Here is a 57,671-nt window from a genome sequence, read left to right on the forward strand (position 1 = left end):
GTCGGGCATGAAAGTCATGCCCGGATTATACCGGGTCAGGTCACGAAACGTGGAGTCAGAACTTGATGAGGGCGGTTACGCCAGAGATCAAAACCATCAAGCAGCCAGTTCAACTCCTGGACGCTCAACATAATGGCTCCGTCGGTAGCGTCGGGCGATGTTTTGAACCGTTCAGACTCGAGACGTTTGAGCCAAAGGCAGAAGCCGTTGCGCTCCCAGTAGAGGATTTTCACTCGGTTACGGTGGCGATTCAGAAAAACAAAAAGGACAGGATCGAATACGGCGACTTTGATATCCAACTCGACCAGGGCGGCCAGACCGTCGATGGATTTTCGGAAGTCCACGGGCTTGGGGTAGAGGTACACCTTTTCGACTTTGGCGTCGGGTCGCATCATGGCGGGCGGGCTCCAGAGAAATTCGAGAGCACAGCCTCAAGGATCAGAGGACGACTTTGAATGTGGGGTTCATGGCGCGGTTACAGTACTACTACCTCTACCTGATCGAAGATATTTACAGCCGCAAAGCCGTGGGCTGGGAGGTCTACGACGCGGAAAGCGGCGAGAAAGCTGCTGCGTTACTGCAACGCAGCGTGATCGGCGAGCAGTGTTTACGCGAACCGCTGGTGCTGCACTCGGACAACGGAGCGCCGATGAAATCGGTGACGCTGTTGAGCAAGATGTACGAACTGGGCATCACGCCCTCGCGGGGACGACCGCGGGTCAGCAACGACAATCCCTACTCGGAGTCGCTGTTTAGAACGCTGAAATACTGCCCGCAATGGCCGCAGGATGGTTTTGCCAGTCTAGACGCGGCACGAGCGTGGGTGAGGGATTTCATGCGTTGGTACAACAACGAACACCGGCATAGCCGCATCCGGTTCGTCACACCGGCTGAGCGGCATCGAGGACTGGACCATCAAGTACTGGCCCGGCGGCATGAGCTGTACGAACGAGCCAAAGAGCAAAAGCCGGAACGGTGGTCGGGTCGGACACGTCACTGGGAGCCGATCGGCACCGTGCTATTGAACCCGGGTCGAGAGCAACAGGTCGAGAAAAGAGCGGCATAGTTAGACGGTTGACGCGACAACTACCTTGAAAAACGCCGTTGATCCGCAACAATGACCACATCAGGATCAAGGGAGGATGCCGCTTGCGTCAAAACGTACCTCCCAGGAGTTTGCTGTTCGGAATTCTTGCATTTCATCTATTCCACATTCGTATGCCATCGCTGTTCTGACTAGGTTGGCCAGATCAGAATGCTTGTTCATAAGAAAAACTCCCGCCTGCCCATCCCGCAGGGCCATCTCTCCAAAGCTAGTGGAGAGTACCGGCAAGCCCAACGCCCGATATTCATAGTATTTAATTGGGTCAACCGATGCCGTAAGGTCGGTATGCTTAAAGGGAATTAATCCGACCGAAAACTCCTGCATAAACTTCATCGCAGTCGCATGGTCACAAGCTGGCAACAACTCGATGTTGCGAGGCAGAGACCTAGGATGTAATTCATAGATGGGACCAATCAGGCGGATGCACATGGATGGATTAGCCTCTGCCAAGTCAAACACCAAAGGCCAGTCAAACCAGTGACCGATCGTACCGACATAGCCGAGAACAGGCCTCCCTGAGCTTTTAGTTGTGGCACTGGGGGACGGCAGGGTTTCAATCGCGCAGGCATTAAGCGCAAGAGTAAGTTTTGAGTGATAAGTGGCGAACCGATCGGCTAACGCCGTAGAAGAAACCGTTATCCGCGTAACCTGAGCCGCGACCTTCCGTTCCCGCCGCCCCATCGCTATCCGCGACAGCCCCCGGTAAAACGCCGGAAAATCATCCATTGCATCGTAAATCGAAGATACAGTGGGGTGCCGGGCAAGCACCTGCAGCGCCAACTCGGAGGGTTTACCAATTCCGAGTCTGCATTCCCCTTCCTCAATAAACGCGTGAATTGCCTGCAATGCATCGTTCCAGAGCCGACGATTAAGCGCACCGGCGCCTGGCAATGGCTCAATCGGCAATGAACGCGGGCGAAGGATAGTTAGCCACGCTGGCGCACTTCTCTTTGCCGCGAGCATTGTCGCAGTCCCTCCCGCAGCCTTTACACGCCGAAAATCTGCCAGCTCCGGGAATCGCGTAGGGTAGGGATCAACCCAGAGCACATCTCCGCCACGCCTGGCATGGAACCACTCCACAAACTTGTGGGGACGCTGCGCAAAACTTGCCCAGGGTACAGGCGAGAAATACACCAACCGCATCAGACGAAGTGCTCTCTGAGCACCTTCACGATCCGCTCGGCACCACAGCCATCCCCGTAAGGTGAAATTCCACGCGCCATTTCTCGGTATGCTGACTCATCGTCCAACAGGCGTTGTGCTTCTTCCACAATCCGGTCGTAGTTGGGGCCGACCAGCTTTACTACTCCCTGCTCAACTGCTTCGGGCCGCTCGGTTTCATCTCGCAAAACCAGCACGGGCTTGCCCAACGCAGGCGCCTCTTCCTGCACGCCACCAGAGTCACTGATGATTAGGTATGAGCGCTTCATCGCAGCAACGAAGGGAGCGTAATCCAGCGGCGCGCATAGGTGAATATTTGGACAGTTCCCCAACATTTCATGGGCCACATCCTTAACATTCGGATTTGGGTGTACCGGGTAAAGGAACTGAACATCCAGGTTGCGTTTCGCCAAGGTATGTAATGCGCGACAGATATTGCGGAACGGCTCACCAAAATTCTCACGACGATGGGAGGTAATTAGGACAAGGCGCTTTGATGGATCAATTTCAATTCCTAATTCTAAGTCCTTCGCTGCGGTCATCAGCAGAGCGTCGATCACGGTATTGCCAGTAACCACAATATCCTTATCCGGAATCCCTTCGCGCAGCAAGTTCTGTCGCGAACTCTCCGTCGGCGCAAAATGCCAGCGAGCCAATCGACCGGTAATCACTCGATTGGCCTCCTCTGGGAAGGGATTCTGCATGTCCCAGGTACGCAAGCCCGCCTCGACATGCCCGATGGGGATGCGGTGATAAAAACAGGCCAATGCCGCTGTCATTACAGTAGTCGTATCACCTTGCACCAAGACGACATCCGGTTTTTCTGCTTGAAGCACATCATCCAGATCCAGCAGCAGCCGAGCCGTCAGTACCGTCAATGCCTGATTAGGGCGCATGATGTCCAGATCGATATCAGGCTCAATACCAAAAAAGTTCAATACCTGGTCCAGCATGTGACGGTGCTGGGCTGTTGCCAGTACTCGAACGTCTGCCCAAGGTTCATTTTTCAACGCCAGAATCACCGGAGCCATTTTGATGGCTTCGGGGCGGGTTCCTACTACACAGAGGATCTTCTTATTCATACGTACTAACTCCTTAAAAATTATCCCGGATAGTCAATATAAAATTCTGGATGGTCAGCCCATTTCTTCTTGAAATACTCAGAGTTCCGAGTGAAAATTTTTGTATAACTGTTGCTTTGAGAGTTTGCACTAGTGGTTTGATGTGGTTGGTGACGGATGCCGGTTAAGTCTCGATAGCACACTTTAAAGCCAAGCTTTTTGATTTGGAATGACAAATCCGTATCTTCAAAACACGTTGGATCATAATTGGTATCAAAACTATCGGTAGCATCAAAAACAGACTTCGGCACGAAGAAGCCTCCGGTTCCTAGATAGCCAATATCAGAACGATAGCCATGTATGATTGCGGCATCGTTCATGGCTCGATTCGGGCAGTAATCCGCAATCATGCCTCCTAAATCCCCGCGAGCACGATCAAACCAGCCTGCAGCCCACCCAATTACCCCCACACTTGCATCACGCTCAAGTATCGATAGCGCTTCATCAAAGAAAGTAGGACAGGTAAACCACTGGTCTGAATCAAAAAATGCCAAATATTTTCCCTGCGCAACGCTGGTCCCTAAATTCCGCCCGGAAGAACAACCGTTGGCTGAATTCCTTAGCACACGGACATTCGGAAACGCGCTTTCAATAAACTCGGCCCCACCGTCAGAGCTGGCATTGTCAACGACAATGATCTCCCGAAGGTAATGACTACCATGCGCAATTAAAGTTTCAAGGCAGCGCCCAATAATATTTATATTGTTATGAATCAGAATGACTGCACTGACAGTCCCCGCAAATGTTCCTGAGGCTTGCCTACCGGTGATCTTATCTAGCCTGTGGAACCACGAGTTTTGTGAAATAAATATATCGTTCTTCTTGATAAGCTCTTCAGTTGCAGTGACTACTGAGCAGAGTTCGGCGAAGTGCTTAGGGTTATCGGCAATGAAAACGCCGGGATAATCTAGAATTTCTGGTAGTCGGGTTGAAACAACTGGTTTCCCCGCAAAAAGATACTCAAACACTTTAATTGGTGACACTGCGTCCGAAATTTTTCCTGGAACAAACGGAAGTATGGCCACGTCAGAATGCATCAAGTAGCCCGGCAATTCATCGATTTTCTTAGCCCCCAAAAAGTAAATATTCGTTGGAAGGTCATTTTTTCCAGGATTGTCACCAATTAATATGATATCGAGACTAGCATTCTGCACGGCCGCAGCAATAACGTAATCCCAAGCGAACCACTCTCCATATAGCGAGCCGAAGTAAATCGCAGTTCTTGCCCCTCGCATCGGAAAATCGGCGGGACGTGAAAAAGTCCGGTACTTGTCAAAAATATATTCATTTGCGGCATTGGGTAGATACAAGGCATCATTCCGACCCAAGTCAACTAAACGCTGAACCAAGAGCTTGGCCGTACCTACTACAACATCAGCACTGGCGACAAACTCTCTATAAACATCTAAATCAAACCAGTCACCACCAAGGCTGGTTTCCCAATCATCAATCAACTCAAAAACCGTCTTAACCCCCCGACTCTTAGCCATATTAAGATAAGGAATAATCTTGGGATGTGGGAATTCAATCAGGATCGTAGCGCGACTGGATATCAGATCAAGTAAGCTCGATGGAGTTACCTTATCAATGGAAAGATGAGTAAGACCGAATACGTCTAGCTCTGACTCGACGTGCCGATTCAAGTCAAAGTCAAACTTTTGATATACATAAATATATATAACTTTTCTGCCTGACTTTAATGCGCAGCGCGCAAGTTGGGCGCCCCGCTGCCCGCCACCAATATCGTCAAATGGCACGCCCGTAATTACAACAAGTTCATCGGACAATAAAGCGGGCAAGTTCTTGCGTTCAAGGATATTTTCTGCCTGGCATGGCGTAGCAGAACACGTCTGTGATGGACGTGAAGTGAGTGTAGGCAAAATATAAGAGGTAGGTCTTTGGCTTTGGCGATTTTTGAGCTTAAGCTTGAAAGCTTGGGCAAGCGCAGGAAATCCGCCAGATGAAGCTATTTGCCTTGAACGATTGAAGTAGTGCGGAATTCGCGCGAGTCGTTGTTTTACTCTCCAAAGAATTCCGGTCAAGCCGCGATCCCGCATTTTGCACTCCATCAATAATTGAGCAATATAAATTTCTTTGTCGATTTTGTAGCTTTGAGCCAGTTGCAGTTGCTCGTCACGTTCGGCGATTGACTGAGTGAGGCTGGCGTTCTGCTCGTCACGCTCGGCGATTGACTGAGTGAGGCTGGCGTTCTGCTCGTCACGTTCGGCGATTGACTGAGTGAGGCTGGCGTTCTGCTCGTCACGCTCGGCGATTGACTGAGTGAAGCTGGCATTCTGCTCGTCACGCTCGGCGATTGACTGAGTGAAGCTGGCGTTCTGCTCGTCACGCTCGGCGATTGACTGAGTGAGGCTAGCGTTCTGCTCGTCACGCTCGGCGATTGACTGAGTGAGGCTGGCGTTCTGCTCGCCACGTTCGGCAAAGATGGTATTTAGGCGATCGATCTCTGTTGCCGCATCAAACTGCTCAATGCGACAGTCGCTCAACCTTAGCCCCAGGCTATCCAGCCAGCGGGGGTCGGCGTAAGCCAAGATGATCTGGTCACCACTCCAAAGTGTTTTGGGGAGCGGCCGACAATCCACTACCTGAGACCAGATCAGTCTAAATCCGTTCGCCAGTTGCAAAGGGATATTTTCGGGAAGAAAAGAAAAGAAGTGCTCATCAATCCTGTCGAGCTCCTTGTAGGGTAGCGCCAACACTATGGCTTTCTTTGCCCGACTGCAAATAGCATGCAGGGCATCGTAGGGCTTGTGGAAGTGCTCTAGCGTATTGGACGAGAACACGATATCAAATGTTTCTCGCTGGTCGCCGCCCTCCGCCAGCCAATCCTCGTTAATGAAGCGGATGGCAGGGTAGCGTTGCACAGCCTGTTCGATGGCCACGGAAGAAAAATCGACGCCGACAATCTGTTGTGCGTCGATATAGCTGGCCCATACGTCGGTGCCGTCACCTTGTGCGCAACCCCAGTCGGCAAGCGTTAGCGACTGCCGCTTCAACTGTTCAATCAACCAGCGGGGCAGATGCTCGACAGCAATCCTTGCAAAAAAACGGGACTGCGTAGGTCCCTCGCAAGCCTCCCAGTTTTCGGCGAAGCGGGTATTCCAGTATGAGTCTGAGTTGATGTTTTCTGTATCTGTCATTTATTTCACCAGAACTTGTTGCTCAATTGGCGGCTGAAAGAGACCAAAAAACCGCTCATTGGAGAGTGATGAAAAATAGTGCGCACCCTCCAGATATTCGTAATAGTGGATATCGCGGTGTTGGCGATTCTCAACAGCGGCAGCCAACAGATACTTACCGGTGACCAGCGGATTGATCAGCCTGAACGTGACGCTGAAACGCTCTTCATCAGGCAAGTGTCTGTATTCAAAATCGTGGGTTGTGGAGACAATAAGATCCGTTCCCTTCAGATCTTTGATGGAAAATGCAACACTGAGATGCTCCCGCGAGATGTCCAAGGGAACATACACCTCGATGACAACATCAAGCACCTCCTCCCACGCATGCACATCCTTGCGGACACCATGCTCATCACGAACGGCAGCAGAAAGGATCATGCCTTTGTGAGAGCCCCAGTGCATAACAGGCCGGGCATCTAGTGCGACCTGCGACTCTTCTAAAATTGCAGTTGCCGAAGCAGACTCCGTGGGAGTGACCGACACTGACGCCCCTTGGGCAATCTCTTCACGCAGGGTGTCTTCCTCTGCCTCCTCATCCTTAAACATGAACTCCATGTACTGCCCAGTCACGGGGAAAACGTCGCCCTGCTCTACCATGTGTCCCTTGTCCAGCCAGATGGCACGCTCGCAGAGGGTGCGCACTGACCCCACATCGTGGCTAACAAACAGGATCGTGGCTCCCTTTTCCTGAATATCTTTGATGCGGCGCATACACTTGGCCACAAAGCGCGCATCACCCACCGCCAAAGCTTCATCAACAATCAGTATTTCTGGATCGACATGAATCGCGATAGAGAACGCAAGGCGCGCATACATGCCGCTGGAATAGGTTTTAACCGGCTGGTCAAGAAAATCACCCAACTCTGAAAATGCCAGAACCTTTTCCATTCTGGCCTCCATCTCTTCCTGTTGGACGCCGAGAATTGCGGCGTTGAGAAAGACGTTCTCGCGACCAGTGAACTCAGCGTTGAATCCAGCACCAAGTTCTAGTAGCGCCGCCACTCGTCCCCGTGTTTGGACTGCACCTGAGGTTGGTGACACGGTACCGCAGATCATTTGTAGCAACGTCGATTTGCCACTGCCATTGCGTCCAATAATGCCAACGGTCTCCCCACGAGCCACCGAAAAAGACACATCCCGTAATGCCCAAAACTCGCGGGAAAACTGCTTTTTCCCACGCGCCAGCATTTGCATCAGCCTATCTCGCGGCTTGTCGTAAATGTGGTAGCACTTGCTAAGGTTCTCAACTTTGATGGAGAAATCAGAGGACATCGGCAAATCCCTTTCTGGTTTTCTGGAACCAAGCGTAGCCTGCCCAGGCAATGGCGGCGGCAGCCAGGGTGTAACCACCCAAACCCACCCAGTTCGGCAAATGCCCCCAGACCAGCACTTCACGCGCCTGTTCGATGATGAAGGTAAGCGGGTTAGCCATGATGAATGGACGGAATCTTTCTGGAACTGCGGTCACCGGGTAAAAAACAGGGGAAAGGAACATTAACACGGTGGTAATGATGACAATGGTTTGCCCGACGTCGCGCAGAAATACGCCTAAGGATGCCAGCATCCAGGCAAGACCAGTGGTGAGAATAACCAGTGGAAGCAGTACCAAAGGAGTGAAAACCGCCGTCCAGTGCAAGTAGCCGTTAAAGAGTGCAAAGGCGGCTAGCAGCACGCCAAGGCTGATGAGGCTGTGGAATAGCGCTGCACCCATGGCAATGACTGGCAGTATTTCAATCGGGAATACCACTTTCTTGACGTAATTGACGTTGGAAAGAATCATCCCAGGGGCGCGGTTGAGTACCTCGCTAAACAGGTTCAGCACAATCATGCCGACAAACAGCACTACGGCGAATTGCGTTTTGCTATCGTCAGCACCAACCCCAACCCAGCGAGCTTTGAAAATCTCGGAGAATACAAAGGTGTACACGGTTAGCATGAACACTGGATTGAAGAAGGACCAAGCCAGACCCATGGCAGAGCCTTTGTAGCGGCCTACAACCTCGCGCTTGGTCATCTGCACGATGAGCTGGCGGTTGCGCCAGAGACTTCGGGCAAGTGCCACGAGGGATGTGGGTTGGGCTGCGTGGGGGTTAATCGCTTTTTGGGAGTTGGTCATGCGAAGTACTCCACTTCTGCCAATGGTTTGGCTTGCAGATTTTTTATGGACAAGGTGGGTTCGCCTTGGACGGGCCATTGGATGTTGATCGCGGGGTCGTTCCAGACAATGCTTCGCTCGAATTCGGGTGCCCAACAGTCGGTGGTTTTGTAGAGAATCCCTGCGGTATCCGAAAGCACCACGAAGCCATGCGCGAAACCTTCCGGAATCCAGAGCATGCGCTTCTTTTCGACGGACAGTTCCAGCGCGACGTGCTGCCCGAAGGTGGGCGAGCTGCGGCGTATATCCACAGCTACGTCAAATACCGCGCTCTGCACTACTCGCATCAGTTTGCCTTGGGGTTGCTGGATTTGGTAATGCAGGCCGCGCAGCACGTTTTTGGCCGAACGTCTGTGATTGTCTTGCGCCAAAGTCACGTCACGACCGATGAACTCAGGAAATCGGCGGCGATTATAGCCTACGGGGGGGGGGGGTGTGTACGGGATTTTGTGCAACCGGGATTTTGTGTAACCGGGATTTCTGTTAAACCGACAGCAGCCGATCTTCGAGCTGGATACTGAAGCGATTCAAGGCCGCTTTCCAGTCCCGGATCGACATCGTCCACTTCTTGCTGATGCTATTTAGCGCCATCATCACCGCCTCGTCAGTCGGAAATGAAGCGCGGGGCTTGATCACTTTACGCAAACTCATGTTGATCGACTCGATGGCGTTGGTGGTGTAGATCACCTTACGGATTTCTGCCGGATGATCGAAAAACGGTATGACCCGCACCCAGTTCAGCCGCCATGACAGGCTGATCGACTGGTACTCGGCATCCCATTTAGCTTCAAACTCACAAAGCCGTAGCTCGGCCAATTCGGCGGTCGCCGAGGTGCAGATCAGCTTGAGATCGGCGGCCACTTCCTTCTGCCGTTTCCACGACACGAAGTTCAGGCTGTTGCGCACCATCTGCACGATGCAAAGCTGGACGACCGCCTTCGGGTAGACCGTTTCAATCGCTTCAGGGAAACCCCTGAGGCCGTCTACGCAGGCGATGAAAGATGTCCTGCACGCCTCGGCTCTTGAGTTCGGTAACCACTTGCAGCCAGAACTTGGCGCCTTCAGTCTGCGCGACCCACAGTCCCAATGCTTCCTTGTGGCCGGCCATGTTGACGCCAATCGCCAGATAAACCGCCTTGTTGCGCACCGCGCCAGCATCACGCACTTTGACGTGAATACAGTCCAGATAGAGGATCGGGTAAAGCGCATCCAGCGGCCGTGCCTGCCAGAGAGCTTAACCCGTCACTCACCGCGTCGGTAATGGCCGAGATCAAGCTGGGAGAGACGTCTGTGCCGTACATTTCTTCCAGGTGCGCTTGGATCTCGCGCACGCTCAAGCCGCGGGCGTACAGGGAGATGACCTTGTCGTCGAAGCCTGTCCAGCGGGTTTGATGTTTGGCGACCAGTTGCGACTCGAAGGACGCTTGTCGGTCACGGGGAATGTCGAGTGGCAGATCGCCAAAATCACCCTTGAGCGTCTTGCCATTGTGCCCGTTACGGGCATTGGCAGCGGTATTAGTGATCGTTGCGCTTTTGTCGTGCCCCAGTGTTCGGTCATTTCGACCTCAAGGGCTCGCTCGACCAGCATCTTGGTCAGCTGCTTGAGCAGGCCGTTTTCGCCGATGAGGTCTTCAGGCTTTTTGTAATTGAGCAATAGACTGTCGGCCAGCTGACCAACTCAGGATCAGGTTTGACTCGTTTGGTGCGCTTGGGCTTGGGATCGGTCATGGAATTTCCTTGGGGTAGGCAGTCTCCTACCAAATGACCGCTTACACAAAATTAAGTACACCCTCTACACCACCAACGCCATCGAATCGATCAACATGAGCTTGCGTCAAGTGGTCAAAACCCGCGCTTCATTTCCGACTGACGAAGCGGTGATGACGTTGTTCTATCTGGCGCTAAACAACATCAGCAAGAAGTGGACGATGCCGATCCGGGACTGGAAAGCGGCCTTGAATCGCTTCAGTGTCCAGCTCGAAGATCGGCTGCTGTCGGTTTAACAGAAATCCCGTTTACACAAAGCCCCGCACACCCCCGCTATGTTAAACCTTGGGTAATGACACTGCCTTAATGAACCTATTTCGACTCCACACCGCCAGCTTTGAAGAAACAAGCGGTACAGAGAAGTGGTATATAGGCGAGAAAGACCCCAACCCAAGGCTGCAGCAATTGCAACCCGACCAGTAGCGCGAGGGGCCATAGCCATAAAAAGTTAATCGCGACTACCGCCATGGTGACTTTCTTGTGGCTTTTGAATAGCCGTGAAGCGTATTGATAAGCATGACTGCGATGTGCTTGGGATACTGCATCACCGCGTATCAGTCGCCTGAACAAGGTCCAGGTAGCATCGACGATGAACGCACCCAGCATAATTAGCCAGACATAGAGCATTTCTGGCGCGATCCACGCTGCGCTAAGAGATAGCACCGCAAGTACAAAGCCCAGAAAACCGCTACCCGCATCCCCCATGAATATCTTTGCAGGAGGGAAATTCCAGTAACCAAATCCTGCTACCGCCGCTGCCAGCATCAAAGGTACCCACACCATTGAAGGGTACCCGACAATCCAGGAAACCAACACGACACCGATGCACGCACAGATTGCTTCAGCGCTGGCCAGCCCATCAATCCCGTCCATGAAATTATAAAGATTGAGCATCCAGACGAGATAAACGAGCGCAAGAATGTTGCCGAACCAGCCAAGATCAATCGTACTTCCGAAAAGAGAGAGGGGTGCGAGTCCACCCAGCCAGAAAAGCGCCCATGCCCCGGCAATGAAATGCCCTAGCAGACGCCATCGGGCAGCAATATGTCCATGGTCGTCGGCAAATCCAAGAATCGCGACCAGCAGCCCGCCTCCGAACAACGCATAACGATCGGATAGACTCATGAAGTCCAGGGCGGTAAGGACCGGGAGCACGCATAGGAAACTTACTACGATTGCCACCCCTCCCCCACGCGGCGTAGGTACGGAGTGAGAGCTGCGTGCATTGGGTACGTCTATCAGACTTTTGACAATGGCATAACGACGCAGCAATAGTGTCAAAAACCAAGACGCGACGAATACTGCGAGTAATACCCACCAAAAAGTCATTTCGTTTGTTTTTCCAGATATTGGTCAACTGTCTGACGCAAGGCGCTATCGACATTAATAGGCGGAGTCCACCCCAACAGTTCTCGGTTCTTGGTTATATCGACCTGCAGCGACTCGCAAAGACGACGGATAACCGTCCTTTTACCCACCGTGGCAGCGGCCAGATTCAATAACCACGGAGATACTGGCAGCAGATATGCTTTTCTACCGAGTGCACTCGCCATCCTTCGTAGCAACTGGGTAGTAGACAGGTCTTCCCCGTCGCTGACCAGGAAAGTGTTTGCTGCAGCTGCAGGATGATTGATGCAAACAACTATCAGGTCTACGAGATTGCCAATCGCCACCAGACTTCGCTGATTGTCAATAGCACCCAACGGCAACGGGATACCTCTATCGAGACTACGTAACAACCGCAAGAAGTTGGCTTTGACTCCGGGGCCATATACCAGTGGCGGACGGATAATAACAATTTCCATACCCGTACGTTTACCCAGCAGTTTTAACGCCTCCTCTGCTTCGTACTTGGAGACAGCATAAGGTTCGAGCGGTGCAGGCTTATCATCAGCATGGAAAGGAACACCCGCCTCCGTCCTTTCGCCGTTTACTTTGATCGAGCTAATGAAGATGAACCGCTTTACTCCCGAGGCGGCCGCATGTTGCGCCAACCTGAGCGTTCCTTCCACATTAACCTTGCGAAACTCTTCCAACGCATCTGTGGCCGTTTCATTCATCACGTGTACCCGCGCAGCGGCATGAATAACCACCTCCACATCGCTGAGCGCGGGTAGAGCCTCGCCATCCGTCAGATCGAAAGCCATGACTGGACACAGCCCTTGCAGCCGCGTCGGGCCCCGAGCGGCCGCTACAGGGGTATGTTTTTTATCCAGCAGAAGCCTGAAAACTATAGCTTCACCGACGAACCCGCTGGCTCCCGTGATCATAATCTTAGGGGGAATCATCACCCGTTATTCCCTATCAGCACCGTCGCCCAGCAGACAAACAAGAAAAACACTTTATCGCGCATCCGGCGTCGACAATGCCATGCACTCAAGGACAGCCTGAACAATTGCCAGCGGCTCAACAAGAACCAACTTTTTACAAAAGGTACAGAGTCCTGCCCTACCAGCCGGGCAATCAACTGCACCTGACTGAACCACCAACCATCATGAATGGTTTTGTAGCGGGTGATCAATGGACGCAGCCCTGTGTTGGCCCCCACCTGATTACGTTCGTGCTGACGGTAGTCCATGGAGGGTCCTGGATCGATGTACCAGCGATACCCGTGACTACGAGCATATGCATAGCAAAACCAGTCATGCAGACTTACATTCTGTAAAGCGTTCCAGTTGCACAGCATCGAGGCCTTGAGTGGCTCCACCAGCCGCTTACTCAAGACATAAGTACAGCCAGGGCCCGCCGCCTCGAACAGAAAGTCCCACGCGACCTGAGGCTGAGCCTTATCCAGTAACCGGGTTTTGCCATCCGGCCAAAAAGCCGTGACATTGCTGGAGTACGCATCCGCTTGGTGTCGCTCAAGTTGCGATGCGGCACGCTGAAGCTTGTCCAGGTACCAGATATCATCCTGGTCGGCAAAGGCAACAAAGTCGAAACCGTCGAAGTCAACGTCCCGAATCAGTCGAAAAAAATTACGCGAGGCGCCACCAAAACTCCCTGCGTAGGGCAGTACGGTGACATTTGCATTCCTGGCCGCCGAGGTCGCACACCAAGCTTCGGTTCCATCAGTGGAGGGGTCAATACTGATATATACAGTAACGTCGACCTCTGTCTGAGCGAGAATCGAAGCCATCTGCTCTTCGATCCACTCCATGCCGTTGTAGGCGGCCAGCAAAACTGCAACCTTCGGTAATATTACTGGCATGCCATCCCGCTTACACCGTTGAACACTGGAAATCGAAAGGATAAAGCTGTAATCAGCAAAAACTCGTATCCAACAGTTTTTGCAGGTACTGACCGTACCCGGTCTTTTTAAGACGCTCTGCCTGGGCACCGAGTGTTTCGGCAGTAATCCAACCGTTGTTGAAAGCAATCTCCTCCAGGCACGCCACTTTCAACCCCTGGCGCCGCTCAATTGTGTGCACAAAGTGACTGGCTTCCAACAAGGAGTCGTGGGTGCCGGTATCCAGCCAGGCAAAGCCGCGACCGAGCATTTCGACATTGAGCGTCTGTTGCTCAAGGTAAGCGCGGTTAACGTCTGTGATTTCCAGCTCACCGCGCTCGGACGGCTTGATGTTCTTGGCGATCTCGACAACCTGATTGTCGTAAAAATAGAGACCGGTCACTGCATAGCTCGACTTGGGCTCCTGCGGTTTTTCTTCAATGCTTAGCGCCCGACCGATGCTGTCGAACTCGACGACACCGAACCGCTCTGGATCAGACACGTGATAGCCGAATACGGTCGCGCCACGGGATTGGGAGCAGGCCGAGCGAAGGTTGTCCGAGAAGTGCTGACCGTAGAAGATGTTGTCTCCCAGGATCAGGCAGCAAGGATCCTTACCGATGAACGCTTCACCGATGATGAACGCTTGCGCCAGGCCATCGGGACTTGGCTGCTCGGCATAGGTCAACTGGATACCGTACTGGCTGCCGTCGCCCAGAAGCTTGCGAAAGCTGGGCAAGTCTTCCGGGGTGGAGATGATCAGGATTTCGCGCATGCCCGCGAGCATCAGTACCGACAACGGATAAAAGATCATCGGCTTGTCGTAGATCGGCAACATCTGCTTCGACACCCCAAGGGTCAAGGGATGCAAACGAGTGCCCGAGCCACCAGCGAGAATGATGCCTTTACGATTGCTCGTGATCATTTATTCAGTACTTCCATAAGCATACGAGTTACACCACTTTGCCAGTCCGGCAAGTGCAAAGAAAAACTGTCACGCAACTTCTGAGTGCTCAAACGCGAGTTCAGAGGGCGGCGCGCAGGCGTTGGATACTCGGAGGTGCCAATGGGGTTGATCGCCGTGACTGCCAAATCTTCGCCATTGGCCCGAGCAAAACCAATCACATGATTAGCATAGCCGTGCCAGGATACTTCGCCGCCAGCCGCTAAATGATACAGGCCTGCCAGCCCAGGGTTCTGCATGACTTGTGAAATGGCTAACGCGGTCACGTCGGCGATCAGGTCCGCCCCCGTCGGGGCCCCGACCTGGTCGGCGATGACGCTCAACGTCTCTCGCTCCTTGGCCAGACGCAACATGGTCTTGGCAAAGTTATTGCCGCGAGCACCGTAGACCCAACTCGTGCGAAAAATCAGATGCTTGCAACCGGATGCCGCAATCGCCTGCTCACCGGCCAACTTGCTGGAGCCGTAGTGATTCACCGGCGCGACAGCATCGGTCTCGCGCCATGGTGTAGAACCCTGGCCACTGAAGACATAATCAGTCGAGTAGTGAACCAACCAGGCTCCCAATGACGCCGCCTCTTGAGCCATGACTCCGCAAGCCAACCCGTTTACACGATTGGCCAACTCGGTCTCGGACTCAGCTTTATCGACAGCGGTGTAGGCTGCGGCATTGACGATGATATCCGGCTGGACCTGATGGATCGTCGCACGCAACGCATCGAGGTCGGACAAGTCGCCGCTTAAACCGTCTACCACATGACGATCCAGCGCAATCAATTCACCCAGCGGCGCCAGGGAGCGCTGCAACTCCCAACCCACTTGGCCACTTTTTCCCAGCAGGAGGATTTTCATGCTTTGCCCGAACGATCCGCGTAGTTCTGGTCGATCCACTGTTGATAGCTGCCGCTTTTCACGTGAGCGACCCATTCAGTGTTGTTGAGGTACCACTCGACCGTCTTGCGGATACCGGTCTCGAAAGTTTCCTCTGGCGTCCAGCCCAGCTCGCGCTGGATCTTGCTGGCGTCGATCGCGTAACGCTGGTCGTGCCCCGGGCGGTCCTGGACGTAGGTGATCAGACTGGCGTGGGGACGATACGCGGAGTCCGGACGCAGTTCGTCGAGCAACGCGCAAAGGGTATGCACGACGTCGATGTTTTGCTTTTCGTTGTGACCACCAATATTGTAAGTCTCGCCAATGACACCTTCGGTCACGACTTTGTACAACGCACGAGCGTGATCTTCGACATAGAGCCAGTCACGGACCTGGTTTCCCTTGCCATAGACCGGCAACGGCTTGCCTTCCAAGGCATTGAGAATGATCAGCGGGATCAACTTCTCAGGGAAGTGACACGGGCCATAGTTGTTCGAGCAATTGGTCACCAGCGTCGGTAGGCCGTAGGTACGACTCCAGGCGCGAACCAGATGGTCGGAACTGGCCTTGCTGGCCGAGTACGGCGAGCTTGGTTGATACGGAGTGGTTTCTGTGAAGAGGTCTTCCGGGCCTTCGAGGTCACCGTAAACTTCATCAGTCGAAATATGGTGGAAGCGAAAGCTGGCCTTGCGTGTGTCATCCAGCGCGGACCAATAGAGGCGTGCCGCTTCCAGCAAGGTGTAAGTGCCGATGATATTGGTCTGGATGAATTCAGAAGGACCGGAAATCGAACGGTCGACGTGGGACTCTGCGGCCAGGTGCATGATTGCGTCCGGTTGGTGTTCACGCAGAACTCGGTCGACCTGATCACGACCGCAGATATCGACACGCTCGAATGCATAACGCGAGTTCTGGCTGACCGCGGCTAATGACTCAAGGTTACCGGCGTAAGTCAGCTTATCGACGTTAACGACAGAGTCGGACGTGTTAGAGATGATATGACGGATGACTGCCGAACCGATAAATCCGGCGCCGCCGGTTACTAGAATTTTCACGCGAAACCATACCCTTGAGTTACGACAGGGCCACCAACCGCGCACCGTCTAATCCATGAATGCAAAAGCCGTCAAGCCAAGTGGCTTCCGACAGAGCCAGCCGGTACCAAAAGGGAACACACCCTCTTTCGGACAGGCGCCGCATTTTACAGTTGAGTCGGGGCTTTACTAATGGATATAGACAAGCTGTCGTGCCTCTCCAATAACCGTTTGCCGTTGTTGTCGTCAGGCGCGGCGCTTGCGTAAGGCCGGACCGAGAAACCAACCAAGAATCGGCCCCATCAGCATTCCCAGCAGCAACGCCAGAACCACCACGATCGATATCGGCAGTTGTGGCCCTGCCCAACCAAAGAACAACAAGGAAACCGACTGCTGATTTTCCAGCACGAATGCCATCACCGCCAAAACCAGCAACAGCATCAAAGCTACAAGGAGCACGTTTTTGAGGTTACGCATGGTTCACTCCTTGAGCGGCGAGGATCAAAGCCCCTCCTCCTCTTCTTCATTCACACGGTCACGCAATTCCTTGCCCGGCTTGAAGTGAGGGACGAACTTGCCGTCCAGGCTGACGGACTGCCCGGTCTTTGGATTGCGACCTACGCGCGGCGCGCGGTAGTGCAGGGAGAAACTGCCAAAACCACGGATCTCGATACGATCACCGGTAGCCAGGCACTGGGACATTTGTTCAAGCATAGTCTTGATGGCCAACTCTACATCCTTGGATGAAAGCAGCCCTTGATGGGTGACAATTCGTTCGATCAACTCCGACTTCGTCATATTTTTCCCTTCTTTTTCAAGCAGCTAGATCAGCGCTTCAAAGGTTTTAGCATGCCCGAAGGAATTTGAACAGCCCAGGCATTGACTTATCTGCGCTACCGCTCACCCACCAGAAAACGGACACGATTCGAGCACAGGACCAAGCCGAAGCATGCGACATGCCCCCACATAATCACCTGCAGATAACCACCAGGGTCCGCGTCAGGTATCCCGCGGGATTCCAGCCAAACAGATAGTCCTCGTCCTCCTCCTTGGCATCACTGGACCTGACAACGACCTTATACCCCTCCTCCTTGCACTCCCTCTCGGCTCGCCTGTAGCACTTGTCCCACCCCGAGCCCAACCCAGAACAATCGATCTCGATGCCGCTGACACCGCGCACCGCATGGGTCTTCACATTGGTGGTGCAGCCTGTCACAGCCAGCACAACAAGTACGACAACGAACTTGTTCATTCACATCCTTAGACCGGGCAGCCGCCCGATTGCCGTTGGCCTCAGGTAAGCCTAGCCCAAATAGAGGGATGCTCCGCCAAAGAAAAGACAGCATTTCAAGGAGTTGGTTTCAATGAATGTCATCCACACACCCAAGACCACAAATCACAGGCATCGGCATAGGGGACGACCTTCACAGGCCGCGCCCCTGCCACACCACCCGGCATGCGGGTCCGCACCGGGCGGTTCGAGAGATTGAGGTTATGAGAGACGTACCAATCCCAGCCTGTCGAACCACGCAATATTAAGCACGCGATTTAGATCCAGACGACTGTTATGCCACCAGCGGCAGGTGTTTGCTGCCACGTTCTGCGCCACTTGGTTACTCGCGCCAAGTGCTCGCAGCTCACGATATGTCGTCGTTCCGCGCTTCCATTGTTTAAGCTGGATAGCTCGCAATCGGTGTCGTATCCATTCGTCCAGCGCACGCCAGACGGCTGGGGTTTGCGACAACCCGAAATAAGCTTTCCAACCCAAAATGTAAGGTCGCAGTTCATCGACAATCTGCTGCAAGCTGCGGCCACACGAGCGTCGGGTGTACCAGCGTATTCGCTGCTTGAACTGCTTCTGCGCTTTGTAGGATGCAGCGCGTTTGACATCGCCGCGGGCTGACCACAATTCGTAGCCCAGAAACTTGCGGCCAAACGCACTCGTCACTGCACTTTTGCTTTCGTTGACGCTCAAGTGCAACTTTTCATAAAGGCGTTTCAGCAAGACCATGACTCGCTCACCTGCCTTCTGGCTGCGAACATAAACGTTCGCGTCGTCGGCATAGCGCACAAAATAATGACCTCGACGCTCAAGCTCCCGATCCACTTCATCCAGCAGCACATTCGCCAACAGCGGCGACAGCGGGCCGCCTTGCGGCGCCCCGTAGCGGCTTTTCTCGATCACGCCATTGATCAACGTTCCCGCATCCAGATACGCCCGAATCAGACGGATAACCGCCCGATCCGCAATCCGTTTACCTAAACGATCAATCAAAATATCGTGATCAACCCGGTCGAAGAACTTCTCCAGATCAACATCCACCACCACTTTGCGTCCCGAGAACACGTAGCGCTGAGCCGCCAAGACAGCGCCCTGCGCACAGCGTCCCGGGCGGAAGCCGTAGCTGTGTTCACTGAAAGTAGGATCGAGTAACGGCTGCAAGACTTGCAGCAAGGCCTGTTGGATCAAACGGTCAGTGACCGTCGGAATACCCAACTCGCGTTCACCGCCGTCTGGCTTGGGAATGACTACCCGTCGTACCGGACAGGGCCGGTAGACGCCTGACATAAGCTGTTCACGAATCGCTGCCCACTGGGTCAGCAGGTGTTCGGCTGTCTGATCAATACCCAGACCGTCGACTCCCGATGCACCTTTGTTAGCCTTGACCCGCTTCCATGCCCGCTTCAGGTTTTCTCTCGCAAAGGCCCGCTCCAGCAGCCCTTGCCCTGCGTTGTCGGTTTCATTTTGCGGGCGATTGACCTCGTCGCTGATCGAGCTTCTCACGGTTTCACCGCTCGCAGTCTCCATCCGCCCCGCGTTTGGCGGGCATCTGACTTCCGGTTTCTCGCATCAACATGGCCTATGACGCTTTCTCTCGTTCGGCCCTTCGTCAAAAAAAAAAGACTACTATGGCCTCTGCTGACTTCTCGCTCCAGCTAGCGCCGTCGCCCTTTCAGGCACAAAGCGAGATCTCCCCAGGTAAGAACGCAATCCTTCACCACACAACCGCCGGATTTACGCTGCCTGACCCTTGACCACAAGAGCTTCGCGGTTTTGTGCCCGCTCGCCCTGATCGGCTTCGCCTTGTATCCGGTTCTTGTACATCGGCTCATGGCTTCGATTCACGCTTCCTCCCCACACTCGGTCGCCCTCATGCAGTTGCGCTTCACTTCGTTCGCTGTGGTCAGCTTACGACGGGACTTTCACCCGCAAGATTGCGCCCATGCTGGGCGCACACAAAAAAAAAGGTTCTTCACGGATTACCGGGAAAAACGCTCTTTATCTTCATGAAAAAGAATTCGCTATCCCGGTAACCGTACGCCATCCGCTTGATGACCTTGATTCGATTATTGATGCCTTCCAACTGCCCCGTGTGCATCAGCCAGCGCACCCGGCTGACGATGCCCCGCCAGTAACCCTTTAGTCGTTTGGCAAACTGGATCAGAGCCGGTATGTCGCTTTCATGAGCATGGCGCAGCCATTGCTTCCAGGCCGATCGCCAAGCCCAGGCAGCACTCGGTGTCCAGAGTGTTTTGAGCTCAGCCTTCATCAAATAGACCGTCATCAGCGATTGGTTGGCCGCCAACAAATCTTGCAAGTGAACCTGCTGTTCTGGCGTTTTCAGATTCTGTGGATTGCGCAGCAACAGCCATCGCGCCTGCTTGATAACCTTGCGAGCCGGCTTGTCATGACGCAACCGGTTAGCAGTCATAGCCATCCGTCATCGAACACCTGATGCCGTGCTTCGTGTGCAACTCCTGATACATTCCCGAGCAATACTGACTGCCTCTGTCCGAGTGATGCACCAGCGGCTGCTCCGTTCGACGATGTTTCACCGCTCGGCGCAGCGCCTGCGCAACCGACTCGGTGTGCAGGCTTTCATGGACGTGATAGCCCACGATCTTTCGCGAAAAGGCATCCGTCACCAGGCTCAGATAGGCCACGCCTTCCTGAGTGGGCAAATAGGTGATGTCAGCCACCCAGACTTGTTCCGGGCCGCTCGGAATAACTTGATCAGGACCGGGTTTGAGCAAGTTTGGATGACGCCGAAAGCGGTGATGGCTGTCGGTTGTCTTGTGATAGGCCCGCTTGCGGGCTACCAATAAACGCCGTTCACGCAGAATCGAAAACAGGCGATCTCGACCCACTTGCAGCTCAAGCTGAGGTTGGCACTGCAGCAAGTAATACAGCTTTCGGGTGCCCAGGCGCGGCTGCCGCAGGCGCTTTTGCTGAACGAAATCGGCAACTTTCTGATCCAGAACCAGACGAGCTGCGTCGGCACGATTGCGTTTGTAGTAAGCCTGGCGGCTTATCCCCATGAACTGGCAAGCCCTGCTGATGCTCAGGTTTTGGATTCGTTTTTGCGCGAGGACTTGCCGGGACGCTTTTTTACGACAGAGAGACCGTAGTCATTTTTCAAGACATCCACGACCGCCTCGAAAAACTGCGCTTTCTGATTGGACAGCGCCAACTGTTCTTCAAGCTCTTTGATGCGTTGCTCTGGCGTTAATGGTCGGTTTTTGTCGGGCATAGACCCCATCCTCGGCGAGCCAATGTATGTGCCTGGGCTCCAATCCTGCCGACCGTGCTTGCGTAACCACGTCAGAACGGTCGTTTTGCCTTGAATCCCGTAGCGCTCCTGAGCCTCTTTATAACTCAGCTCGCCTTTTTCGACCTGATCGACGACCGACAATTTAAAGGTCAGCGTGTAGTCTCGCTGACTACGCCTTTTTGCTGATTCCATTACGTCCTCCTGAAAAAAAGATCAGAAGGTGTAAACCTTATTCAGGACGGGACAGAACCAAAAAAAAGGGCGACCGAAGTCGCCCTTTTTTTACAGAAAGTCAGAACTTAGTTCTGTTTTTCCGCTTGTGCAGCACGCAGCAGGTCACCCAGGGTGGTGGCTACTGGAGCATCCGAAGCTACTGGCTTGTCGCGCAGGCTCTGGATGGCTTCTTTCTCGTCTTCAACGTCTTTCGACTTGATCGAGAGCTGGATTACACGGCTCTTGCGATCAACGCTGATGATCTTGGCTTCTACTTCTTCGCCTTCTTTCAGAACGTTACGTGCATCTTCGATGCGGTCACGGCTGATTTCGGAGGCTTTCAGAGTCGCTTCGATATCGTCGGCCAGAGTGATGATGGCGCCTTTAGCGTCAACTTCTTTCACGATGCCCTTAACGATTGCGCCTTTGTCGTTCTCTTGAACGTACTCGGAGAACGGATCGCTTTCCAGCTGCTTGATGCCCAGGGAGATACGCTCGCGCTCTGGGTCAACCGACAGGATAACGGTGTCCAGCTCGTCGCCCTTCTTGAAACGACGTACGGCTTCTTCGCCCACTTCGTTCCAGGAGATATCGGACAGGTGAACCAGGCCGTCGATGCCGCCGTCCAGACCAATGAAGATACCGAAATCGGTGATCGACTTGATGGTGCCGGAGATTTTATCGCCCTTGTTGAACTGGCCAGAGAAATCTTCCCACGGGTTAGATTTGCACTGCTTGATGCCCAGGGAGATACGACGACGCTCTTCGTCGATGTCCAGAACCATGACTTCCACTTCGTCGCCGACTTGTACGACTTTCGAAGGGTGGATGTTCTTGTTGGTCCAGTCCATTTCGGAAACGTGTACCAGGCCTTCAACGCCTTCTTCCAGCTCAGCGAAGCAGCCGTAGTCGGTCAGGTTGGTTACACGAGCGGTGACGCGAGTGCTTTCTGGGTAACGGGCTTTGATAGCAACCCATGGATCTTCGCCCAGTTGCTTGAGGCCCAGGGAAACACGATTGCGCTCGCGATCGTACTTCAGAACCTTGACATCGATCTCGTCGCCAACGTTGACGATTTCGGAAGGATGCTTGATACGCTTCCAAGCCATGTCGGTAATGTGCAGCAGGCCATCGACGCCACCCAGATCGACGAATGCGCCGTAATCGGTGAGGTTCTTGACGATACCTTTGACTTGTTGGCCTTCCTGCAGGGATTCCAGCAGAGCTTCACGCTCGGCGGAGTTCTCGGCTTCCAGGACACTGCGACGGGAAACGACAACGTTGTTGCGCTTCTGGTCCAGCTTGATGACCTTGAATTCCAGCTCTTTGCCTTCCAGGTGCGTGGTGTCGCGCACTGGACGAACGTCAACCAGAGAACCTGGCAGGAACGCACGGATGCCGTTAACGTCGACAGTGAAGCCGCCTTTAACCTTACCGTTGATAACGCCCTTGACCACTTCTTCGGCTGCGAAGGCTGCTTCCAGAACAATCCAGCATTCAGCGCGCTTGGCTTTTTCACGGGACAGCTTGGTTTCACCAAAGCCGTCTTCAACCGAGTCCAGAGCAACGTGAACTTCGTCACCGACGTTGATGTTCAGTTCGCCAGCGTCGTTGTAGAACTGCTCAAGCGGGATGAGTGCTTCAGACTTCAGGCCAGCGTGAACGGTTACCCAGCGAGCTTGGTAATCGATATCAACGATAACACCGGTGATGATGGAGCCTGCCTGAAGGTTCAGGGTTTTTAGGCTTTCTTCAAAGAGTTCCGCAAAGCTTTCGCTCATTTTAATTCCTGTCGATAAGGGCGAAGAATACGCCCATCTCCACACCCCAGACGGTGTGGGTTAGTTTCATTTAGAAGAAGCACCGCAGGACTATGACTGGTCCCCTACGGCCTTCTTGGTCACCCGGCGATATCGCGAAGGGCGATTTCGCTCATGATGCGTTCCAGCACCTGATCGATGGACAACTCCGTGGAATCCAGCTGAATCGCGTCGACTGCCGGCTTGAGCGGGGCTACCGCTCGCTGGGTGTCGCGCTCATCGCGCACACGGATCTCATCTAGCAGACTCGACAGACTAACACCCTCGACTTTGCCCTTCAACTGCAAATATCGACGACGCGCTCGTTCCTCGGCGCTGGCGGTCAGAAAAATCTTCAACGGCGCATCGGGAAACACCACCGTGCCCATGTCCCGACCGTCGGCTACCAGGCCCGGCGCTTCCTGAAAAGCGCGCTGACGCTGCAGCAGCGCCTCGCGGACCGCGGGCAGCGCGGCAACCTGGGAGGCACCGGCACCGGCGGTTTCGGTACGGATGGCGTCGCTGACTTCATCGCCTTCCAGAATGATTCGCTGCAACTGACCGTCCGTCGCCGCGATGAACTGCACATCCAGATGAGCGGCCAGTTTCTTGAGCAACTCTTCATTGGTCAGGTCGACACCATGATTACGCGCCGCGAACGCCAGCAAACGGTACAGCGCACCGGAATCCAGCAGATTCCAGTTCAGGCGCCTGGCCAGCATCCCGGCGATGGTGCCCTTGCCTGAACCGCTAGGTCCGTCGATGGTGATGACAGGAGCAATATTGATCACGACTGAGCCTCTTGGGCAACGCGGATTCCAACCTGCGCACACAGCGCCAGGAAGTTCGGGAAGGACGTCGCGACGTTGGCGCAGTCATGGATGCGAATCGGCGCATTGGCGCGCAAGGACGCAACACTGAACGCCATGGCAATCCGGTGATCGCCGTGGCCATGCACTTCGCCGCCGCCGATCTGGCCGCCATCGATGATGATGCCATCCGGCGTGGGCTCGCACTTGACGCCCAGTGCCAACAGGCCATCCGCCATCACCTGGATACGATCCGACTCCTTGACCCGCAACTCTTCAGCACCACGCAGAATGGTCCGGCCCTCAGCGCAGGCCGCCGCAACGAACAGTACCGGGAACTCGTCGATCGCCAGTGGCACCAGCGCCTCCGGAATCTCGATACCTTTGAGTCTAGCCGCTCGCACGCGCAGGTCGGCTACAGGTTCGCCACCGACTTCACGCTGGTTTTCCAGGGTAATGTCTGCCCCCATCAGGCGCAGGATATCAATCACGCCGGTACGGGTCGGGTTGATGCCGACATGCTCCAGCACCAGTTCCGAACCCTCGGCAATCGAGGCCGCCACCAGGAAGAAGGCGGACGAGGAGATATCACCCGGCACTTCGATGTGAGTCGCGGTCAGCTTGTTGCCGGACTCGACCGAAGCGGTTGCCCCGTCAACGCTGACCGGATAACCGAAGCCGCGCAGCATGCGCTCGGTATGGTCGCGGGTCGGCGCCGGCTCGGTCACCGTGGTCTTGCCATCGGCATACAGCCCCGCCAGCAACAGGCAGGACTTCACCTGGGCACTGGCCATCGGCATGGTGTAGGTCAGCCCCTTGAGCTTGTGGCCACCGCGAATGATCATCGGCGGACGACCTTCAGCAGCGGTTTCGATCACGGCGCCCATTTCACGCAGCGGGTTGGCGACGCGATTCATCGGACGCTTGGACAACGATGCGTCACCGGTCAGGGTGCTGTCGAAGCTCTGCGCAGCCAACAGGCCAGACAGCAGACGCATCGAGGTGCCGGAGTTACCCAGGTAGATCGGACCAGGCGCCGGTTTCAGGCCATGCAGGCCGACCCCGTGAATGGTCACACGGCCATGGTGCGGGCCTTCGATCACCACACCCATGTCGCGGAAAGCCTGCAAGGTTGCCAGGGCGTCTTCGCCCTCGAGAAAACCTTCGACTTCGGTCACGCCTTCAGCCAGGGAGCCGAGCATGATCGAACGGTGGGAAATCGATTTATCGCCCGGTACACGAATCCGCCCAGTCAGGCGGCCACCAGGTTGTGCCAGGAAAATCAGGTCGTTGGAATTCATAGCGTCCACATAGGCCCGACGGGCCAGGATTTTACTGAAATGCTCGCGGGCAACCCGGGCGCGAGTGAATACGCCCAGCAATTGATGCCCATCCCCTGCATCGACCGCGTCGCGCAAGGCGTCGAGATCGCTGCGAAATGTATCGAGTGTACGCAGGACAGCCTCGCGGTTAGCGAGGAAGATGTCGTGCCACATGACCGGGTCGCTACCGGCGATTCTTGTGAAATCGCGGAAACCGCCCGCTGCGTAACGGAAGATCTCAAGATTTTCATTGCGCTTGGCCAACGAGTCGACCAGGCCGAACGCAAGCAGATGCGGCAGATGGCTGGTCGCCGCCAGCACTTCGTCATGACGCTCGACCTGCATGTGCTCGACATCGGCGCCCAGTTCGCGCCACAGCCGGTCGACCACCGCCAGGGCCGCCGGATCGGTCTGCTCCAGTGGCGTGAGAATGACTTTGTGTCGACGGAACAGCTGGGCATTGGAGGCTTCTACCCCGCTCTGCTCGGACCCGGCAATCGGATGCCCGGGAACGAAGCGTGCCGGCATGCCGCCAAACGCCTCGGTCGCGGCGCGTACCACATTGCCCTTGGCGCTGCCGACGTCCGTCAGGATCGCCCCGCCCAGCTCCATGCTCGCCAGCAACGCCAGCAGTTTTTCCATGGCCAGGATCGGTACCGCCAACTGAATCACATCGGCGCCGACACAGGCAGCAGCGAGATCGTCTTCACAACGATCCACCACCCCCAGCTCGACCGCCAGCTTTCGCGATTGCGGATCAAGATCGACCCCCACCACTTCACGGCACAGCCCGCTTTCACGCAGGCCCTTGGCAAAGGATCCACCAATCAAGCCGAGACCGACCACCACCAGGCGACCGATCACAGGTACAGCAGGTTGCACGGCAATCACATCAACCACGAGCCAGGACCTTGCTCAGCGCCTCGAGGAAGCGCTTGTTTTCCGCAGGCAGGCCAATGGTGATGCGCAAGTGATTCGGCATCCCGTAGTTGGCCACCGGGCGCACGATCACACCCTCACGCAGCAACCCCTGGAAGATCGGCGCAGCGACCTGCCCCAGGTCCACGCAAATGAAGTTGCCCCGGGAAGGAATCCAGCCCAGGCCCAATTCACGGAAACCCGCTTCAAGCTGCTGCATGCCGGATTCGTTCAGGCGACGGCTTTCGGCCAGGTACTCTTCGTCTTTCAATGCCGCACAGGCCGCGGCCAGTGCCAGGCTGTTCACGTTGAATGGCTGACGAACGCGGTTCAATACATCGGCAACCACCGCAGTCGACAAGCCGTAACCCACGCGCAACGCCGCCAGGCCGTAGGCCTTGGAGAAGGTGCGGGACACCAGCAGGTTCGGGTAGGCCGCGAGGAAGTCCAGGCCATCGGGCAGATCACTGCCTTCGGCGTACTCGATGTAGGCCTCGTCCAGCACCACCAGCACACGCTCAGGCACGTCCTGCAGGAACTCGCCCAGCGCCTCGGCACTGAACCAGGTTCCGGTCGGGTTGTTCGGGTTGGCGATAAACACCACGCGGGTGTTGCTGTCGATAGCCTCCAGCATGGCCGGCAGGTCATGCCCCCAGTCCCTGGCCGGAATCACTCGCGCACCAGCGCCCACCGCCTGGGTAACGATCGGATAGACCGCGAATGCATGCTCACTGAACACCGCATTGAGGCCCGGCGCCAGGTAGGCACGCGCGACCAGCTCCAGAATGTCGTTGGAGCCATTGCCCAGCGTCACCTGATTGAGCTCGACCCGGCACTGCTCAGCCAGCAGGGTTTTGAGGGCAAAGCCGTTGCCGTCCGGATAACGGGTCAGCTCGGCCAGCTCGTCGCGAATTGCCGCCAGCGCCTTGGGACTGGCGCCCAGCGGGTTTTCGTTGCTTGCCAGCTTGACGATGCCAGCCGGATCGATACCCAGCTCACGGGCCAGTTCGTCCACGGGCTTGCCCGGAACGTAAGGCGAAAGTTGTTGCACGCCCGGCTGTGCCAGAGCGAGGAAGTCGCCACTCATTGTTAACGCCCTTAGAGAACTGCCTTGGGGTAGGAACCCAACACTTTAAGTGCCACTGCTTCCTGACTGATTTTCTCCAGCACACCTTTTACCAGCGGATCGCGGTGGTGGCCGACGAAGTCGATGAAGAACACATAGGTCCACTTGCCACTGCGCGACGGACGGGTCTCGATGCGCGTCAGGTCGATGCCGTTGTCATGGAATGGCACCAGCAATTCGTGAAGCGCGCCCGGCTTGTTGCTCATCGACACGATGATCGATGTCTTGTCGTCGCCGGTCGGTGGCACTTCCTGGTTACCGATCATCAAGAATCGCGTGGAGTTATCCGGGCGATCCTCGATTTTCTCGGCCAGGCGGGTCAGGCCGTACAAGCCCGCGGCCATGTCACCGGCAATCGCTGCCGAATTCCACTCGCCCTTGACCCGCTTGGCCGCTTCGGCGTTGCTCGATACCGCCACGCGCTCGACGTTCGGGTAATGGGCATCCAGCCATTTACGGCACTGCGCCAGGGACTGGGCGTGGGAGTAAATACGGCTGATGCTGTCGGTCTTGGTGTTTTCACCGACCAGCAAATGGTGGTGAATACGCAGCTCGACTTCGCCACAGATAACCATGTCGTGTTCGAGGAAGCTGTCGAGGGTGTGGTTGACCGCACCCTCGGTGGAGTTTTCCACCGGCACCACGCCAAAGTTCACCGCACCGGCCGCCACTTCACGGAACACTTCGTCGATCGCTGCCATCGGCTTGCTGATCACCGCGTGACCGAAGTGCTTCATGGCCGCCGCCTGGGTGAAGGTCCCCTCGGGGCCGAGGTAAGCCACTTTCAGCGGCTGCTCGAGCGCCAGGCACGAGGACATGATTTCGCGGAACAACCGCGCCATCTCTTCGTTACCCAGCGGCCCCTGATTGCGCTCCATGACGCGCTTGAGCACCTGAGCCTCACGCTCAGGACGATAGAACACCGGCACTTCGCCTTCGGCCAGCGAGGCCATCTTTACTCGCGCGACTTCCTGGGCGCAGCGTGCACGCTCACTGATCAGCTCCAGGACCTTCTCGTCCAGAGCATCAATGCGCAGGCGCAGTGCCTTGAGTTCTTGCTCAGACATTAGCCATGTTCCTTCTCGAACTCTGCCATGTACGAAACCAGCGCGTTGACCGCGTTGATATCGACGGCGTTGTAGATAGAGGCACGCATGCCGCCTACCGAACGGTGACCCTTGAGATTCAACAGCCCGCGAGCCTCGGCACCCACCAGGAACGGCTTGTCGAGACGATCGTCAGCCAGACGGAACGGCACGTTCATCCACGAGCGGTCAGCCTTGTTGATCGGATTGCTGTACAGGCCGCTGGCATCGATGAAGCCGTACAGGGTGCGCTGCTTGACTTCGTTGAGCTTGCCGATGGCCTCGACACCACCTTGCTCCTTCAACCACTCGAATACCAGACCGGACAAGTACCAGGCCAGGGTTGGCGGGGTGTTGTACATCGAACCGTTGTCAGCCGCGACCTTGTAGTCAAGCATGGTCGGGCACAGCGAACGGGCGTGACCCAGCAGGTCTTCACGCACGATATTGACGACGATACCGCTCGGACCGATGTTTTTCTGCGCACCGGCGTAGATCATGCCGAAACGCGACACATCGATCGGACGCGACAGGATGTCCGAAGACATGTCGGCCACCAGCGGAATATCACCGGTTTCCGGAACCCATTGGAACTCCAGGCCGCCGATGGTTTCGTTCGGCGCGTAGTGTACGTAGGCTGCGTCTTGCGACAGCTTCCATTCGTTCTGACCGGGAATTGCGAAATAGTCGTAAGGCTTGGCGGTAGCAGCAACGTTGACGCGGCCGTAACGCGAGGCTTCTTCGATGGCTTTCTGCGACCAGATACCGGTATCGATATAGTCGGCCGAGCCGTTTTCCGGCAACAGGTTCAGAGGAATCTGAGCAAATTGCTGGCTGGCGCCGCCTTGCAGAAACAGCACTTTATAGTTCGAGGGGATATTCAGCAGATCACGCAGATCCTGCTCGGCCTTGGTGGCAATGGACACGAACTCATCACTGCGATGGCTCATTTCCATGACCGAGAGGCCTTTACCATGCCAGTCGAGCAACTCGGACTGGGCACGCAACAGGACAGCTTCAGGCAGCGCAGCGGGACCTGCGCAGAAGTTATAGGCTCGTTTGCTCACATCCACTCTCGCTATGCAATCACGGTAGCGGACAGAGCAAACACTCTGCCCTGCTACGATTTGGTTAGTCTTGCGGCTCTTCTTCGTCAGCTGCGTCGGCTTGCTGGCCTTCAACACCGTCATCCGGCTCGGCACCGGCATCGAGTACGACACCGTCAAGCTCGGCACTCTCTTCGCCTTCCAGCTCTTCGCCTTCGACTTCCGACGGTTCCTGGACCCGCTCCAGGCCTACCAGCGTTTCATCGCTGGCCAGCTTGATCAGGGTCACGCCCTGGGTGTTACGACCCAGGCTCGACACTTCGTCAACCCGGGTACGCACCAGGGTCCCCTGGTCGGAAATCAGCATGATTTCCTCACCGTCGAGCACCTGGACCGCGCCGACCAGACGGCCGTTACGGTCGTTGCTGACCATGGCGATAACGCCCTGGCCGCCACGCTTGTACTCAGGGAACTCGGTGATGGCGGTACGTTTGCCGAAACCACGCGCGGAAGCCGTGAGGATCTGGCTGCCTTCTTCCGGGATCAGCATGGAAATCAGTTTCTGGCCTTCCGGCAGGCGCATGCCACGCACACCACGAGCGGTACGACCCATGGCACGGACGTCGGACTCCTTGAAGCGAGTGACCTTGCCGCCGTCGGAGAACAGCATGACTTCACGCTCGCCATCGGTAATGGCAGCGCTGATCAATACGTCGCCTTCATCCAGCTCCAGCGCGATCAGGCCAACGCTGCGCTGACGACTGAAGGATTCCAGCGGGGTCTTCTTCACGGTGCCATTGGCGGTCGCCATGAAGATGTAGTGACCTTCGGTGTATTCCTCGACCGGCAGCATGGTGGTGATGTACTCACCATCATCCAGCGGCAGCAGGTTGACCAGCGGACGACCACGGGCGGCGCGGGAGGCTTCCGGAATTTCGTAGGTTTTCAGCCAGTAGACCTTGCCCTTGCTGGAGAACAGCAACAGCGTGGTGTGGCTGTTGGCGACCAGCAGGTGAGCAATGTAGTCCTCATCCTTGACGCCGGTTGCCGACTTGCCTTTACCGCCACGACGCTGGGCCTGGTACGCAGCCAATGGCTGGGTCTTGGCATAGCCACCGTGGGAAATGGTCACGACGCGCTCTTCTTCCGGGATCATGTCACCCAGGGTCAGGTCCAGGCGCGCATCCAGAATTTCAGTGCGGCGCACATCGCCGTATTCGGCACGGATCACTTCCAGCTCTTCGCGGATCACTTCCATCAGGCGCGTGGCGCTGTTGAGGATGCGGATCAGCTCGCCGATCTGGTTGAGGATCTCTTGATACTCGGCCAGCAGTTTTTCGTGCTCAAGGCCGGTCAGGCGGTGCAGACGCAGCTCCAGAATGGCTTGCGCCTGCTCTGGCGACAGGAAGTACTTGCCTTCGCGCAGGCCGTATTGCGGGTCGAGGTTTTCCGGACGGCAGGAATCCGCACCGGCACGTTCCACCATCGCCACCACGGCAGAGGATTCCCAAGGGGTGCTGATCAGCGCTTCCTTGGCTTCCGACGGGGTTGGCGAGGCCTTGATCAGGGCGATGACCGGGTCGATGTTCGACAGGGCAACCGCTTGACCTTCAAGGATGTGACCACGCTCGCGCGCCTTGCGCAGTTCGAACACGGTACGACGGGTCACCACTTCGCGACGGTGACGAACGAAGGCTTCCAGCAGGTCCTTGAGGTTCAGGATCCGCGGACGGCCGTCGATCAGCGCGACGATGTTGATACCGAACACCGCTTGCAGCTGGGTCTGGGCGTAGAGATTGTTGAGGATGACCTCAGGCACCTCGCCGCGACGCAGCTCGATCACGACGCGCATACCGTCCTTGTCGGACTCGTCGCGCAGTTCGGTGATGCCTTCGAGCTTCTTCTCCTTGACCAGCTCGGCGATCTTCTCGATCAGACGTGCCTTGTTCAACTGGTAAGGGAGTTCGGTGATGACGATCTGCTGACGGCCACCGACCTTGTCGATGTCTTCGATCATTGAGCGGGCGCGCATGTAAATGCGGCCGCGACCGGTACGGTAGGCTTCGATGATGCCGGCACGACCATTGATGATCGCGGCGGTCGGGAAGTCCGGACCCGGGATGTATTGCATCAGGTCGTCGACAGTCAGCTCGGGATTGTCGATGAGCGCCAGGCAACCGTCGATGACTTCACCGAGGTTGTGCGGCGGAATGTTGGTCGCCATGCCCACGGCGATACCGCTGGAGCCGTTGACCAGCAGGTTGGGAATACGGGTCGGCATGACCGCGGGGATCATCTCGGTGCCGTCGTAGTTCGGCACCCAGTCCACGGTTTCCTTGTGCAGGTCAGCCAGCAGCTCGTGCGCCAGCTTGGTCATGCGCACTTCGGTGTATCGCATCGCCGCGGCGTTGTCGCCGTCGACCGAACCGAAGTTGCCCTGGCCGTCTACCAGCAGGTAGCGCAGCGAGAATGGCTGCGCCATACGAACGATGGTGTCGTACACCGCGGTATCACCATGCGGGTGATACTTACCGATCACGTCACCGACAACACGGGCAGATTTCTTGTACGGCTTGTTGAAATCGTTACCCAGCTCGCTCATTGCGAACAGCACACGCCGATGCACGGGCTTCAAGCCATCGCGCGCATCAGGCAGTGCCCGCCCGACAATTACGCTCATCGCGTAGTCGAGGTAGGACTGTTTCAGCTCGTCTTCGATATTGACCGGGAGGATTTCTTTGGCCAGTTCGCCCATGAGAAGCCTGATTCCTTTTTCTGGTGAAACTTCGCCACATCCTGATGGGACCAACGAAGCTCGCCGCTGCAGGCTGAGTGCCATACACCGACTTACGACAAATCAACGAGTTAAGCCATGGATCTGCGCAGTAAAGACAACCTCGCGAGGCTGCCTTGGAAACCGCCGGATGTTATCACAAGAGCCGCCACGCACCTATCCCCCTGATGCGCATGGAGCATAGTTAGTTGACCGGTGACAGGCTTGAAGGGGATCAGAGGGGCTTAGAGCTGCTTTGAATGAAGAATCAGGGGCTGATTCAGGCTGACTCATTGGCTTTAGGGCCTCTTCGCGGGCACGCCCACTCCCACATCGATCGGTGACAATCACACAACCCGTGGGAACGCGCTTGCCCGCGAAGGCGACCTGGCAGGCGCCAAAGCCCTCAATGCAGACGCTTGCGGCACATCAGTTGCGCCATTTTCGCGGCATCGGGCCGCTCGACGATGCCTTTTTCCGTGACGATCACATCGATCAGGTCCGCCGGGGTGACATCGAACACCGGATTGAAGGCCTCGACATCCGCCCCCACCCGCTTGCCCCCCACATCCAGCAGCTCGCTGCCGTCACGCTCTTCGATGGGGATGTCCTCGCCACTGGCCAGGTTCATGTCAATCGTCGAACTCGGCGCCACGACCATGAAGCGCACGCCATGGTGCATGGCATTGACCGCGAGCTGGTAGGTGCCGATCTTGTTCGCCACATCACCATTGGCGGTAATGCGGTCCGCGCCGACGATCACCCAGGTAATGCCCTTGGTCTTCATGATGTGGGCGGCGGCGGAGTCGGCGTTGAGGGTCACCGGAATGCCTTCGTTGGCCAACTCCCATGCCGTCAGGCGCGAGCCTTGCAGCCATGGCCGGGTTTCGTCGGCATACACCCGCTCGACCATCCCCTCGATGAATGCCCCGCGAATCACCCCCAGCGCCGTGCCAAAGCCACCCGTGGCCAGTGCGCCGGTGTTGCAGTGCGTCAGAATGGCCTGGGCATTGCCCTGATGCTTGCGGATCAGGTCCACGCCCAACTGCGCCATGGTCAGGTTGGCCTCGCGATCGCTTTCGTGGATCGCCAGCGCCTCGGCCTCGAGGGCGGCCAATGGATCGGCGTGTTCCTTGAGTCGTTCCAGACGCTCGCGCATGCGGCCCAGCGCCCAGAACAGATTGACCGCGGTCGGTCGCGAATCGGCCAGCAGCGCGAAGTCTTCCTCCAGCGCCGCCTGCCAGTCGCCACCTTCGGCGAAGCGCGCACGCGCCGCCAACACCACGCCATAGGCGGCACTGATGCCGATGGCCGGCGCACCGCGCACCACCATGGCGCGAATGGCCTCGGCCACGCCCGCCGCACTGGTATAGGCGATCCAGCGCTCCTCGAATGGCAGAATGCGCTGATCCAGCAGGTACAGGGCGCCGTCCCGCCAATCGATGGCTTTCACTTTCTCGGCTGCCAACAGTCGATCGCGCATCCCTCACCCCGCACTCATGAACAAAAGCCGTCGATTATAGCGATCCCCCGGCGAAGACGCTCGGGTATACTTCGCCATCCTTTATAAAAGCACTGGACCAAACCCCCGATGCCGACCCCTGCCGCCGCGCTCGACCTGCTCTTGCTGCCGACCTGGTTAGTCCCTGTCGAACCTGCTGGCGTGGTGCTCAAGGAGCATGCCCTGGGTATCCGTGACGGGCGAATTGCCTTCATCGGCCCACGCAATGAAGCCCTGAAGCTTGAGGCAACCGAAGTCCGCGAACTGCCGGGCACGCTGCTCAGCCCCGGCCTGATCAACGCCCACGGGCATGCGGCGATGACCCTGTTCCGCGGCCTGGCCGATGATTTGCCCCTGATGACCTGGCTGGAACAGCACATCTGGCCGGCCGAGGGCAAATGGGTCGACGAAGCCTTCGTGCGCGACGGCACCGACCTGGCCATTGCCGAGCAGATCAAAGGTGGCATCACCTGTTTCTCGGACATGTATTTCTTCCCGAAAGTTGCCAGCGAGCGCGTACATAACAGCGGCATCCGCGCCCAGATCGCCATTCCGATCCTCGACTTTCCGATTCCCGGTGCCAGCGACGCGGATGAGGCCATCCGCCAGGGCGTCGAACTGTTCAGCGACCTCAAGCATCACCCGCGCATCAACATTGCCTTCGGTCCTCATGCACCCTACACCGTTGGCGACGAAAACCTCGAGAAAATCCGGGTGATCGCCGAGGAACTGGACGCCGCGATTCACATGCACGTTCATGAAACCGCGTTCGAGGTACAGCAGTCGACCGAACAGCGCGGCGAGCGACCATTGGCCCGCCTGGCACGCCTGGGCCTGCTCGGGCCACGCTTCCAGGCCGTTCATATGACGCAAATCAGCGAAGACGACCTGGCATTGCTGGTAGAAAGCAACAGCAGCGTCATCCATTGCCCGGAATCCAACCTCAAGCTGGCCAGTGGCTTCTGCCCGGTGGAGCGCCTGTGGCAGGCCGGTGTCAACGTCGCCGTCGGCACCGATGGCGCGGCCAGCAACAATGACCTGGACTTGCTGGGCGAAACCCGCACCGCCGCCCTGCTCGCCAAGGCCGTTGCCGGCTCGGCCACGGCGCTGGACGCCCACCGCGCCTTGCGCATGGCCACCCTCAACGGTGCCCGCGCACTGGGGCTGGAAACCGAAACGGGCTCGCTGGAAGTCGGCAAGGCCGCGGACCTGGTGGCCTTCGACCTGTCCGGCCTGGCCCAGCAACCGGTCTACGACCCGGTTTCGCAGCTGATCTATGCCACCGGCCGGGACTGTGTGAAACACCTGTGGGTGGCCGGCAAGCAACTGCTCGATGACCGGCGCCTGACGCGCCTTGATGAACAACGGCTGTGCGCCACCGCCACCACCTGGGGCCAGCGCATCAGCGGCCATCGCGAATAGAACGATCCCTTGAGATGAACCTCAAGGCTGACAGCAGCATTTTTCAGATTCAGAGGATTACCCATGAGCAACGTCGACCACGCTGAAATCGCCAAATTCGAGGCCCTGGCCCATCGTTGGTGGGACCGCGAAAGCGAGTTCAAGCCACTGCACGACATCAACCCTTTGCGGGTCAACTGGATTGACGAGCGCGTCAACCTGGCCGGCAAGAAGGTCCTGGACGTCGGTTGTGGCGGTGGCATCCTCAGCGAATCCATGGCCCAGCGCGGCGCCACCGTGATGGGTATCGACATGGGTGAAGCGCCACTGGCGGTGGCCCAACTGCACCAGCTCGAGTCCGGGGTAAACGTGGAGTACCGGCAGATCACCGCCGAGGCCCTGGCCGAGGAAATGCCCGGGCAATTCGACGTGGTCACCTGCCTGGAAATGCTCGAGCACGTACCGGACCCCTCGTCGGTGATTCGTGCGTGCTATCGCATGGTCAAGCCGGGCGGCCAGGTGTTCTTCTCGACCATCAACCGCAACCCGAAGGCGTATCTGTTTGCCATCGTCGGCGCGGAATACATCATGAAGCTGCTGCCTCGCGGCACTCACGACTTCAAGAAATTCATCCGCCCTTCCGAACTCGGCGCCTGGAGCCGCTCGGCCGGCCTGACCGTCAAGGACATCATCGGCCTGACCTACAACCCGCTGACCAAACACTACAAGCTGGCCAGCGACGTTGACGTCAACTACATGATCCAGACCTTGCGCGAGGAGTAAGCCCATGGCAATCAGAGCAGTTCTTTTCGACATGGACGGCACCCTGCTCGACACCGCTCCGGACTTCATCGCCATCTGCCAGGCCATGCTCGCCGACCGCGGTTTGCCGGCGATCCCGGACAAACGCATCCGCGACGAGATTTCCGGCGGGGCGAAAGCCATGGTCGCCGCGACCTTCATGATGGACCCGCAATCGCCAGGCTTCGAGGCGTTGCGCCTGGAGTTCCTGGAGCGCTATGTCGCCGGCTGCGCGGTGCACAGCCGACTGTTCGACGGCATGGCCGAACTGCTGGCCGATATCGAGAAGGCCAATCTGATCTGGGGCGTGGTCACCAACAAGCCGCTACGTTTCGCCGAGCCGATCATGCAACAGCTGGGGCTGGCCGAGCGCTCCGCCCTGCTGATCTGCCCCGATCATGTGAAGAACAGCAAGCCCGATCCGGAACCCTTGATCCTGGCGTGCCGCATGCTCGACCTGGACCCGGCCGACGTGCTGTTCGTGGGCGATGACCTGCGCGATATCGAGTCGGGGCGCGATGCCGGTACCAGGACCGCCGCGGTCACCTACGGCTACATTCATCCTGACGACAACCCAAGGCACTGGGGTGCCGACGTGGTCGTGGATCATCCGCTGGAGTTGCGCAAGGTGCTCGACAGCGCACTGTGCGGCTGCTGAGCACAGGGGCGTTGTGGCCTGGGTCGCGAAGCGGCCCCAGAATCGGCAACCGCACCCTGTCAAGCACACCGCATTAACCGAATTTACGACTGCTTCGCCCGAACGCGGACCGGCCGACGGGAGCAAGCTCCCTCGCCACGGGTTCGGTGCTTACCTTCTAGTTGAATTTGTTGTGAGGTTTTTTATGTTTGATTACTCCGCTCGCCCTGAACTGCTCAAGGACCGGGTCATCCTGGTCACCGGCGCCGGTCGCGGGATCGGCGCCGCCGCTGCGAAGACCTATGCCGCTCACGGCGCAACCGTGCTGCTGCTGGGCAAGACCGAAGCCAACCTGACCCAGGTCTACGACGACATCGAGGCAGCCGGTTATCCACAGCCCGCGGTGATCCCGTTCAACCTGGAAACCGCCCTGCCGCACCAGTACGACGAACTGGCCGCCATGATCGAAACCGAATTCGGTCACCTTGACGGCCTGCTGCATAACGCCTCGATCATCGGCCCGCGCACGCCACTGGAACAACTGTCCGGCGAGAACTTCATGCGCGTGATGCAAGTCAACGTCAACGCCATGTTCATGCTGACCAGCACCTTGTTACCGCTGCTCAAGCTGTCCCTGGACGCCTCGGTGATCTTCACCTCCAGCAGCGTCGGGCGTAAAGGTCGGGCCTACTGGGGCGCCTATGGCGTATCCAAGTTCGCGACCGAAGGGCTGATGCAGACCCTGGCCGACGAGCTCGATACCGTCGCACCGGTTCGCGCCAACAGCATCAACCCCGGGGCAACCCGCACCAGCATGCGCGCCCAAGCGTACCCCGGTGAAAATCCAGTCAACAACCCGACGCCGGAAGAGATCATGCCGGTCTACCTGTACCTGATGGGCCCGGACAGCACCGGCATCAACGGTCAGGCCTTCGACGCCCAGTAACGCCCTGAGCCACAGGGCTCTGCCGCGACGGCATTCCGTCGCGGCACGTTATTGAGCGCAGTCGGACCGCCATGGCCGTCAATCAAATGCCATCAATGCATTCGCGATTGTTCGTCACTGCAAATTAACAAACTGATTTTCAAAGACTTTTATCCAACTGAACCGAATGGCATGACTTTCGCTCTAATCCTGCATAAACATGCAGCGTGTGAGTGCTCGGGCAACCCCCAACACTTCAGCCTGGCAAAGCAGTCTGAACTCAAGCCAAATGTCCTGCGGGACTGATGGAACAGTATGACGCGCAACCCAATGCCGCTCTCACCCAGCCTGTAAGACAGCATCCTGCTTAGAGGCTCACGCCATATGAAATTTCCGCCCCAGACCAACGCAATTGACTTTGATAGCGCCAAATTGCAACGCCTGGGCTTTGGTCAAATTCCTCCCCTTCTGGAGCGCCCCGCCAGCCTGGGCCAGCTACGCCAGCAAATGGGCCTGCAACTGCAAACCAGCCTTGAGCCGCAGCGCATCCTGGGATTGTTTTTTCGCGAGGTCCAGCGCCTGGTCCCACTGGACGCCTTGCGCTTCCAGCACAAGGCCAGCGACCTTCGGCTGGAGTTCGGTCAGCGTGGGCATCACTCGATCACCTATAACCTGAGCCACGAAGGCCAGCATCTGGGTGAACTGGCGTTCCGTCGCAATCAGCGCTTCAGCGAACAGGATCAGGCCAACCTCGAGTCCTTGCTGTCGGCCCTGTTATTCCCGATGCGCAATGCCCTGCTCTATCGTGCCGCCACGCAAAGCGCACTGCGTGACCCATTGACGGGTACCGGCAACCGTATCGCCATGGATCAGACGCTGCAGCGCGAAATCGACATGGCCCGCAGGCACACGCAGCCGCTGTCGCTACTGATGCTCGACATCGATCACTTCAAGCGCATCAATGACACCCACGGCCACAGTGCCGGCGATGAGGTACTCAAGGCCGTCGCGAACTCGATCAAGAACCAGTTGCGCAACGTCGACATGGTATTTCGCTTTGGCGGCGAGGAGTTTCTGATCCTGCTGTCCAACACCAGCCGGGAGGCTGCAGCCATGGTGGGGGAACGCCTTCGGTATGCCGCGCAAGCCGAAGACTACCAGGCGGATGAGACGCTGATCGAACTGACCGTCAGCCTCGGGTGTTCAACGCTCCTGCCGGGCGAGTCCGCGCAAAGCCTGTTGCGGCGCGCCGACAGTGCGTTGTATGTGGCCAAGCGCGAGGGGCGCAATCGACTGGCGATGGCCGGTTGAGCCTTTCAGGAACCACTCAACGTCCATGTGGGAACGCCGCTCGGCGCGCCCCCACATGGACGACCGATCAGCTTTCGGCCAACGCCCTGCGCTCACGGACTGCCGGCGCCTTTTCCGAGCGTTCCCATTGCATGCAACGCTCCAGAAACAGGTACATGTAGTCGTAGCTTTTGCAGATCGCCTGACGCAGCTCGAACTGTAGCGTCTTGCTCGGGTTGAGACCTGCCAGGGTGCAAATGATCTCCAGTGCCTCCCACGGGTGGGCATCGTCATACTGAGCGTGCATTTTCAGCCACTTCATGGCGCGCTTGCGATCCTCTTCCGGGAACGCCGCGGCGTAGATCCCGTTGGAACACACCAGCGCCGACCACTCCCCGGTCGCCCCTTCGATGGCGTAGTTGGTCGCGGCAATGGCCACGATCAGCGAGTCCGCCGAACTGGTATGCCAACACCAATGACTCAGCGCATGGAGTTCGGGAGGCACCTGTTGCGCCTGCAAGTCATCCAGGCTGACACCATGCGCGCGGCTCCAGTGCACCCAGTAGTCGGCATGGTTGAGCTCAACCCGAATGTTGCGCATCAGCCAGCGCCGCGCCATGTCCTCGCCCGGATGGCGGGCGAAGCGGGTCTTGGTGAGGTTTTGCGCCATGTACAGGGCAAACTGTTCAACCACCGGCCAGCCGCCAATCAAGTACTGGCGCATGGTCCTGGCACTGAGTTTGTTATCACGCATCCGTTGATACAGTTCGTGTTCTACAATCCGGCGTTTACTCTCGCTGCAATCCTGGATCAGTTGCTGAGCCCAGGCAGGGTAACTTGCGGCTTCCATAAGCGGGCCGGATCTGGTGAATGTATCGATCACTGTCGCACTCCTTTTGATTGTGATTGTACGGATCAGCAAGAGACTTCAGCGGAACGTGCCAGGCGCCTTGAATAACAGTGGCTGTGGTCTGGCGGGCCGACATAACAAGCTGTCGCAGGTAAACAATTGCGGGCGTTCAATAATGTAACCCTGAGCATAATCCACGCCGATCTCCAGCAGTGCCTGCTCGATCTGCGGTGTTTCAACAAACTCGGCAATCGTGCGCTTACCCATGACATGACCGATGTGGTTGATCACTTCGACCATTGCACGGTTAATCGGGTCGTCCAGCATATCCTTTACGAAACTCCCGTCGATCTTCAGGAAGTCTACAGGTAAATGTTTCAGATACGCGAATGAAGACATTCCGGCACAAAAATCATCCAGCGAAAAATGGCAACCCAAGCCTTTGAGTTCGTTAATAAATTTGATTGCACTGGCCAAATTGGCGATCGCACTTGTTTCGGTGATTTCAAAACAAATCATTTCAGGCGGAATGTCGTACGCAATGAACTGTTTGCGCAGAAAGATTAAAAAGTCATCATCGCCAATGGTAATACCTGACAGATTTATCGCACACATGGCCATCGGCCCTTCGCGTTCCTGGGCAATACACTGCGCAATAACTTTAAATACGTTCTCGACAACCCAGCGATCCAGCGATGTCATCAGTCCGTAGCGTTCGGCCGCAGGAATAAAACTGTCCGGCAAAATCATCCGCCCGGCTTCATCATGTAAACGCAGCAGGATCTCAATATGTCCGGCGCCCCCTTCGACGCGCCCCAAAGTCGCAATTTCCTGCGCGTAGAGGCAGAAGCGATTCTCCTCGAGCGCAATATGCAGGCGCTGCACCCACGCCATTTCCCCGAAACGCAGGGACAACTCCGAATCGTCGGCATGATAGACCTGGACCCGGTTGCGGCCCTTTTCCTTGGCCATGTAGCACGCCATATCAGCGGCACGCAGTAACGCTTCCAGGGTCGTCGAATTATGCGCGATGTGCACCAGGCCAAGGCTGACGGTGGTCACGAACGGCCGGCCCTTCCAGACAAAATGCAGGTTTTGCACCGTCTGGCGCAGGCTTTCGGCAATTTTTTCCGACGCTTGCGCCGAACAGTTTTCCAGCAGTATCCCGAACTCGTCGCCGCCCAGGCGGGCCAGGGTGTCACCCTCGCGTAATCCCGACTGCAGCAACGCACAGATATGCCGCAGCAGCTCGTCGCCCGCGGCGTGCCCGCAGGTGTCGTTGACCAGCTTGAACTGGTCCAGGTCGAGAAACATCAAGGCATGCCGGGCAGGCTGGCGCGCCAGGTTATGCAGCGCCTGCTCCAGGCGATACTCGAACTCCCGGCGGTTGGCCAGCCCGGTCAGCGCGTCATGGGTCGCCTGCCAGGACAGGTTGGCAATGTACTGCCGCTCCTGCGTCATGTCGTGCAGCACCAGCACGGTGCCACTGACTTTACCGGCGGAGTGGATGGGCGCCCCGACCAGCGCGACCGAAACCGTACTGCCGTCCAGTCGCTGAATCAGCTTGGAATGCTCACTGCCCCCCCTCAACTGACCGCTGAGGATGTGCTCGATCAAGGTAAAGCCATCTGCCTGGGCGTTTTCATCCAGCAGATTGAACAATGCCGCCAAGGGCAAGCCTACCGCCTGCTCGGCCTTCCAGTGGGTCAACGCCTCCGCCGCCGGATTCATGAACGCAATGGCGCCGTCCACATCAGTGGTAATCACGCCATCGCCAATCGACTGCAAGGTGATTTGCGCGCGCTCTTTTTCCAGCTGCAAGGCATCGGCAAACGCATGGCGCTGAGCGAGAAGCTTATGGGTGCGCCACAACGCCAGGACAATCAACCCAAGCGCCGTCGCCAGGTTAGTGAGCAACAGGAGCCGCAGGATCATGCGCGCCCCCTCGCCCAATGCGTCACTGAACGCTTTGGCTGCGGGCGTTACCGCTTCATTGATGGCAAATATCCGGGCTTTCCACTGCTGGATATCAACTGGCGTCGCTTGATTGCTTGCGATACGCCGGTGCATGTCATGAGCGACATTATCGAGCTGGACCAGATACTCATCGCCCACCGTCCAGCGATCAATGGCGGTTTCCATGTAACTGAAATGGCGGAAATTCAAATACAGCCAGATTACGCGCGCCACATCGTCCGGGTGATTCCCTCCCTGGAGAATACCTCGCCGGGCGGCTTCCAGATCCGGTGGCTGTTGGTCCAGGGCTACTCGTAGGTCATGGCCGCCTTGAGGCACTGCCATGGCGCTCTGGTACTTGAGAAACGTCGACTCGCGGTGATCGTCGGCATAAAGATTCAGGAAGTAGATCGCATCTTTCTGGCCCTTGGACCACAGGCTCTCACCGGCTACGTAGCCACGAACCGCCGACAACACATAAAGGCTGACCCCACCCAAGAGGGCCTGAAACAGCACGACAGCAATAAATGGCCAGACGATGCCTAATAACCGTGGCGTTCCGAGAGTCTTTTTTTGTTTCATGAGGTCCCTTGCGTGAGCACTGCCTGATCGTCGTCCGGACGAATTCGCTACAGCAAGACTAGGGTGGGTTCTTAGTCACGGCAAGTGAGAACCGGTCGTCACCGGCAAGTAACTGCATTTCGATCCCCTTGCGATATGCATATACCGCACGGTCTCGCTCTCATGTCGTTGTAATCGGTAGCCCGTCACCCGCGAAACCGCGGGAAAACCGACCCATACGAGAAAAGAGAAACCACTCCATGCAAGAAACACCTGCCGCTGGCGCCTCAAGCAATCCGGTCACCCCCCTCCCTACTGCCGCTCAGGTCCACCAAGGTCAGATTCAGGATTATGAACTGTTGCTGTCTTTCATGCGCCTGGAGATAACTTCGCGGGCTGATTTTCAAAAGAGCTTGATCAGGCCTCGTACCTACTCCCCCTTGAATCAGGAAAATGAAACCGGTCAGATCGCGTTGCAGCAGTTGCTCGAAGATTCCGACTACCGAGCCTTGTGCAAGAGCCACAACGTGTCCCCACACTACCTGACGGTCACGATCAAAGAGGGTGCATATGTCTATGAAACATCAAATCGCGAGGGTGAAAACAAGACAATACTGAATTTGTCAGGGAACCCGAAATGGAAAAATTTTCGAACCCATATCGAAAAGTCAGTTCAATTGCTGAGCGGCCAAATCCGCCATGACCGGCTGATCCCCGTCTTCAGAATGGCCACGTTTTACGGCATTACTCCATGGGACCCGACACACGCCGACCAACACCAGGCGGCCATCGACGCCTTGGAAGAAAAGATCGCAGGCTTTCGACTGGGGCTCGAAGAAGACTTCAACATCCTGGATTTTCGGCCAAGCCCCGTTAAGCACAGCCTCAAGTCATCCCACGCGGGCCTGTCAGCGGCTGCCGTCCGTTCTCAAGTCCGATTGCTCAGAACACACTATGGGCTGGCTGCCCGTGATATTAAACGCATCCTCCAAACCTACTTGCCAGATGGGAAGACTTCCCTGCTGACACATCTGGCCGGAGACATACTTTCATCGGCCACGGTTGAACAGATTCGTGCTCGGCCTACCGCTTTTCTTCAGAAAATCCTGGAAAGCCCGGAAGCAGAAACGTTGGGGACTCACTTACTGTCCGCGATGGATTGGTACGGGGGCAAACCAGGGGAGGAAAGCTCGCCGCGCATTCGCACCAAGGTTGTCGCTAACGCACTTGAGATCTGGTTCCAGTCACCTCCCACCGACATTCCCGTACGAATCGCCGGCTACGATTTTCAGGCTCGCACCCACTGGGGGAAGAGCTACCCATCCATACGGGGCGAGTTCGAAACCCATTTGCTCTCCTCAAAGCAGGCATCGTCGGAAAAAGAGGCCATTGTCATCGCCAGGCTGTTCCTTCGCCAGTTTCCCGCCGAGTTCAGTGTCAGCGATATTCCATCCGATCTGCCCTATAGGAGTTCTGTCGTCTGGGTAAACTTCGTGAATGGCGTAAACCTGATCAACGCGACCGACCCTGGAGCCTTGAACAGATTCAATTTCGAGCAGTTGACCAGACTACCCCTTGAGCAATCGGAGGGTGCAACAGCAGAACAGTTGGAAAATATTGGTATGGCCAGATTGCTTCCGACTCTGGATTGGGCGGTGAGCCAGGGAATCATTGCGCAAAAACAGCGAGAAGCCTTCACACAACTTGACATCGAACGGGCGCAAGCAGAACTGGACAAACACATTGCCACCCTCAATGACGCGATCATCCAACTCAATAACGAACCGCCCAAACGATTGTCCATTGCGCAAACGGCAGTGGATACAAACCTAGCCCCAAAGTTAAATCGGCTCGAAACCACAGATAAACACTGGTATTGGAAGGAACACCTGCTGGCACGAAAAAGGCACGATTACGACCGTGGGAAAGATACTCCGACTTTCGCAAACAAAGCCTATGACTACTATTCGGCAGCTGACGTTGTGGCATCGGGTAAGTTTGATGATCGCAAACCCTGGCACATTGCGAAAAACGACCACACCGTCACCACGTTAAAACTATCCATAGACGAGTATCGAAATATACAGAGCGAGGGTTTCGATAGTGTTGCCAAGATTGGGCCAACCGGCACCTTGCCCGATGTCAAGAAACAGTTCGATGAGGAATTCCTGAGCCATCTGCAATCACTGACAGCGGCCTACGCAACGCTGATCAACAATCTATTGGCATCGCTGCCCTATTCTGATCGAAAAGCTCTGGAACTGGGCGAACTCAAGATTTATACCCTGAGGCAGCAAACGTTTCGCGTAGAAGCCAAACACGAAACGCCTGAAAAGCTATTACCGCTGCGTACCCGCAATGGTTTGCTGTTAGTAACAACCTTTAACGGTCTCACCAACACCATCGAACTGCTACCCAGGGCGGGAATTATACGTCGCATCGACAACCTTGCTCCGAACCAGTTCGGCGGTGTGCTCACCTACGAAAACTGGCCGGCAGGCATGTACTCCCACTCAGTCGAGACCTTGAGCAATCGGACATTGCCGTTTGACTGGGACGCCCATGCCACCGGTGTAAAACCGAAAAGTCCAGCCAGGTGCGAGGCTATCGTCGAACAACTGGGTCATACATTCTTGGCACCGTCCCACTCCATCGACGAAGTCCCGGTGTCAATCAACTCAAGTCGCGGCAAGGAAATCAGCAACTTCATCGCCACCCAATTACTCTATCAAGACCCAAAAGTGATTCGTGCTACCGGCTATGGAGAGACCGCGCTTGAACGCGAGGATACCGAGCTGGAGAAGCTAAGAGAAAACATAAAGGCATTCGTACCCTTCTGGAAAAACATTGATGACCTGGCATCAGGTGACCCACAGCGGATAGTGAATGGCGCATTTGGCTTGTCAATGGAGGTGGCTCCGTTTGCCAGCCCCATCGGAAAATTTGCCGCCGGCTCGCTACGACTGATTGTAAATCCCGGACGATTGGCTCTAAGCATGAGACTGCCGGCATTTGCATCAACCATCAAACAAGTAATGATCCTGACCCTACAGGCTCTAAACCCCGCCGACATGGCTGTTTCGTTGTTCCAGATATTGGGAGCCAAGGGACTGAAGCTGGTCAGGTTCGGAGTTTTCCGGATCCAGCAACTGAGGGGCAAGGCAGGCCACTATGACTTCACACGCAGCCTGCCGCGCATCCGTGATGCCGGGAACTGGAAGCCATTGGCGAGTGGCGACCAGTTGGCGAGAATCAGAGACATCGATGATGTACCGGTACGCAGCATCGTCTCCACCAGCAAAACCAGCTATCGCTTGATCGATCCGTTATCGTCCAGACCTTACGGCCCGGCTATCAATGCTTCCACCGATGAACTTCTGCTGGGGCGCTCCCACTACCGCACACTGGAAAACAATGACCATCACACCATCGTCGAGCTCACGAGAAACAGCCGCGTTCAAGAAGTGCTCGAAGTCGATGGCCGGACGACACTGTTCATCGATGATCAGCCCTACCGATTGCAGGACGGCGTGCTGCGTCGTGCCGATCTGGTCGAAGACACCTACAAGACAATACCTTGCCGCGCTCCCCGCGCGCCTCGTTTTGAAGTGTGCCGGACAAGTTACGTCCTTCGAGACCCCGCCCCCACTCCTGACATCGGCAGTTTCGACAACACCAAGGGCTGGGCACCTTGGTTCGGAGACCTGATTTACACCCCCCCCACCGGCAAGATGCCAATACGGATCAGCGCGTTACGTACGAAACATTCCCTCCAAGCCACGATGGAGTTTCAAAAAGGCATCTATGGGCGGTTCATGGTCAGCATCCCGGTTGCAGGAGAGCCATTGGTCGATAACATCCGTGCCGGTGCCATCATCGTCGAGGCCATGGACGGATCCAAACACTACGTGTTCATGCGTCTGGATGCCGGTGACTTTTACGTCGCCGAATGTGCCAAGGGGCAGAGCCTGACCGACATGCTGACGTTCAACAAAGCGACCACCCCCCCTACCGCTCTCGAAAAGGAGCTGCGGACGGTCTACACCGGCTCGCTGCTTGCCAACAACATGGTGAGAATCCATGGCCAACCCTTGGCAGAGCGAGCCTTGAAAGCCATCGACGATATCGCCATTTCCATCGGCGGCCATGCCAATCCACCTGAAACGCTCAAATGGCTCAAAGTCGATACCAGCCCGGCGGAAGCGATCCTGTTTGATCACTCCACCCGAATGATCGTGCGCACCTCCGTCGATGGTGCTGCGACCTGGTCATTATCCAGGGCTGCGCCAGACAGCGTACGCGAGACGACCGCGGAAATTTTCAACACTCTGTTCGCAAGACAGGCCATCACCTTCGCGTCATCGACACATGCGGGACCTGGAGCATTGAGAATCGATGACACGATGATGCAACTGCAACGACTGATCAGTTCCAGAACAGGGCGCCCGGTCCACCGTCCCAGAAACATTGCGTTCGCCGAGATAAAAACCAAAACAGGTGCGCATGAGGTGTATGTCAGTGTTTCAGGCCAACAAGGCGATACCGCGTTTCTACCGTTGTTCGCCAAAAACCCGGCGACCCATGAGGTTTCCGTTGGCAGCACTCGCTACATCAATATCGATTGGGGGACCCGTTTTCCGCAGACGGCGCTTAGTGTGACGCCGGAAGGCAAGCTGCAGGCAATTCCCCACACCATCGACAATATTGAGAACTACACACCGGCGCTCACATCACGACCGACTTCGCTGGATACCGAAAGCAAGCTTATTAGCGTTATACGAAGCAAATACCCAGACCCCAAACAGCTTGATTCCATCACCATCGCCACCACCCTGGCACCCTGCGATTCATGCTCCGTGGTCATCAAGCAATTCGGCTACGACGGCAGCCCGGGTGCGCTGGATGTCATCTGGAAGTAGGCATTCGAGGCGATCAATGCTGCTGCAAATGCCCATACAACTTGGCGTACAAACCACCATCGGCAATCAGTTGCTGATGGTCGCCATCTTCGGCAACGCTGCCACCATCGAATACCAGCACTCGATCGGCCTGTTTAACCGCAGATAACCGGTGCGCAATGATCAGGGTGGTACGGCCACTGAGGAACCGCGCCAGTGCCTGGTGCAGGTTGTATTCGGTGGCGGCATCCAGGGCCGACGTGGCTTCATCGAGGATGACCACCTTTGGCTCGGCCAATACCATGCGGGCAATGGCCAGGCGCTGGCGCTGACCACCGGACAAACGCACACCGGAACGGCCAAGGACACTGTCCAGCCCTTGGGGCAAGGCCTTGACCGTCCCGTCGAGCTGGGCAATTTCCAGCGCCTGCCAACAGGCCTCGTCGCTGCGCTCGCGGCCCATGGTCAGGTTGGAGCGGACGGAGTCATTGAACAGCGCCGGGTGTTGCAGTACCACCGCGACATGCTCGCGCACGGTTTCCAGGCCAATGTCCTGCTGGGTCACCCCACCAAATCGAATACTGCCCGCCTGCGGCGTGTATAGCCCCAGCAGCAATTGCACCAGGGTGCTTTTACCGCCACCGCTGGCCCCCACGATGGCCACCTTTTCACCGGGCGAGATGGACAGGTTCAACTGCTCCAGCACCGGCTCCTCGCCATAGCTGAAACTCAGGCCCTGCACTTCGATACCCACGGTTTCCCGACCTTTGAACGGGTCCACGCCACCGGGGTATTGGGGTTCGTCGGCACGCGACAGCAACTCGTTGATTCTGCTCAGCGCACCGCCGGCCGCGTAATAGGCGTATTGCAGATTCAGCAACTGCTCCACCGGGCCGATCATGAACCAGAGGTAGCTGAATACCGCCAGCATCTGGCCGATAGACAGGTCGGAAAACAACACCGTGAGCATGGCGGCGGCGCGAAAGATGTCGATGCCGAACTGGAACAATAGACCGCTGGCGCGGCTCGAGGCGTCGCTTTTCCACTGGGAGTTGATGGCATAGTTGCGCACTTCCTGCGCGCGCTTGCCCAGTCGACCGAGGAAAAAGCCCTGACGATTACCCGCACGGACTTCCTGAATGGCTTCCAGGGTTTCGGTCAGTGCCTGGGTGAACCGCGAGGTGCTGTCGTTCTCCAGCTTCTTCAGGTGCTTGACCCGCTTGCCCAACTGCACCGTGGCATAGATCACCAGCGGATTGAACAGCAGAATCAACAATGCCAGCTGCCAGTGCATCCACATCAGGATGCCGGCGGTGCCCACCAGCGTGAGCATCGCCACCAGAAAGCGGCTGAGGGTTTCGCCGACGAATTTATCGATCGTGTCCAGGTCAGTGACCAGGTGCGTGGTCACGGTGCCACTGCCCAGGCTCTCGTACTCGCCGAGGGAAATGCACTTGAGGCGTTCGATCAAGCGCAGGCGCAGGCGATACACAATGTCCTTGGCCAGGCCTGCAAACAAGCGCGCCTGCACGACGTTGAACAGTAACGCGCCACAACGCAGGGTCAAGGTGGCGAAGAGCATCAAGCCGATATAGCCGGCAGCGCTTTGCCAGGCGGCGGGCAATGCGTGGTTCATCACCTTCAAGGCCGCGTCGCCATGCCCCAGCAGGACTTCGTCCACCAGCAATGGCAACAGCAGGGGGATCGGCACACTGCACAGGGTCGCCAGCACGGCGACGCCATTGGCAATCCACAGGGCTTTCTTATGGCGCAGGGCCAGTCGACGGATTTCCGCCCAACTCAGACGGTCGACTTGCCTGGGTGGCTGCACATCGTCAAGCGGGTCATACACAGGCAGCGCGCTCCAGCCAACGGCCGAGCAACGGGGACAATTCGTCGAGGGCCTGGTAGCCATTGGTCAACAACGCCAATTGACCATTGCGCTCGGCCAGCAAGGTCGGGAACCCGGCAATCCCCAGGTCCTGGACCCAGGTGAAGTCCGCCGCCGTCGCGGCATGCTGTTCGGCACGATCGAAGGCCGCGGCGAATTCGATACGCGGCAAACCCGCTTGCTCGGCCAGCTCCACCAAGACGCTGGCATGGGTGACATCGCGACCTTGCACATAAAACGCCTGCTGGATGAGCTTGAGCAGTTTCCAGGCGCAATCCGGCGCCAGGCTGCGCGCCGTCACCAAGGCGCGACAGGCCGGCTCCGTGTCATAGACAAAACCGTCTGGCAATGCACCTTCAAACGTGAACGGCTGGCCGGTCGCCTGCATGACGGCCTGCCAGTGCTCGAGAATATAGCGCCGGGTAGTGGGCTCCAGCGCCGCACCGCTACCGGTGCGCAAACCGCCAACCACCAGGTGCACGTCTACGCCTGCGGCCTGAGCCTGCTCTACCAGGGCCTCGGCCACCGGGGCAAACCCCCAGCACCAGGAACACATTGGGTCCATTACATAGAGTAGGCGCGCAGACATGGTTCAGGCCTCGGTGCTGGATTGCTTGTAGTTGTAACCAATCGGGTGCGGCTGATTGCGGGCCTTGGCCAGTTCGATCTGTTTCTGCCGGTCGATTGCACTGCGACGGGTCTTCTCACTCAGCTTATCCCAGCAATGGGGGCAACTGATGCCCGCCACGTAGTGCTCGGATGCGCGGTCTTCCACACTGATAGGCGTACGACAGGCATGACACTGATCGTAGTCGCCTTCGCTCAAGTCGTGACGAACGGTGACGCGGTTGTCGAACACAAAGCAGTCGCCCTGCCATTTGGTTTCTTCCTGCGGCACCTCTTCAAGGTACTTGAGGATCCCGCCCTTGAGGTGGAATACCTCATCGAAACCCTGGCTGAGCATGTAGCTCGAAGCCTTTTCGCAGCGAATGCCACCGGTGCAGAACATCGCGACCTTCTTGTGTTTGGCCGGATCGAAGTTGGCTTTGATGTAGTCGGGAAATTCGCGAAAGCTGGTGGTTTTCGGGTCGATCGCGCCCTCGAAGGTACCGATCGAGACTTCGTAGTCGTTGCGGGTATCGATCAACAGCACTTCCGGGTCGCTGATCAACGCATTCCAGTTCTGCGGATCAACGTAGGTACCGACCTTTTTATTCGGGTCCACGCCCTCGACGCCCAGGGTGACGATCTCTTTCTTGAGCTTGACCTTGGTGCGGTAGAACGGCTGCTCATCGCAGTACGACTCTTTATGATCGATGTCGATCATGCGCGGGTCATTCCTGAGCCAGGCCAGCAGGCCATCGATACCTTCACGGCTGCCGGAAACCGTGCCGTTGATGCCTTCTTCGGCGATCAGCAAGGTACCTTTGATGTCGTTATCGACCATCGCCTGCAACAGTGGCTCGCGCAGGGCGACGTAATCTTCGAGGGTGACGAACTTATACAGTGCCGCCACGACAATCTGTTGTGTCATGGGTGATTCTCCAGGTGGCTACCCTCGTAAAGGGTGAACCGGATGCGAAAAAAAACGCGCCGGCTAAGCGGCGCGTTGCGGATTCTAGCAAAAATGCAGGGGTATTTGGACTGTCGGATACCTTTGTGGCGAGGGAGCTTGCTCCCTGGCTACAACAGCGCCTTGACCTCTCAACCCTCACATCAATGCTTGCTACCGCCAGCGCAGGTCGGCGAGGCAGGAGCAGCGCCAACTTTCGCCCATTCCTCTGGCGTGTAGGTGTGCAGGGCCAGGGCATGGAACTCGCCCATCAGGTCGCCCAGGGTGGCGTAGACCTTCTGGTGCCGCTTGACGCTGTTGAGTCCGGCGAACTGGTCGCTGACGACGACGGCCTTGAAGTGGGTCTGCAACCCGCGGCTGTGCATGTGGCTTTCATCCAGCACATCCAGATGGGCAGGGTTCAAGGCGCCCAGTGCCGATTCGATCCGTTGTTGCATGATCATTCCCGGGCTCCGCTCAAGGCTTCTTCTTGGCGGCGGCAGCCGCTTTCGGATCCAGCTCGTTGGTCATGTCCGCCAGCAGCTTGTTCACTACAGGCACCGCGCTTTCCAGCTTGGCCTGGGTCAGTTGGGCCGATTGCTGAGTCAACTGCGGCATTTTTTCCAGGACTTTCTTGCCCAGTGGCGATTTGTAGAACGCCACCAGGTCCTTGAGCTCGGATTCGCTGAAGTTGCTGGTGTAGAGCTTGACCATGTCCGGCTTGAGCTTGTTCCAGCCGATAGCCTGGTCCAGCGCAGCGTTGGCCTTGGCCTGATAGGTTTCCAGCAGGGCCTTTTTCGATTCCGGCGCCTTGGTCTGGGCAAAGCGTTGGGCAAACATCTGCTGCACTTGCATGTACACCGGAGTGCCCAGCTTGTCAGCGTGCGCCAGGGTCAGGAAAGCCTCGGCACTGGCATTGTGGCTGGCGGTATCGGCGAATGCCTGGCCGCTGGCGCAGACCAGGGCAACCGCGGTACAGATAGCACGAAGACGGGTCATCGAGTTTCCTATTCTAGCAGGCGAGGTAAAACCCCAAGGGGAGCCATTCTGCGCCAAAAAAACGCGCGCGCTCAACCCCCTGGCCCTTGCCTGGCCTGATTTAGAGCAACCGAACGGTAGAAAAAGCGACTGATGGAACCCGCGGCGACGATCACGACCTAAACTTGGCTATCAAACCTTGAGGAAGCTGATCCATGAGCCGAATTGAAACCGACAGCCTTGGCCAGGTTGACGTCCCGGACGAAGCCTATTGGGGCGCTCAGACGCAACGCTCGCTGATCAACTTCGCCATCGGCAACGAACGCATGCCACTGGCCGTCCTGCATGCGCTGGCGCTGATCAAGAAGGCCGCGGCACGGGTCAATGATCGCAACGGGGGCCTGCCGGCGAATATTGCCAGGCTGATCGAGCAGGCGGCTGACGAAGTGCTCGCCGGCGACCATGACGACCAGTTCCCGCTGGTGGTCTGGCAAACCGGCAGCGGCACCCAGAGCAACATGAACGTCAACGAAGTGATCGCCGGGCGCGCCAACGAACTGGCCGGCAACCCTCGCGGGGGCAAGAGTCCGGTCCACCCGAACGATCACGTCAATCGCTCGCAAAGCTCCAACGACTGCTTTCCGACCGCCATGCACATCGCGGCCGTGCAAGCCGTGCAACAACACCTGCTGCCGGCCATCAGCGAACTCTCCGGTGGCCTGGCGGAACTGGCCGTGCGCCACATGAACCTGGTGAAGACCGGTCGCACCCACCTGATGGATGCCACCCCTATTACCTTCGGCCAGGAAGTTTCGGCATTCGTCGCCCAACTCGACTACGCCGAGCGCGCGATCCGCAGCGCACTGCCGCCGGTTTGCGAACTGGCACAAGGTGGCACGGCGGTCGGCACCGGCCTCAACTCGCCCCATGGCTTTGGCGAGGCCATTGCCGCGGAACTGGCGGCCCTCTCGGGCTTGCCGTTCATCACCGCACCCAACAAATTTGCCGCGCTGGCCGGCCATGAGCCGTTGACCACCTTGTCCGGCGCGCTGAAGACCCTCGCCGTGGCCCTGATGAAAATCGCCAACGACCTGCGCCTGCTCGGCTCCGGCCCGCGCGCCGGTTTCGCCGAGGTCAAGCTGCCGGCCAACGAGCCCGGCAGCTCGATCATGCCCGGCAAGGTCAACCCGACCCAGTGCGAAGCCTTGTCGATGCTGGCCTGCCAGGTGCTGGGCAACGACGTGGCGATCGGCTTTGCCGCGAGCCAGGGCCACTTGCAATTGAACGTGTTCAAACCGGTGATCATTCACAACCTGCTGCAATCGATCCGCCTGCTCGGCGATGGCTGCAGCAACTTCCAGCTGCATTGCATCGCGGGCCTTACGCCGGATGCCGAGCAAATGGCGGCCCACCTGGAGCGTGGTCTGATGCTGGTGACCGCGTTGAACCCGCACATCGGTTACGACAAGTCCGCCGAGATTGCCAAAAAAGCCTATGGCGAAGGCCTGACCCTGCGCGAGGCCGCGTTGCAGTTGGGGTACCTGACCGATGAACAGTTCGATGCCTGGGTGAGGCCGGAAAATATGCTGGATGCGGGCAAACAGGGATGAAGCCTTGACGCTCAGCGGCGCCTGACAACCAGAGTGCACGCACACTCCGTGGCGAGCGAGCTTGCTCGCGCTGGGGTGCGAAGCGCCCCAACAGGACTACTCGCAGGCGTTCAGATAAAACCCGGTGACCAGCTTTGGGGCTGCCATGCAGCCCAGCGCGAGCAAGCTCGCTCGCCACGAACTCGGTCTACCGATCAACCGCCATGCGCATCCGCCGCGCCTTGAGCCCGGCGATCAGCGACGGTCCCAATGCGACCAGTGCCGACCCCAGCACCACCAGTATCGCGCCGCCATAGGCCAGCGAGTTGATCTGCTCGGCCTGCACATAGTCAGGCCACAGCCAGGCGGCGAGCGCCACGGCCGCGAAAGTCACCAGGGGCGTGATCGCCAGTGTCGCGCTGACCCGCGAGGCTTCCCAATGGGCCAGCGCCTCGGCAAACGCACCATAGGCAATCAGGGTATTGAGGCAGCAGGCCAGCAGCAACCAGCCCTGCAACGGGCTCAGTTGCAGGGACTCCAGCGGGTGCACCCACGGCGTCAGCAACAAGGCGCAGAACAGGTAGATCACCATCATCACCTGCAACGAGTTCCACACCGTGAGCAATTGCTTCTGGCCCAGCGCATAAAAGGTCCAGACCGTCGACGCTGCCAGCACCAGCAACACACCGGCGGTGTAATCGCTCAAGGAGGTCAGCAGCTCACTCAATCGTTGATTGAAAAACAGGCCAAACCCCAGCAACAGCACCATCAGGCCAAGCCCCTGCCCCAGGCTGAAACGCTCCTTGAACACGAACAGGCTGGCGATCAGCAACAGGATCGGCCCCATCTGCACCACCAGTTGCGCGGTGCCCGGGCTCAGCAGGTTCAAGCCCATCAGGTACAACACGTAATTGCCCACCAGCCCGAGCACCGCCATCAGCACCAGCCAGCCACCCTTGGGCCCGAGCGCCTGTCGGCGTGGCAGGCGCCGGGTCGCGGCCAGGTACACGAACAGGCAACCGCCGGACACCAACAGGCGAAACCAGGTCACGGTGACCGGGTCCATCACCAGCAGCACTTGTTTGAGCTTGATCGGCAGGATTCCCCAGAGGAACGCGGTCAGCAAGGCGAGAAACAGGCCAAAAACCCAGCGACCGGACGAGATGTGCATGAGAACCCCAGGGACAGCGGCGAGAAAACCCCATTCTAGGCGCACGCCCCGGTCTCACACAGGGACAGTTGCGGACAAGCCGCAAACGAGACTGTACCGGTCGTACCGGCACAGCCCTGGCTGGTTTAACGTACGGCTTCGAACAACCCCGTCGCGCCCATGCCGCCGCCCACGCACATGGTGACGATGCCGTAACGCAGGTTGCGCCGTTGCAGCTCGCGCACCAGATGCCCGACCTGGCGTGAGCCGGTCATGCCGAACGGGTGGCCGATGGAGATCGAACCGCCGTTGACGTTGTATTTCTCGTTGTCGATCTGCAAACGTTCACGGCTATACAGGCACTGCGAAGCGAAGGCTTCGTTGAGTTCCCACAGATCGATATCCGCCACCTGCAAGCCTTTGGCCTTGAGCAGCTTGGGTACCGAGAACACCGGGCCGATGCCCATTTCGTCCGGCTCGCAACCGGCCACGGTGAAACCGCGGAAGAACGCCTTGGGCTTGAGGCCCAGTTCCAGGGCTTTTTCCAGGCTCATCACCAACGTCATCGAAGCCCCGTCGGACAGCTGCGACGAGTTGCCGGCCGTGACCGAGCCGTCTTCGGCGAACACCGGCTTCAACCCGGCCAGGCTTTCATAGGTGGTGTCCGGACGGTTGCAGTCATCGCGATCGACAATACCGTCGAGGATTTGAACCTCACCGGTGTTTTTGTCTTCGACCTTGTACTTCACCGCCATGGCAACGATTTCATCGTCGAACAACCCGGCGGCTTGCGCCTGGGCCGTGCGCAACTGGCTTTGCAGGGCGTAGCGGTCCTGTTCCTCGCGGCTGACGCTGTAGCGACGGGCGACGATTTCCGCTGTCTGGCCCATGGGGAAATAGATGCCTGGCACCTGCTCCTTGAGCAACGGGTTGATCAGGTTGTCGTTGTTGACGCTGTTCATGGTCAGGCTGATGGACTCGACACCGCCGGCGACGATGATGTCGCTGCAGCCCGAAGCGATCTGGTTGGCGGCAATGGCAATCGCCTGCAGGCCGGACGAACAGAAGCGATTGAGGGTCATGCCGCTGGTGCCGACACCCAGTTGCGACAGCACCGCCACGTTACGGCCGATGTTGAAGCCCTGCGCGCCTTCGTTGGAGCCGGCGCCGACGATGCAATCCTCGACACTGGCCGGGTCGATGCCATTGCGCTGGAGCAGCGCATTGACGCAATGGGCTGCCATGTCGTCCGGACGCGTCTGATTGAACTTGCCACGAAAGGACTTGGCCAGGCCGGTCCGCACGCTATCGACGATCACTACTTCACGCATGGCATACCTCATTGTTGTTATCGACTGGAAAGTGGCTCGAGGATAAATCCGCGCCCCGGCCCACTGCGACAATCATTCACCCCGCGTATGCAAACCCATCGGACTACTCCTTGTCCTTCTTGTATTTCTTCTCCTGCCGTTCGGTTTTCTCAAAGGCGTCTTCCAGGGCGCGGTTGAGGGTGCGCAGCACTTTGACCCGGGCCCAACGCTTGTCGTTGGCCTCCACCAGGGTCCAGGGCGCGACCTCGGTGCTGGTGCGGTCGACCATATCGCCAACGGCGGTGCGGTAGTCGTCCCACTTCTCCCGATTGCGCCAGTCGTCTTCGGTGATCTTGAAGCGTTTGAAGGGAATCTGCTCGCGCTCCTGGAACCGCTCCAGCTGGGTCTGCTTGTCGATCGCCAGCCAGAACTTCACCACGACCACCCGGGAGTCGTTGATCTGCTCTTCGAAGTCGTTGATTTCACCGTAGGCCCGCATCCAGTCGGCCGAACTGCAGAAGCCTTCAATGCGCTCCACCAGTACCCGCCCGTACCAGGAACGGTCGAAGATCGTGAACTTGCCACGGGCCGGTATGTGTCGCCAGAACCGCCAAAGGTAAGGTTGCGCACGTTCTTCCTCGGTGGGTGCGGCAATCGGCACGATGCTGTACTGGCGCGGGTCCAGCGCCGCCGCGACCCGACGGATCGCCCCACCCTTGCCCGCGGCGTCATTGCCCTCGAACACGGCGATCAGCGCATGCTTGCGCATGCGCTTGTCGCGCAGCAAGCCGGCCAGCCGCGCCTGCTCGGTGATCAGCTGCTCTTCATAGTCTTTCTTGTCCAGATGCTGGCTCATGTCCAGGCTGTCCAGCAGGCTGCGTTGATCGACGCTGGTGGTCAGTGGCGCGGCGCTGACCTTGTCCGGCTTGAGCCGGGAGCGTTTGAGCGCGTTTTGCAGGCTTTCGAGCAGAATCTTGCCCACCGCCAGGCTCCGGTAGTTGGCATCCACCCCCTCGATCACATGCCACGGCGCATAGTCGCGACTGGTGCGACGAATCACCCGCTCGCCGTATTGCACGAACTTGTCGTAGGTTTCCGATTGTTGCCAGTCCAGTGGGCTGATCCGCCAACTGTGCAGCGGGTCGTCCTGCAAGGATTTGAGGCGCGCCTTCATCTGTTTCTTGGACAGGTGAAACCAGAACTTGACGATCAACGCGCCTTCGTTGCAGAGCATTTTTTCCAAGCGTTCGGCGCCATGGATCCCCTGATCCAGCACCGCGTCCTTGAACAGGCCATGGACCCGGCCTTGCAGCATCTGGCTGTACCAGTTACCGAAAAACACCCCCATCCGGCCTTTGGCCGGGAGCATCCGCCAATAACGCCAGGCGGGTGGGCGGGCCAGTTCTTCGTCGGTCTGCTGATCGAAGGTACGCACTTCGATCAACCTGGGGTCCATCCACTCATTGAGCAACTTGACCGTCTCGCCCTTGCCGGCACCTTCGATACCGTTGATCAGTACGATCACTGGAAACCGGCCCTGCTGCCTGAGCTCGTATTGGGCTTCGAGCAAAGCTTCGCGCAGAGCCGGAACCTCGCTATCAAAAGTTTCTTTGTCGATCGCATGACCGATTTCGGCAGATTCGAACATTGAGTCGCTCCCGTGCAAGATTGCACAAGACTAGCGGATTGCCCGTGCCAGTGGGCAAGCAATGCGATCCCGCTTGCCGTGGATCAATCGCCGTTGCCGTGATCGGCTAGAATGGCGGCCTTGCCACCCCCGAGCCGACCATGAAGCCTGTTATGCCCCACGCCCAGCTTGACTGGGACGACCAAGGTCGCCCGCGTTCGCGGGTGTTTGACGACGTGTATTTCTCCGATCAGTCGGGCCTTGATGAAACCCGCTACGTGTTCATCGAGCAAAACCGCCTCAGTGAGCGCTTTGCCCAATTGCCGGCCGATGGTCGGCTGGTGATCGGCGAGACCGGGTTCGGCACCGGGCTGAATTTTCTCTGCGCCTGGCAGTTGTTCGAGCAGCAGGCCGTGGCCGGTGCACGCCTGCACTTCATCAGCGTCGAAAAGTACCCGCTGAGTCCGGCGGACCTGCAACGGGCACTGGCACTCTGGCCGGAGCTCAAAGC

At 57.4% G+C, this 57,671-nt stretch carries 43 protein-coding genes and 6 pseudogenes (1 of these 49 running past the window's edge); 10 read left to right on the plus strand and 39 right to left on the minus strand.

Going from position 1 to position 57,671, the window contains the following annotated elements; genetic code table 11:
• Positions 1–35: 35 nt before the first annotated feature.
• Positions 36–395: an IS66 family insertion sequence element accessory protein TnpB gene (gene tnpB, locus CKW25_RS06025; RefSeq protein ID WP_256577937.1), complete on the minus strand. Its 360-nt coding sequence runs from the start codon at positions 393–395 to the stop codon at positions 36–38.
• A 77-nt stretch (positions 396–472) separates the two neighbouring features.
• On the opposite strand from tnpB, the pseudogene CKW25_RS06030 reads away from it, so the two are divergent.
• Positions 473–1,066: pseudogene (locus CKW25_RS06030) on the plus strand (transposase); the annotation flags it as partial.
• A 66-nt stretch (positions 1,067–1,132) separates the two neighbouring features.
• Here CKW25_RS06030 and CKW25_RS06035 read toward each other — a convergent pair.
• The 8 genes and pseudogenes from CKW25_RS06035 to CKW25_RS26955 all read right to left on the minus strand — a co-directional run bounded on the left by CKW25_RS06035 (position 1,133) and on the right by CKW25_RS26955 (position 10,467).
• The gene (locus tag CKW25_RS06035) at positions 1,133–2,068 is read right to left on the minus strand and encodes a glycosyl transferase (protein WP_256577938.1); all 936 of its coding nucleotides are present in this window, start codon (positions 2,066–2,068) and stop codon (positions 1,133–1,135) included.
• 179 nt (positions 2,069–2,247) lie between these two features.
• Positions 2,248–3,348: a non-hydrolyzing UDP-N-acetylglucosamine 2-epimerase gene (gene wecB, locus CKW25_RS06040; protein ID WP_095078289.1), complete on the minus strand. Its 1,101-nt coding sequence runs from the start codon at positions 3,346–3,348 to the stop codon at positions 2,248–2,250.
• A 20-nt stretch (positions 3,349–3,368) separates the two neighbouring features.
• Positions 3,369–6,545 carry a glycosyltransferase gene (locus tag CKW25_RS06045; RefSeq protein WP_095078290.1) on the minus strand — a complete coding sequence of 1,059 codons (3,177 nt, stop codon included), beginning with the start codon at positions 6,543–6,545 and terminating at the stop codon, positions 3,369–3,371.
• Complete coding sequence (locus CKW25_RS06050; RefSeq protein WP_095078291.1) at positions 6,546–7,856, minus strand: ABC transporter ATP-binding protein; 1,311 nt, start codon at positions 7,854–7,856, stop codon at positions 6,546–6,548. It lies immediately after the preceding gene.
• Positions 7,846–8,679 (minus strand): ABC transporter permease, encoded by an 834-nt coding sequence (locus CKW25_RS06055; protein WP_371854825.1) that lies wholly within the window; start codon positions 8,677–8,679, stop codon positions 7,846–7,848. The genes CKW25_RS06050 and CKW25_RS06055 overlap by 11 nt, the downstream gene beginning before the upstream one ends.
• 17 nt (positions 8,680–8,696) lie before the next feature.
• Positions 8,697–9,155, minus strand: a pseudogene (gene rfbC / locus CKW25_RS06060) (dTDP-4-dehydrorhamnose 3,5-epimerase); the annotation flags it as partial.
• Positions 9,156–9,222: 67 nt separating this feature from the next.
• Positions 9,223–10,393, minus strand: a pseudogene (locus CKW25_RS06065) (IS256 family transposase).
• A complete protein-coding gene (locus CKW25_RS26955) occupies positions 10,333–10,467 on the minus strand; it encodes a hypothetical protein (RefSeq protein ID WP_256577944.1) in 135 nt (44 codons plus the stop codon). Before CKW25_RS26955 ends, CKW25_RS06065 begins: the two are co-directional and overlap by 61 nt.
• Positions 10,468–10,526: 59 nt before the next feature.
• Here CKW25_RS26955 and CKW25_RS06070 point away from each other — a divergent pair.
• Positions 10,527–10,742: pseudogene (locus tag CKW25_RS06070) on the plus strand (transposase); the annotation flags it as partial.
• A gap of 76 nt (positions 10,743–10,818) precedes the next feature.
• Here CKW25_RS06070 and CKW25_RS06075 read toward each other — a convergent pair.
• From CKW25_RS06075 to mtnA, 20 genes and pseudogenes are all read right to left on the minus strand, one after another.
• Entirely contained in the window at positions 10,819–11,835 is a 1,017-nt protein-coding gene (locus CKW25_RS06075) for a glycosyltransferase family 4 protein (protein ID WP_095078294.1), read from the minus strand.
• Positions 11,832–12,794 carry an SDR family oxidoreductase gene (locus CKW25_RS06080; RefSeq protein WP_095078295.1) on the minus strand — a complete coding sequence of 321 codons (963 nt, stop codon included), beginning with the start codon at positions 12,792–12,794 and terminating at the stop codon, positions 11,832–11,834. Before CKW25_RS06080 ends, CKW25_RS06075 begins: the two co-directional genes overlap by 4 nt.
• Positions 12,794–13,714, minus strand: a complete 921-nt coding sequence (locus tag CKW25_RS06085; RefSeq protein WP_095078296.1) for a glycosyltransferase — start codon at positions 13,712–13,714, stop codon at positions 12,794–12,796. The genes CKW25_RS06080 and CKW25_RS06085 overlap by 1 nt, the downstream gene beginning before the upstream one ends.
• Before the next feature lie 52 nt (positions 13,715–13,766).
• Entirely contained in the window at positions 13,767–14,657 is an 891-nt protein-coding gene (gene rfbA, locus CKW25_RS06090; protein ID WP_095078297.1) for a glucose-1-phosphate thymidylyltransferase RfbA, read from the minus strand.
• Positions 14,654–15,547 carry a dTDP-4-dehydrorhamnose reductase gene (gene rfbD / locus CKW25_RS06095; protein ID WP_095078298.1) on the minus strand — a complete coding sequence of 298 codons (894 nt, stop codon included), beginning with the start codon at positions 15,545–15,547 and terminating at the stop codon, positions 14,654–14,656. Before rfbD ends, rfbA begins: the two co-directional genes overlap by 4 nt.
• Entirely contained in the window at positions 15,544–16,620 is a 1,077-nt protein-coding gene (gene rfbB, locus CKW25_RS06100) for a dTDP-glucose 4,6-dehydratase (RefSeq protein WP_095078299.1), read from the minus strand. The genes rfbD and rfbB overlap by 4 nt, the downstream gene beginning before the upstream one ends.
• Before the next feature lie 225 nt (positions 16,621–16,845).
• The gene (locus CKW25_RS06105) at positions 16,846–17,076 is read right to left on the minus strand and encodes a lipopolysaccharide assembly protein LapA domain-containing protein (RefSeq protein ID WP_095078300.1); all 231 of its coding nucleotides are present in this window, start codon (positions 17,074–17,076) and stop codon (positions 16,846–16,848) included.
• A 24-nt stretch (positions 17,077–17,100) separates the two neighbouring features.
• Complete coding sequence (gene ihfB, locus CKW25_RS06110; RefSeq protein WP_007899751.1) at positions 17,101–17,397, minus strand: integration host factor subunit beta; 297 nt, start codon at positions 17,395–17,397, stop codon at positions 17,101–17,103.
• Positions 17,398–17,569: 172 nt separating this feature from the next.
• Positions 17,570–17,851 carry a hypothetical protein gene (locus CKW25_RS06115; protein ID WP_095078301.1) on the minus strand — a complete coding sequence of 94 codons (282 nt, stop codon included), beginning with the start codon at positions 17,849–17,851 and terminating at the stop codon, positions 17,570–17,572.
• Between the two features lie 240 nt (positions 17,852–18,091).
• Positions 18,092–19,408: a group II intron reverse transcriptase/maturase gene (ltrA, locus tag CKW25_RS06120; protein WP_095078302.1), complete on the minus strand. Its 1,317-nt coding sequence runs from the start codon at positions 19,406–19,408 to the stop codon at positions 18,092–18,094.
• Positions 19,409–19,853: 445 nt separating this feature from the next.
• A pseudogene (locus tag CKW25_RS27325) lies at positions 19,854–20,306 on the minus strand (transposase); the annotation flags it as partial.
• Positions 20,305–21,344, minus strand: a pseudogene (locus CKW25_RS06135) (IS3 family transposase); the annotation flags it as partial. The pseudogenes CKW25_RS27325 and CKW25_RS06135, both read right to left, overlap by 2 nt.
• A gap of 107 nt (positions 21,345–21,451) precedes the next feature.
• Positions 21,452–23,146: a 30S ribosomal protein S1 gene (rpsA, locus tag CKW25_RS06140; RefSeq protein WP_095078303.1), complete on the minus strand. Its 1,695-nt coding sequence runs from the start codon at positions 23,144–23,146 to the stop codon at positions 21,452–21,454.
• Positions 23,147–23,265: 119 nt separating this feature from the next.
• Positions 23,266–23,955: a (d)CMP kinase gene (cmk, locus tag CKW25_RS06145; RefSeq protein ID WP_095078304.1), complete on the minus strand. Its 690-nt coding sequence runs from the start codon at positions 23,953–23,955 to the stop codon at positions 23,266–23,268.
• On the minus strand, positions 23,952–26,159 hold the full coding sequence (locus CKW25_RS06150; protein WP_095078618.1) for a bifunctional prephenate dehydrogenase/3-phosphoshikimate 1-carboxyvinyltransferase: 2,208 nt from the start codon (positions 26,157–26,159) through the stop codon (positions 23,952–23,954). Before CKW25_RS06150 ends, cmk begins: the two co-directional genes overlap by 4 nt.
• A 28-nt stretch (positions 26,160–26,187) precedes the next feature.
• The gene (hisC, locus tag CKW25_RS06155) at positions 26,188–27,300 is read right to left on the minus strand and encodes a histidinol-phosphate transaminase (RefSeq protein WP_095078305.1); all 1,113 of its coding nucleotides are present in this window, start codon (positions 27,298–27,300) and stop codon (positions 26,188–26,190) included.
• An 11-nt stretch (positions 27,301–27,311) separates the two neighbouring features.
• Positions 27,312–28,406: a prephenate dehydratase gene (gene pheA, locus CKW25_RS06160; protein ID WP_007939916.1), complete on the minus strand. Its 1,095-nt coding sequence runs from the start codon at positions 28,404–28,406 to the stop codon at positions 27,312–27,314.
• Complete coding sequence (gene serC, locus CKW25_RS06165; RefSeq protein WP_095078619.1) at positions 28,406–29,491, minus strand: 3-phosphoserine/phosphohydroxythreonine transaminase; 1,086 nt, start codon at positions 29,489–29,491, stop codon at positions 28,406–28,408. The genes pheA and serC overlap by 1 nt, the downstream gene beginning before the upstream one ends.
• A 64-nt stretch (positions 29,492–29,555) precedes the next feature.
• Entirely contained in the window at positions 29,556–32,225 is a 2,670-nt protein-coding gene (gene gyrA / locus CKW25_RS06170) for a DNA gyrase subunit A (RefSeq protein WP_095078306.1), read from the minus strand.
• 424 nt (positions 32,226–32,649) lie between these two features.
• On the minus strand, positions 32,650–33,726 hold the full coding sequence (gene mtnA, locus CKW25_RS06175) for an S-methyl-5-thioribose-1-phosphate isomerase (RefSeq protein WP_095078307.1): 1,077 nt from the start codon (positions 33,724–33,726) through the stop codon (positions 32,650–32,652).
• 108 nt (positions 33,727–33,834) lie between these two features.
• On the opposite strand from mtnA, the gene CKW25_RS06180 reads away from it, so the two are divergent.
• From CKW25_RS06180 to CKW25_RS06200, 5 genes are all read left to right on the plus strand, one after another.
• Positions 33,835–35,166, plus strand: a complete 1,332-nt coding sequence (locus CKW25_RS06180) for a TRZ/ATZ family hydrolase (protein WP_095078308.1) — start codon at positions 33,835–33,837, stop codon at positions 35,164–35,166.
• A gap of 63 nt (positions 35,167–35,229) precedes the next feature.
• Positions 35,230–35,928 (plus strand): bifunctional 2-polyprenyl-6-hydroxyphenol methylase/3-demethylubiquinol 3-O-methyltransferase UbiG, encoded by a 699-nt coding sequence (gene ubiG / locus CKW25_RS06185; protein WP_095078309.1) that lies wholly within the window; start codon positions 35,230–35,232, stop codon positions 35,926–35,928.
• A gap of 4 nt (positions 35,929–35,932) precedes the next feature.
• Entirely contained in the window at positions 35,933–36,604 is a 672-nt protein-coding gene (gene mupP, locus CKW25_RS06190; RefSeq protein WP_095078310.1) for an N-acetylmuramic acid 6-phosphate phosphatase MupP, read from the plus strand.
• Positions 36,605–36,788: 184 nt separating this feature from the next.
• Positions 36,789–37,529: a YciK family oxidoreductase gene (locus CKW25_RS06195; protein ID WP_095078311.1), complete on the plus strand. Its 741-nt coding sequence runs from the start codon at positions 36,789–36,791 to the stop codon at positions 37,527–37,529.
• 363 nt (positions 37,530–37,892) lie between these two features.
• On the plus strand, positions 37,893–38,819 hold the full coding sequence (locus CKW25_RS06200) for a GGDEF domain-containing protein (protein ID WP_095078312.1): 927 nt from the start codon (positions 37,893–37,895) through the stop codon (positions 38,817–38,819).
• 67 nt (positions 38,820–38,886) lie between these two features.
• Here the strand turns inward: CKW25_RS06200 and CKW25_RS06205 are convergent, their stop codons facing one another.
• Both CKW25_RS06205 and CKW25_RS06210 read right to left on the minus strand, forming a co-directional pair.
• Positions 38,887–39,648 (minus strand): TenA family transcriptional regulator, encoded by a 762-nt coding sequence (locus CKW25_RS06205; RefSeq protein WP_371854754.1) that lies wholly within the window; start codon positions 39,646–39,648, stop codon positions 38,887–38,889.
• Positions 39,649–39,726: 78 nt separating this feature from the next.
• Complete coding sequence (locus CKW25_RS06210) at positions 39,727–42,186, minus strand: EAL domain-containing protein (protein WP_095078314.1); 2,460 nt, start codon at positions 42,184–42,186, stop codon at positions 39,727–39,729.
• Between the two features lie 239 nt (positions 42,187–42,425).
• Between CKW25_RS06210 and CKW25_RS06215 the strand changes: the two genes are divergently transcribed.
• The gene (locus CKW25_RS06215; RefSeq protein WP_095078315.1) at positions 42,426–47,084 is read left to right on the plus strand and encodes a deaminase domain-containing protein; all 4,659 of its coding nucleotides are present in this window, start codon (positions 42,426–42,428) and stop codon (positions 47,082–47,084) included.
• Between the two features lie 13 nt (positions 47,085–47,097).
• On the opposite strand, the gene CKW25_RS06220 is transcribed toward CKW25_RS06215, so the two are convergent.
• From CKW25_RS06220 to CKW25_RS06240, 5 genes are all read right to left on the minus strand, one after another.
• A complete protein-coding gene (locus CKW25_RS06220) occupies positions 47,098–48,915 on the minus strand; it encodes an ABC transporter ATP-binding protein (protein ID WP_095078316.1) in 1,818 nt (605 codons plus the stop codon).
• Positions 48,908–49,510, minus strand: coding sequence for a DsbA family protein (locus CKW25_RS06225; protein ID WP_172736438.1), 603 nt, complete (start codon positions 49,508–49,510; stop codon positions 48,908–48,910). Before CKW25_RS06225 ends, CKW25_RS06220 begins: the two co-directional genes overlap by 8 nt.
• Before the next feature lie 36 nt (positions 49,511–49,546).
• On the minus strand, positions 49,547–50,488 hold the full coding sequence (locus CKW25_RS06230; RefSeq protein WP_095078318.1) for a rhodanese-related sulfurtransferase: 942 nt from the start codon (positions 50,486–50,488) through the stop codon (positions 49,547–49,549).
• 182 nt (positions 50,489–50,670) lie between these two features.
• On the minus strand, positions 50,671–50,970 hold the full coding sequence (locus CKW25_RS06235; RefSeq protein WP_095078319.1) for a BolA family transcriptional regulator: 300 nt from the start codon (positions 50,968–50,970) through the stop codon (positions 50,671–50,673).
• A 13-nt stretch (positions 50,971–50,983) separates the two neighbouring features.
• Positions 50,984–51,505 (minus strand): DUF2059 domain-containing protein, encoded by a 522-nt coding sequence (locus tag CKW25_RS06240; protein WP_095078320.1) that lies wholly within the window; start codon positions 51,503–51,505, stop codon positions 50,984–50,986.
• Positions 51,506–51,699: 194 nt separating this feature from the next.
• On the opposite strand from CKW25_RS06240, the gene CKW25_RS06245 reads away from it, so the two are divergent.
• Complete coding sequence (locus CKW25_RS06245) at positions 51,700–53,094, plus strand: class II fumarate hydratase (protein ID WP_095078321.1); 1,395 nt, start codon at positions 51,700–51,702, stop codon at positions 53,092–53,094.
• A gap of 187 nt (positions 53,095–53,281) precedes the next feature.
• Here the strand turns inward: CKW25_RS06245 and CKW25_RS06250 are convergent, their stop codons facing one another.
• The 3 genes from CKW25_RS06250 to pap all read right to left on the minus strand — a co-directional run bounded on the left by CKW25_RS06250 (position 53,282) and on the right by pap (position 57,181).
• Complete coding sequence (locus CKW25_RS06250; protein WP_095078322.1) at positions 53,282–54,244, minus strand: DMT family transporter; 963 nt, start codon at positions 54,242–54,244, stop codon at positions 53,282–53,284.
• Between the two features lie 125 nt (positions 54,245–54,369).
• On the minus strand, positions 54,370–55,554 hold the full coding sequence (locus CKW25_RS06255) for a thiolase family protein (RefSeq protein WP_095078323.1): 1,185 nt from the start codon (positions 55,552–55,554) through the stop codon (positions 54,370–54,372).
• 103 nt (positions 55,555–55,657) lie between these two features.
• Positions 55,658–57,181 carry a polyphosphate:AMP phosphotransferase gene (gene pap, locus CKW25_RS06260; protein ID WP_095078324.1) on the minus strand — a complete coding sequence of 508 codons (1,524 nt, stop codon included), beginning with the start codon at positions 57,179–57,181 and terminating at the stop codon, positions 55,658–55,660.
• A 140-nt stretch (positions 57,182–57,321) separates the two neighbouring features.
• Here pap and mnmC point away from each other — a divergent pair, with 140 nt between their 5' ends.
• Positions 57,322–57,671, plus strand: the 5' portion of a protein-coding gene (gene mnmC, locus CKW25_RS06265; RefSeq protein ID WP_095078325.1) for a bifunctional tRNA (5-methylaminomethyl-2-thiouridine)(34)-methyltransferase MnmD/FAD-dependent 5-carboxymethylaminomethyl-2-thiouridine(34) oxidoreductase MnmC. Its footprint extends 1,630 nt past the window's final position; only the first 350 of its 1,980 coding nucleotides appear in the window; its start codon is at positions 57,322–57,324; its stop codon lies off the right edge, out of view.

It is taken from the genome of Pseudomonas sp. Irchel s3h17 (assembly GCF_900187505.1).
Classification (GTDB): Bacteria; Pseudomonadota; Gammaproteobacteria; order Pseudomonadales; family Pseudomonadaceae; genus Aquipseudomonas.

Coding starts and splice junctions, on each gene's coding strand:
- CKW25_RS26955 (WP_256577944.1), bottom strand. CDS start 10,467: ATGACCGATCCCAAGCCCAAGCGCACCAAACGAGTCAAACCTGATCCT.
- CKW25_RS06115 (WP_095078301.1), bottom strand. CDS start 17,851: ATGAACAAGTTCGTTGTCGTACTTGTTGTGCTGGCTGTGACAGGCTGC.
- CKW25_RS06210 (WP_095078314.1), bottom strand. CDS start 42,186: ATGAAACAAAAAAAGACTCTCGGAACGCCACGGTTATTAGGCATCGTC.
- CKW25_RS06255 (WP_095078323.1), bottom strand. CDS start 55,554: ATGCGTGAAGTAGTGATCGTCGATAGCGTGCGGACCGGCCTGGCCAAG.
- ihfB (WP_007899751.1), bottom strand. CDS start 17,397: ATGACGAAGTCGGAGTTGATCGAACGAATTGTCACCCATCAAGGGCTG.
- CKW25_RS06035 (WP_256577938.1), bottom strand. CDS start 2,068: ATGCTCGCGGCAAAGAGAAGTGCGCCAGCGTGGCTAACTATCCTTCGC.
- CKW25_RS06200 (WP_095078312.1), top strand. CDS start 37,893: ATGAAATTTCCGCCCCAGACCAACGCAATTGACTTTGATAGCGCCAAA.
- CKW25_RS06080 (WP_095078295.1), bottom strand. CDS start 12,794: ATGATTCCCCCTAAGATTATGATCACGGGAGCCAGCGGGTTCGTCGGT.
- CKW25_RS06250 (WP_095078322.1), bottom strand. CDS start 54,244: ATGCACATCTCGTCCGGTCGCTGGGTTTTTGGCCTGTTTCTCGCCTTG.
- CKW25_RS06240 (WP_095078320.1), bottom strand. CDS start 51,505: ATGACCCGTCTTCGTGCTATCTGTACCGCGGTTGCCCTGGTCTGCGCC.
- rfbA (WP_095078297.1), bottom strand. CDS start 14,657: ATGATCACGAGCAATCGTAAAGGCATCATTCTCGCTGGTGGCTCGGGC.
- CKW25_RS06195 (WP_095078311.1), top strand. CDS start 36,789: ATGTTTGATTACTCCGCTCGCCCTGAACTGCTCAAGGACCGGGTCATC.
- CKW25_RS06230 (WP_095078318.1), bottom strand. CDS start 50,488: ATGACACAACAGATTGTCGTGGCGGCACTGTATAAGTTCGTCACCCTC.
- CKW25_RS06045 (WP_095078290.1), bottom strand. CDS start 6,545: ATGACAGATACAGAAAACATCAACTCAGACTCATACTGGAATACCCGC.
- CKW25_RS06235 (WP_095078319.1), bottom strand. CDS start 50,970: ATGATCATGCAACAACGGATCGAATCGGCACTGGGCGCCTTGAACCCT.
- CKW25_RS06075 (WP_095078294.1), bottom strand. CDS start 11,835: ATGACTTTTTGGTGGGTATTACTCGCAGTATTCGTCGCGTCTTGGTTT.
- pap (WP_095078324.1), bottom strand. CDS start 57,181: ATGTTCGAATCTGCCGAAATCGGTCATGCGATCGACAAAGAAACTTTT.
- tnpB (WP_256577937.1), bottom strand. CDS start 395: ATGATGCGACCCGACGCCAAAGTCGAAAAGGTGTACCTCTACCCCAAG.
- CKW25_RS06180 (WP_095078308.1), top strand. CDS start 33,835: ATGCCGACCCCTGCCGCCGCGCTCGACCTGCTCTTGCTGCCGACCTGG.
- mtnA (WP_095078307.1), bottom strand. CDS start 33,726: ATGCGCGATCGACTGTTGGCAGCCGAGAAAGTGAAAGCCATCGATTGG.
- ubiG (WP_095078309.1), top strand. CDS start 35,230: ATGAGCAACGTCGACCACGCTGAAATCGCCAAATTCGAGGCCCTGGCC.
- gyrA (WP_095078306.1), bottom strand. CDS start 32,225: ATGGGCGAACTGGCCAAAGAAATCCTCCCGGTCAATATCGAAGACGAG.
- mupP (WP_095078310.1), top strand. CDS start 35,933: ATGGCAATCAGAGCAGTTCTTTTCGACATGGACGGCACCCTGCTCGAC.
- pheA (WP_007939916.1), bottom strand. CDS start 28,406: ATGTCTGAGCAAGAACTCAAGGCACTGCGCCTGCGCATTGATGCTCTG.
- rpsA (WP_095078303.1), bottom strand. CDS start 23,146: ATGAGCGAAAGCTTTGCGGAACTCTTTGAAGAAAGCCTAAAAACCCTG.
- wecB (WP_095078289.1), bottom strand. CDS start 3,348: ATGAATAAGAAGATCCTCTGTGTAGTAGGAACCCGCCCCGAAGCCATC.
- CKW25_RS06105 (WP_095078300.1), bottom strand. CDS start 17,076: ATGCGTAACCTCAAAAACGTGCTCCTTGTAGCTTTGATGCTGTTGCTG.
- CKW25_RS06215 (WP_095078315.1), top strand. CDS start 42,426: ATGCAAGAAACACCTGCCGCTGGCGCCTCAAGCAATCCGGTCACCCCC.
- CKW25_RS06225 (WP_172736438.1), bottom strand. CDS start 49,510: ATGTGTTCCTGGTGCTGGGGGTTTGCCCCGGTGGCCGAGGCCCTGGTA.
- hisC (WP_095078305.1), bottom strand. CDS start 27,300: ATGAGTGGCGACTTCCTCGCTCTGGCACAGCCGGGCGTGCAACAACTT.
- CKW25_RS06085 (WP_095078296.1), bottom strand. CDS start 13,714: ATGCCAGTAATATTACCGAAGGTTGCAGTTTTGCTGGCCGCCTACAAC.
- ltrA (WP_095078302.1), bottom strand. CDS start 19,408: ATGGAGACTGCGAGCGGTGAAACCGTGAGAAGCTCGATCAGCGACGAG.
- CKW25_RS06245 (WP_095078321.1), top strand. CDS start 51,700: ATGAGCCGAATTGAAACCGACAGCCTTGGCCAGGTTGACGTCCCGGAC.
- rfbD (WP_095078298.1), bottom strand. CDS start 15,547: ATGAAAATCCTCCTGCTGGGAAAAAGTGGCCAAGTGGGTTGGGAGTTG.
- CKW25_RS06050 (WP_095078291.1), bottom strand. CDS start 7,856: ATGTCCTCTGATTTCTCCATCAAAGTTGAGAACCTTAGCAAGTGCTAC.
- CKW25_RS06205 (WP_371854754.1), bottom strand. CDS start 39,648: ATGGAAGCCGCAAGTTACCCTGCCTGGGCTCAGCAACTGATCCAGGAT.